This is a genomic window from Synechococcus sp. O70.1 (assembly GCF_047462215.1).
GTDB lineage: Bacteria > Cyanobacteriota > Cyanobacteriia > Thermostichales > Thermostichaceae > Thermostichus.
Map to the genome: position 1 here is coordinate 55,585 of NZ_JANSIT010000009.1, position 41,822 is coordinate 97,406.

The 41,822-nt window shown below is 59.0% G+C and carries 41 protein-coding genes, 1 tRNA gene and 2 pseudogenes (1 of these 44 running past the window's edge); 24 read left to right on the forward strand and 20 right to left on the reverse strand.

The window, feature by feature from the left end; genetic code table 11:
• The 4 genes and pseudogenes from NW833_RS07035 to rbfA form a co-directional block, all read right to left on the reverse strand.
• Positions 1 to 456 carry the 5' portion of a DUF4115 domain-containing protein gene (locus NW833_RS07035; protein WP_414412024.1) on the reverse strand. The gene continues 135 nt to the left of window position 1, outside the view, so only the first 456 of its 591 coding nucleotides appear in the window; its start codon is at positions 454 to 456; the stop codon falls past the left edge of the window.
• A 45-nt stretch (positions 457 to 501) separates the two neighbouring features.
• Positions 502 to 714, reverse strand: a pseudogene (locus NW833_RS07040) (helix-turn-helix domain-containing protein); the annotation flags it as partial.
• A gap of 115 nt (positions 715 to 829) precedes the next feature.
• The gene (locus tag NW833_RS07045) at positions 830 to 1,612 is read right to left on the reverse strand and encodes a pseudouridine synthase (RefSeq protein ID WP_414411993.1); all 783 of its coding nucleotides are present in this window, start codon (positions 1,610 to 1,612) and stop codon (positions 830 to 832) included.
• Positions 1,613 to 1,886: 274 nt separating this feature from the next.
• Entirely contained in the window at positions 1,887 to 2,330 is a 444-nt protein-coding gene (gene rbfA, locus NW833_RS07050; RefSeq protein WP_414405032.1) for a 30S ribosome-binding factor RbfA, read from the reverse strand.
• A gap of 169 nt (positions 2,331 to 2,499) precedes the next feature.
• Between rbfA and NW833_RS07055 the strand changes: the two genes are divergently transcribed.
• Both NW833_RS07055 and NW833_RS07060 read left to right on the forward strand, forming a co-directional pair.
• Entirely contained in the window at positions 2,500 to 2,730 is a 231-nt protein-coding gene (locus tag NW833_RS07055; protein ID WP_414396749.1) for a hypothetical protein, read from the forward strand.
• 49 nt (positions 2,731 to 2,779) lie between these two features.
• Positions 2,780 to 4,195 (forward strand): annotated as a pseudogene (locus tag NW833_RS07060) (cryptochrome/photolyase family protein); the annotation flags it as partial.
• A gap of 146 nt (positions 4,196 to 4,341) precedes the next feature.
• On the opposite strand, the gene NW833_RS07065 reads toward NW833_RS07060, so the two are convergent.
• From NW833_RS07065 to NW833_RS07075, 3 genes are all read right to left on the reverse strand, one after another.
• A complete protein-coding gene (locus NW833_RS07065) occupies positions 4,342 to 5,469 on the reverse strand; it encodes an alkaline phosphatase (RefSeq protein ID WP_414411994.1) in 1,128 nt (375 codons plus the stop codon).
• Positions 5,466 to 5,624 carry a hypothetical protein gene (locus NW833_RS07070; protein ID WP_414411995.1) on the reverse strand — a complete coding sequence of 53 codons (159 nt, stop codon included), beginning with the start codon at positions 5,622 to 5,624 and terminating at the stop codon, positions 5,466 to 5,468. The genes NW833_RS07065 and NW833_RS07070 overlap by 4 nt, the downstream gene beginning before the upstream one ends.
• 308 nt (positions 5,625 to 5,932) lie before the next feature.
• Positions 5,933 to 8,305: a DUF3488 and DUF4129 domain-containing transglutaminase family protein gene (locus NW833_RS07075; protein ID WP_414411996.1), complete on the reverse strand. Its 2,373-nt coding sequence runs from the start codon at positions 8,303 to 8,305 to the stop codon at positions 5,933 to 5,935.
• A 198-nt stretch (positions 8,306 to 8,503) separates the two neighbouring features.
• Here NW833_RS07075 and uvrA point away from each other — a divergent pair, with 198 nt between their 5' ends.
• A complete protein-coding gene (gene uvrA / locus NW833_RS07080; RefSeq protein WP_414411997.1) occupies positions 8,504 to 11,404 on the forward strand; it encodes an excinuclease ABC subunit UvrA in 2,901 nt (966 codons plus the stop codon).
• Between the two features lie 114 nt (positions 11,405 to 11,518).
• Here the strand turns inward: uvrA and hemW are convergent, their stop codons facing one another.
• Positions 11,519 to 12,712, reverse strand: coding sequence for a radical SAM family heme chaperone HemW (hemW, locus tag NW833_RS07085; protein WP_414411998.1), 1,194 nt, complete (start codon positions 12,710 to 12,712; stop codon positions 11,519 to 11,521).
• 36 nt (positions 12,713 to 12,748) lie between these two features.
• Here hemW and hisH point away from each other — a divergent pair, with 36 nt between their 5' ends.
• Together hisH and NW833_RS07095 are read left to right on the forward strand one after the other, a co-directional pair.
• Positions 12,749 to 13,393 (forward strand): imidazole glycerol phosphate synthase subunit HisH, encoded by a 645-nt coding sequence (gene hisH / locus NW833_RS07090; RefSeq protein WP_414396764.1) that lies wholly within the window; start codon positions 12,749 to 12,751, stop codon positions 13,391 to 13,393.
• Between the two features lie 22 nt (positions 13,394 to 13,415).
• Positions 13,416 to 13,877, forward strand: coding sequence for an EVE domain-containing protein (locus NW833_RS07095; protein WP_414396766.1), 462 nt, complete (start codon positions 13,416 to 13,418; stop codon positions 13,875 to 13,877).
• 69 nt (positions 13,878 to 13,946) lie between these two features.
• Here NW833_RS07095 and surE read toward each other — a convergent pair whose 3' ends face one another.
• Entirely contained in the window at positions 13,947 to 14,726 is a 780-nt protein-coding gene (gene surE / locus NW833_RS07100; protein WP_414396769.1) for a 5'/3'-nucleotidase SurE, read from the reverse strand.
• A gap of 324 nt (positions 14,727 to 15,050) precedes the next feature.
• On the opposite strand from surE, the gene NW833_RS07105 reads away from it, so the two are divergent.
• Both NW833_RS07105 and NW833_RS07110 read left to right on the forward strand, forming a co-directional pair.
• Positions 15,051 to 15,716: a Crp/Fnr family transcriptional regulator gene (locus NW833_RS07105; protein WP_414411999.1), complete on the forward strand. Its 666-nt coding sequence runs from the start codon at positions 15,051 to 15,053 to the stop codon at positions 15,714 to 15,716.
• A 3-nt stretch (positions 15,717 to 15,719) separates the two neighbouring features.
• The gene (locus NW833_RS07110) at positions 15,720 to 16,589 is read left to right on the forward strand and encodes an alpha/beta fold hydrolase (protein ID WP_414412000.1); all 870 of its coding nucleotides are present in this window, start codon (positions 15,720 to 15,722) and stop codon (positions 16,587 to 16,589) included.
• Here the strand turns inward: NW833_RS07110 and NW833_RS07115 are convergent.
• Entirely contained in the window at positions 16,529 to 17,128 is a 600-nt protein-coding gene (locus NW833_RS07115; RefSeq protein ID WP_414412001.1) for a Ycf51 family protein, read from the reverse strand. The genes NW833_RS07110 and NW833_RS07115 overlap by 61 nt on opposite strands.
• 336 nt (positions 17,129 to 17,464) lie before the next feature.
• Here NW833_RS07115 and NW833_RS07120 point away from each other — a divergent pair, with 336 nt between their 5' ends.
• The 8 genes from NW833_RS07120 (at position 17,465) to NW833_RS07155 (ending at position 21,498) form a co-directional block, all read left to right on the forward strand.
• Positions 17,465 to 17,659 (forward strand): dynamin family protein, encoded by a 195-nt coding sequence (locus tag NW833_RS07120; protein ID WP_414412002.1) that lies wholly within the window; start codon positions 17,465 to 17,467, stop codon positions 17,657 to 17,659.
• Positions 17,637 to 18,323 (forward strand): hypothetical protein, encoded by a 687-nt coding sequence (locus NW833_RS07125; protein ID WP_414412003.1) that lies wholly within the window; start codon positions 17,637 to 17,639, stop codon positions 18,321 to 18,323. The genes NW833_RS07120 and NW833_RS07125 overlap by 23 nt, the downstream gene beginning before the upstream one ends.
• Complete coding sequence (locus NW833_RS07130) at positions 18,324 to 18,803, forward strand: hypothetical protein (protein ID WP_414412004.1); 480 nt, start codon at positions 18,324 to 18,326, stop codon at positions 18,801 to 18,803.
• Positions 18,804 to 18,856: 53 nt separating this feature from the next.
• A complete protein-coding gene (locus NW833_RS07135; protein ID WP_414412005.1) occupies positions 18,857 to 19,042 on the forward strand; it encodes a hypothetical protein in 186 nt (61 codons plus the stop codon).
• Positions 19,043 to 19,063: 21 nt separating this feature from the next.
• On the forward strand, positions 19,064 to 19,420 hold the full coding sequence (locus NW833_RS07140; protein WP_414412006.1) for a hypothetical protein: 357 nt from the start codon (positions 19,064 to 19,066) through the stop codon (positions 19,418 to 19,420).
• A 327-nt stretch (positions 19,421 to 19,747) separates the two neighbouring features.
• Complete coding sequence (locus tag NW833_RS07145) at positions 19,748 to 20,308, forward strand: hypothetical protein (protein ID WP_414412007.1); 561 nt, start codon at positions 19,748 to 19,750, stop codon at positions 20,306 to 20,308.
• Positions 20,309 to 20,366: 58 nt separating this feature from the next.
• On the forward strand, positions 20,367 to 20,918 hold the full coding sequence (locus tag NW833_RS07150) for a hypothetical protein (protein ID WP_414412008.1): 552 nt from the start codon (positions 20,367 to 20,369) through the stop codon (positions 20,916 to 20,918).
• A 199-nt stretch (positions 20,919 to 21,117) separates the two neighbouring features.
• Positions 21,118 to 21,498: a hypothetical protein gene (locus NW833_RS07155; protein WP_414412009.1), complete on the forward strand. Its 381-nt coding sequence runs from the start codon at positions 21,118 to 21,120 to the stop codon at positions 21,496 to 21,498.
• Positions 21,499 to 21,503: 5 nt separating this feature from the next.
• Here the strand turns inward: NW833_RS07155 and NW833_RS07160 are convergent, their stop codons facing one another.
• From NW833_RS07160 to NW833_RS07175, 4 genes are all read right to left on the reverse strand, one after another.
• Positions 21,504 to 22,628: an FtsW/RodA/SpoVE family cell cycle protein gene (locus NW833_RS07160; protein ID WP_414412010.1), complete on the reverse strand. Its 1,125-nt coding sequence runs from the start codon at positions 22,626 to 22,628 to the stop codon at positions 21,504 to 21,506.
• On the reverse strand, positions 22,573 to 23,982 hold the full coding sequence (gene murD, locus NW833_RS07165; protein WP_414412011.1) for a UDP-N-acetylmuramoyl-L-alanine--D-glutamate ligase: 1,410 nt from the start codon (positions 23,980 to 23,982) through the stop codon (positions 22,573 to 22,575). The genes NW833_RS07160 and murD overlap by 56 nt, the downstream gene beginning before the upstream one ends.
• Before the next feature lie 75 nt (positions 23,983 to 24,057).
• Entirely contained in the window at positions 24,058 to 24,753 is a 696-nt protein-coding gene (locus NW833_RS07170) for a type 1 glutamine amidotransferase (protein WP_414412012.1), read from the reverse strand.
• A 94-nt stretch (positions 24,754 to 24,847) separates the two neighbouring features.
• Entirely contained in the window at positions 24,848 to 25,966 is a 1,119-nt protein-coding gene (locus tag NW833_RS07175) for a hypothetical protein (RefSeq protein WP_414412013.1), read from the reverse strand.
• A 425-nt stretch (positions 25,967 to 26,391) separates the two neighbouring features.
• On the opposite strand from NW833_RS07175, the gene NW833_RS07180 reads away from it, so the two are divergent.
• Positions 26,392 to 30,354: a magnesium chelatase subunit H gene (locus NW833_RS07180; protein WP_414396799.1), complete on the forward strand. Its 3,963-nt coding sequence runs from the start codon at positions 26,392 to 26,394 to the stop codon at positions 30,352 to 30,354.
• Positions 30,355 to 30,486: 132 nt separating this feature from the next.
• On the opposite strand, the gene gatC is transcribed toward NW833_RS07180, so the two are convergent.
• From gatC to NW833_RS07195, 3 genes are read right to left on the reverse strand one after another with little or no spacing between them, the layout of a single operon-like run.
• A complete protein-coding gene (gene gatC / locus NW833_RS07185; RefSeq protein ID WP_414396802.1) occupies positions 30,487 to 30,780 on the reverse strand; it encodes an Asp-tRNA(Asn)/Glu-tRNA(Gln) amidotransferase subunit GatC in 294 nt (97 codons plus the stop codon).
• 48 nt (positions 30,781 to 30,828) lie between these two features.
• Positions 30,829 to 31,350 (reverse strand): photosystem I assembly protein Ycf3, encoded by a 522-nt coding sequence (locus tag NW833_RS07190; protein ID WP_414412014.1) that lies wholly within the window; start codon positions 31,348 to 31,350, stop codon positions 30,829 to 30,831.
• Between the two features lie 55 nt (positions 31,351 to 31,405).
• The gene (locus NW833_RS07195) at positions 31,406 to 31,705 is read right to left on the reverse strand and encodes a chlororespiratory reduction protein 7 (protein WP_414412015.1); all 300 of its coding nucleotides are present in this window, start codon (positions 31,703 to 31,705) and stop codon (positions 31,406 to 31,408) included.
• A gap of 95 nt (positions 31,706 to 31,800) precedes the next feature.
• Between NW833_RS07195 and trpS the strand changes: the two genes are divergently transcribed.
• Complete coding sequence (gene trpS / locus NW833_RS07200; RefSeq protein WP_414412016.1) at positions 31,801 to 32,811, forward strand: tryptophan--tRNA ligase; 1,011 nt, start codon at positions 31,801 to 31,803, stop codon at positions 32,809 to 32,811.
• On the opposite strand, the gene NW833_RS07205 is transcribed toward trpS, so the two are convergent.
• Positions 32,804 to 33,811, reverse strand: coding sequence for a DMT family transporter (locus tag NW833_RS07205; RefSeq protein ID WP_414412017.1), 1,008 nt, complete (start codon positions 33,809 to 33,811; stop codon positions 32,804 to 32,806). The genes trpS and NW833_RS07205 overlap by 8 nt on opposite strands.
• Positions 33,812 to 33,884: 73 nt before the next feature.
• Here NW833_RS07205 and truB point away from each other — a divergent pair, with 73 nt between their 5' ends.
• From truB to NW833_RS07240, 7 genes are all read left to right on the forward strand, one after another.
• Complete coding sequence (gene truB / locus NW833_RS07210) at positions 33,885 to 34,784, forward strand: tRNA pseudouridine(55) synthase TruB (protein ID WP_414410068.1); 900 nt, start codon at positions 33,885 to 33,887, stop codon at positions 34,782 to 34,784.
• Between the two features lie 171 nt (positions 34,785 to 34,955).
• Positions 34,956 to 35,459 (forward strand): allophycocyanin subunit beta, encoded by a 504-nt coding sequence (gene apcB / locus NW833_RS07215; RefSeq protein ID WP_414412018.1) that lies wholly within the window; start codon positions 34,956 to 34,958, stop codon positions 35,457 to 35,459.
• Between the two features lie 260 nt (positions 35,460 to 35,719).
• On the forward strand, positions 35,720 to 36,721 hold the full coding sequence (locus NW833_RS07220; RefSeq protein ID WP_414396815.1) for a zinc-dependent alcohol dehydrogenase family protein: 1,002 nt from the start codon (positions 35,720 to 35,722) through the stop codon (positions 36,719 to 36,721).
• Between the two features lie 33 nt (positions 36,722 to 36,754).
• Positions 36,755 to 37,324, forward strand: a complete 570-nt coding sequence (locus NW833_RS07225) for a hypothetical protein (protein WP_414412019.1) — start codon at positions 36,755 to 36,757, stop codon at positions 37,322 to 37,324.
• A 33-nt stretch (positions 37,325 to 37,357) separates the two neighbouring features.
• Positions 37,358 to 38,944, forward strand: coding sequence for an AAA family ATPase (locus tag NW833_RS07230; RefSeq protein WP_414412020.1), 1,587 nt, complete (start codon positions 37,358 to 37,360; stop codon positions 38,942 to 38,944).
• A gap of 13 nt (positions 38,945 to 38,957) precedes the next feature.
• On the forward strand, positions 38,958 to 39,611 hold the full coding sequence (locus NW833_RS07235; protein ID WP_414405059.1) for a Crp/Fnr family transcriptional regulator: 654 nt from the start codon (positions 38,958 to 38,960) through the stop codon (positions 39,609 to 39,611).
• 60 nt (positions 39,612 to 39,671) lie between these two features.
• Positions 39,672 to 39,744, forward strand: a tRNA-Phe gene (locus tag NW833_RS07240).
• A gap of 92 nt (positions 39,745 to 39,836) precedes the next feature.
• On the opposite strand, the gene NW833_RS07245 is transcribed toward NW833_RS07240, so the two are convergent.
• Together NW833_RS07245 and NW833_RS07250 are read right to left on the reverse strand one after the other, a co-directional pair.
• Entirely contained in the window at positions 39,837 to 40,826 is a 990-nt protein-coding gene (locus tag NW833_RS07245; RefSeq protein ID WP_414412021.1) for an ABC transporter permease, read from the reverse strand.
• A 20-nt stretch (positions 40,827 to 40,846) separates the two neighbouring features.
• Positions 40,847 to 41,671 (reverse strand): ABC transporter ATP-binding protein, encoded by an 825-nt coding sequence (locus NW833_RS07250; protein ID WP_414412022.1) that lies wholly within the window; start codon positions 41,669 to 41,671, stop codon positions 40,847 to 40,849.
• Positions 41,672 to 41,822 lie beyond the last annotated feature (151 nt).

Below are 41,822 nucleotides of genomic sequence, written 5' to 3' on the forward strand. Positions count from 1 at the left end.
CGATCGCTCGGCTTCCCAGTTCAGCTCCGCCCCTGGCTGTAGGGTAGCCTCAAAAACAGTTTTTCCGTCGACAATAACCCGCAGCCAAGAAGGATGTTCCACCACGCGAATATCAAGGCGCACTGGCTTGCGCTGCTGGGCTTCCAAGACGTCGGGGAAAACCCCCTCGATGCGCGTCCATTGCTCTAGGGTAGGAAACATCTGGCGAAGGGTCGGCTCGGGGTCTGGCTTGCGCTCAGAGGAGTTGGCCGCCGGCGGCTGTAGCTGGGATCCCTCACCGACCGAACGGCTAGCCAGCCACTGCCCAAAGGGATTGCCCCTGCTCTCCAAAAAAGCCGACAGCCCTCCCACCGCCAGCACGACTAGCCCCACATAGGCAGCCCAGAGGTGGAAGGGTCGCAAAGCAAAGGCGGGCTGTTCGCCAACAGCAGTTCGCGGAGGTGAGGCAGAGGGCATTTTGGCCGATAGCAGCGGCAACGCTTGCCGAGATAGCCTTTCGCCATCCAGCCCTAGGTAGTTAGCGTAGCGTTTAATGAAGCCTTGCACGTAGACTGGCTCCGGCAAGCGGCTTAAGTCGGCTTCCTCCAGGGCCTGCAGGTATTGGGAGCGGATGAAGGTATCGTTAGCTACCTCTGTCAACGTCAGCCCCCGTGCCTCCCGTGTTTGCCGCAACAGGGATCCCAGAGCTTCTAGAGAGTGTGCTGGTTCCTGCATCGTCGCTTACCTGTGAACGCACACTCAGGTAACATCCTCCCCCCAATTCACGGGAGATGCCTGACACGCATATGGTAACGTACCCCAAGATGGGATTCATGCAGATCGCGCTCCCCTACTCTCTGAGCGCTTGGGCATTGTCAGCAAACGAGGCCAGCAAAGCCTGAACCTCCTGGGGCTCCAACCGGCGAAACTGACCTGGCTTGAGGTTGCCAAGGCGCAGCGGACCAATCGCCTCCCGGTGTAAGCTGAGCACAGGATGGCCCAGTTGCTCGGCCACCCGCCGAATTTGCCGCTTACGGCCCTCAAACAAGACCACCCTCAGCCAAGAGGAGTTGGAGTTTCTTCTATTTCCAAAAGGGGGCGGATCACAAAACTCCACCACTGCCGGCAGAGTGGTAGACCCATCCAAATCGACGCCCTCCCGCCACCGTTGTAGCGTGGCCTGGCTAGGGCGCCCCTGCACCTGCACCCGATAGGTCTTGGGCAGATGATAGCGCGGGTGGGTCAGCTTCAGGGTCAGGTCGCCGTCGTTGGTGAGCAGCAAAGCGCCACTGCTGTCAGCGTCCAGCCGACCCACTGGATAGAGACGGATCTGCCGGTTCCAGGGTGGCGGAAGCAGATCCAGGACGGTCTTGCGCCCCCAGGGATCCTTGCAGGTAGACAAGACCCCCCGGGGCTTGTGCAGGAGCAAAACGTAGCGGGCCGGATCCCCGCAGGAGATTGCCTGCCCATCCACTTCGATGCAATCCCGTTCCGGATCGGCTTTAAAGCCCAGCTCGGTGACCACCTTCCCATTGACCCGAATGCGCCCGGCCAGGATCCAGGCTTCCACCTGGCGGCGGGAAGCTAGCCCCTGCCGAGCCAAAAGCTTCTGGAGCCGCTGGGGTGCTGCCATAGGCACTGGGTAGCAAAGGAAGCAGAACCTTACCTCCTAGGAGGAGGCGGGTGTGGTGCCGGCTCTGGGCAGATAACTGGAGGAAGAGCTGTAGGACACCTTAAGCCTAACAAATCCTAGAACTTTGCGGTTGCTAACCTCTCAAAAGGCAACCGATGAGCTATCGCCCTGCTGGACTGCAAGGTTCACCAACCGGTTGCGGCCTCTTAGGCAGCAGGACGGGTCTCCTCTTACCTCCTGCAACCCGCGATGGTTAAGGGCTGAAATGGTGCAGCTACTGGCCGCCCAACTCCTCGGCCTCGCCACCATCCCCCTCTTCAACCGTTTCCTGGTCTTTGGAGGAGGATCCCTGCTGTCGAGCCTCGGCTTCCCGTTTCAGTTGGTTGAGTAGGGCCAAGACTCGGGACCCCCGTTCCAAGGAGCGATCTTGTAAAAACACCACCGTCGGCACTCGTCGCAGGCCCAGCCGCTGGCCAATCTCCCGCCGCACGAAGGGAGTGGCGGCGGCCAAACCCTCCATTGTTTGCCGCTGGGCTGCTTCGTCACCATAGATGCTGACGAAGATGCGGGCGTTTTGCAGGTCGCTGGAAACCTCTACGTCCACAATGCTGACCATGCCCGCCCCCACGCGGGCATCCTTGATCTCCGAGAGCAGGATCTGGCTAACCTCCCGCTTGATCTGCTCGGCTACCCGGGCTACCCGTCGCTCTGTTGCCATTTTTCGATCCTCAGGTTCCTATCCTCTGCAAACTTCGGCCCTTGGGGAGTGCTGACTTCTCTGCGCCATGTTCTCAGAACAGTAGCAGATGCTACGCGCCTCTTCTCCTTCCCCTTCTATTTTGGGTCAATGTCCACCCTCTCCTGAGTAGGAATACCTAAAGCCAGCGATGGATGGAGACAAGGTGATCAAAACCCCAGAGGCGCTGCGGCGCTCCGTGGAGCAGTTCATGCTCGATGTAACGGAGCCGCTCGATCCGCTACTTGCCCTCAAGCTAACTCAGGTGGTGGTGATGCTGGGAGATACAGCTTACGCCATGGGCTACAGCGATGGCCAGCGAAGTCTCTGCCCTGGCCGTCTTTTGGGAGATAGACACTGCCGGCAGCCTGAGGGGAATTGAAGAGAGGAAGGAAAAGCAGCCAAGATGGGATCCAGTTGCTTGGCCTCCTATGACTTCCCTGGTTCTCCTCTGGCATCGCCGCGATCTGCGCCTAGGAGACAACACAGCCCTCCATGGGGCAGCCCAGCGCAGCCCCCAGGTAGTGCCGGTTTTCGTTTTCGACCCCCAACTCCTGCAGCGGGCAGACATGGCCCCAGCCCGGGTGGCGTTTCTGCTCCAGGCGTTGCAGGAGCTGCAGGAGCGCTACGCCCAGATGGGGATCCCACTCCTGTGGCGGCGGGGAGATCCAGCCGTGGAGCTGCGGCAGTTGGCCGCCGAGCTGGGAGCGCAGGCCGTGTTTTGGAACGAGGATCTGGATCCCTGGGCTCGGCAGCAGGAGAGTCGGGTGCGGGCCAGCTTGGCGGAAGCTGGGATCCCGTCTTTTTCTTACCAAGATATGCTGCTGCACGGGCCAGGGGAAGTGTTGACCCAGGCGGGGGAGCCCTACTCGGTTTTTACCCCTTTCTGGCGCCGCTGGTCTAGCTTGCCCAAGCCGGATCCCTTCCCCATCCCCAAGGGTCTGCAGCCGTTGTCCAGCCTGAAAGCCCAACCTCTGCCCAGCTTGGCGGATCTGGGCTTTGTCTGCGGTCAGCGGATCCCGGCCGCGGGTGAGAGTGTAGCTCAGAGGCTTCTAGAGGATTTCTGCCAGGGCCTGCGCATTTTCGAGTACGAGCGAGCCCGCGACTTCCCCGCCGAGCAGGGCACCTCTCTTCTTAGTCCCCACCTCTGCTGGGGAACCATCGGCATTCGGCGGGTGTGGCAGGCCACCTGTGAAGTGGAAGCGGAGGCCCGCAGCGAAGAGGCCGAGAGCAGCCTGCGCACGTGGCGGCAGGAGCTGTGCTGGCGCGAGTTTTACAAGCATGTCTTGGCCCACTGGCCCCATGTGGAAAGCGGAGCCTACCAACGAGCCTTTGATGCGCTGGAATGGGACAACCGCCAGGACTGGTTTCAGGCCTGGTGCGCCGGCCAGACGGGCTACCCCATTGTGGATGCGGCCATGCGCCAGCTCAACGAAACTGGCTGGATGCACAACCGCTGCCGCATGATCGTGGCCAGCTTTTTAACCAAGGATCTCCTCATCGACTGGCGCTGGGGGGAGCGCTACTTCATGCAAAAGCTTGTAGACGGGGATCTGGCTGCCAACAACGGCGGCTGGCAGTGGAGCGCCGGTGTGGGCACAGATCCCAGGCCCCTGCGCATCTTCAACCCAGCCACCCAGGCGGCCCGCTACGACCCAGAGGGGGAGTATATCCGCCGCTACCTGCCGGAGCTAGCGGGGCTGGATACCCCAGCTTTGCTGTGGGTGGGGAATGATCCCAAGGGATCCTGGGCTCTGCAGGAGCGGCGGCGCTGCGGCTACCCGGATCCCATCGTGGATCACAAGGTGCAGCAGCAGGAGTTCAAACGGCGCTACCAGGCGGTGCAGCAGGGGTACTCCAATCTGACAAGACGTGGCAAGGACTCCTCGTCACTCCCAGAAGCGCTCCGCGCCGCCAGCAGGTTTGCGACAGCGTTGCGTAGCAATAAAAAAGGGGATCCGAGGGATCCCCGCCAATCCCCACTTGCTTGAGACTACCGCCTTAGCTCGCTGGGGATGGGCTCCCCGAAGAGCACGAAGTAGAGAATCCGATAAATGTCCGTGTTCAGGATCCCGGTGGTCGGCACCAACTCTCGAGCGTTCAAGCCCGCAGCGCGAGCAATGACTCCACTGCCGACGTCATCTCCGCTAGCCCAAGCCACGGCAAAGGGAAAGCGCTTGCCATTTTTGTCGGGAGCGGAAATGAACGGCTTGCTACCGGTGCCGTCAACCCCGTCAATGGGGGCACCACTGCCTTCGGGGTCAGTAGTGGGCAACGGCTCCTCGGCAGACTCGACATCCACCAGCTGCATCCCGCCAGCATTGCTGTCGCTGGTGGTGATCATGAAGGTCTTGGGATTCTTCTCGATGAAGTTGAGAATCACCCCAATGGCATCGTCAGCCCGCTTCATGGCCTCCAGGCAGCCGGAAACGTTGAGGTTGTTGCACATGTTATCAGTGCCCTCTTCTTCGATGACGGCGAAGAAGCCCTTAGGATTGCGGGAGATCCGCGCCAGGGCAAACTGTGTCATCTCGGCAATGGTGGGGGCGCTGGCGATGTAGTTGGGCAAGTTTTCTTTCCGCAACTCTTCTTCAGGCTTGTCGTAGAAGGTGTCCTCGACGTTGAACACCCCCAAAACCTTGGAGACATTTGCCGGCAGCTTCAGCAGCTCGTCGTGGGTGTAGACAACGGCGTACCCCTTTTTCTTGGCCTCCTCAATCAGGTTGCGGCCATCCTTGCGCTTCCCTTTGCCAAAGCGGCCCTGGACACCTTCCGGTAGCAGCCATTCCTCGCCACCCCCCAGGATGATGTCTACCCCTGACTCCACCACCTGCAGGGCAATCTCCTCATAGTCGCTGCGCTTGGCAACTTCGGCAACGAAGGCAGCCGTCCCCGGCTCAATGATGGATCCCGTTTGCACCAGAGCCGTACCCAAGCCTGCCGCCACAGCCTCTTCCATGATCGTGTTCAGGGTGCCGTTGGCAGAGGGGTACTCCTTGCCGTCCGGATCCAACCCAAAGCTCTTGGCGTGGACACGGGTTCCTGTGGCATGGGTCACCGCTCCGCCGTTGGAATTTCCCCCAAGCTGGTCGAGATGGTGCCCGCGATAGGGGGCAATCACGGATAGGGGGCAATCACGGGGAGACGATCCCAGTTCAGAAAGCCATCGGGGCCGTAGTAGAGAATGCGCGTGATGTCCCAGTGGGAAGCTGAGGTTCCATCTGGGCGAAAGAAGATTGCACCGTTGCCGGTTGGCTTAGGCGCCGCTTGAGCCACACTAGAGGAAAAAACTGACGAGGACAGCAGACACAAAGTTGCAGCCAAAGCCGCCCTCAGAGAATAGCTACGCATAGCTAACACGCCCTTGCTCGTTCGAAGCTGAACGTCAAGGAAAGTAACACAGCCTTGAACAGTTAGCAAGAGCGCGCGCAAATGCTCCTGCAGAACTTACCTGCAGCGACAATCCGCCTCTCAGGTCTACTACTTGGCCGGGGCAGGTTGCGAGGTCTATACCTAGAGTTAACTATCTCTTAACTGCCTCATAACGTCAAGGCTTCTCGTAGAGCTTTATAGCCGTCTTCCAGTCAAGCTGTTCTTTTGGGAGCAGGCGTCGAACTCTTGGCCTGCCAGGACCGCCTAAGCTGTCTAAGGTGGTGTTGCCAACGCTGCAGTTCCCCGGCTTCCAGCGGGATCCCGCCAAAGCGTACTTCCAGGTAGCGCTGCAGGAACCGGATGGCCAGTTCAACCTGAGGCAAGTCGGCCTGGCGCAAGTGTTCTAGGCAAGCTTCTGGCCCTAGGTGGGCGGGGATCCCCACCGCCGTCGCCAGATCCCGCAGTTGCAGATAAAGCCTTGAGATGACCTGGCGGCGCCGCTGGGACTTGGGTAGAGCCGCCGGGATCCAGCGCATCCCGGCAAAGGCCAGACTCGGCAGCAAGAGGCCAACCATCCAGGTGGGCCAGGGGGGCGGAGGCTGCCACAGGGATCCCATCACCACCCCATTGGCGGCAGTGGCCAACAGAATCCACCCCCCATCCTGCCAGCGCAGGGCCTGATAGCGGCGGCGGCGACCCCAGTAGGCCATGGAACTGGTGATTAAAATCACCCCCACCAGCGGCAGGCCGTTTTGCTGCAGCGCTTGCCCCCAGCCCACCAGGCTGCGGCGGAAGACGGCGACGACATCCTCTTGCTTTTGGGGAGCAGTCACGCGGCTGGCCAGCTCTTGGATTTGCCGCCAGATCTGCCGCTGGGTAAATAGGTCGTACTGAATCACATACTTAAACCAGCGAAAGCGCAGGCTGTCGTAGAAGTCTAGGATGGGATCCCACCCGCTTTGCCGCTGGCTAACATTGGCCTCTGCCGGCGTGGCATCGAAGATGATCCATCCATAGGGGCCAAAGGGGATCTCCGTCCAAGAATGGGCATCGGCGTTGCGCACCGCCAAGTACTTCTCCTGCGCCACCCAGCGACCGCCCAAAAAGCCATTCACCATCCGGGCCGGGATGCCAAGGCTGCGGGCCAGTATCGTCAGAGCGGTGGCAAAGTATTCGCAGTGGCCGCGGCGATGGGTAAACAAAAAAGCCTCCAAAGGCGGCTCGGCACCGGGATCCGGCAAATTGGTGGTGTAGGCGTAGTTCTCTAGCAGGTAGTTCCGCAGAGCCGTTACCTTGCCAAAGACATCGGGGATCCCAGCCGTGATCTCCTCTGCCAAGGCGGGAATGCGCGGATCCAGATCTTCTGGCAACTGCAGATAGGCTTGTTGCTGGACTGGGTCAAGAGCGCTCAGCAGCTCCTCCCGGCCAAGCTGGCGCAGGCGGGGTTCCAGATCCCGTGGGATCCGGCTCACGGCACGGTAGAGATAGGGCATCCGGGGGGGCAGAGAATGGCTGACATCTCCAGTCTCGCGCAGGAGCAGGCGGCGGTTTTGCCATTGCCACCTCTGCTGTGGAGTCATCGCCCCACCTCGATCCAGCCATTCCACCTCCACCAGCGGCGCCACCCCAAAAACGGTGTTGGTGTCCAGCGGCTCTAGGTAGATGAGCTGCTCCAGCGGAAAGAACTGCAGGTCGGAGGCAGCAGGGATCAAGGGGGAGGCCGAGAGCTCAAAAACCCCTGCCGCGTTGGGGAAAATCGAGAGCGAGCGATCCAGCGTCCGCGACCAAGCCCGCCCGTCGTAGCGATCAAAGCTCATGCCACGCCAGTAGAGAGACTCCACCTGGGGCGGCACCCCTGCCGGCAACTCCACCCGCATGACAACGGTGTTGTCAGTCTTGAGGGTGCCAAACTCCCCCAGGCTGACCTCTTCGGCAAAGCCAGTGGTCATCACTGGGGAGCGGGCTTGCCGGCCTAAGATCCCCAAGCCGACGCGCGGAAACAGGAAAAACAAAGCCACTGACAGGACCATGGCCAGCAAGGCCAGGGATCCAAGAAACCCCAGAAAGCCAAGGTCGATCCTGCGGACTTGGCTGGCCGCCTGCGGGTGCTGCTCGGCTTGGAGGCGCAGATGATAAAGGGTGAGGTTAACTAGCCCTACCCCCACGTAAAGCAGGAAGAGGAGTCCAAAGCTGATATCTTGGTTGAACAGGGTGGCAATCGCCATCAACAGCAGCGACAACACCGCCAACTGGATGTAATCTGCTGCCCGCTCCCGCTGAAACAACTTGGCCCCCGTTAGGTAGAGCACCAGGCCAATGGCCCCATCCGAAAGCTGCAGGAAGCCCGAGAGCACCAACGCCGCCAAGCTGACCAACACGCTCACCGTCAGCGGCATCCAGAGGGGCGCATAGCGGGCAAAGCTAATTCGGGGTGGCTCCCAGAACCAACTGCCCACCCCCGCCGCCAAGCAGAGGGCGATAACCGCCGGCGACAGGGCCTGATCTCCAAGGCAGAGGGCCGTGAAGGCGATCCCCACCAGCAGGTAGATGAAGACTTTTTGGACAGCAAGCAGCGGCCAGGTCATGGGCTAGGTTGCTTCGGGATCCCTCAAGTGGCCCTTCCAAGATAGCCAAGTCTTTTTCCTTCTCCTGCCCACGATAGACCCAGCTTGCTGGTACCCCTTCTCGATTGGAGAAGACAGACCTCTGCCGCGGCACTAGAATCGTTAATGTTCCTTAACTTTCGTTGTTTTTCGACCTGCGCTGCGCACAGAGGGGACGAGATGTCCGGCCAGAACGAAATCCACGTGGTGGGGGCGCGGCAGCACAACCTCAAGAACATCGAGCTGCGGATCCCGCGCAATCGCCTGGTGGTGTTTACGGGCGTCTCCGGGTCCGGCAAGTCTTCGCTGGCCTTTGACACCATTTTTGCCGAGGGGCAGCGGCGCTATGTGGAGTCCCTCAGTGCCTATGCGCGGCAGTTTCTAGGGCAACTGGACAAGCCGGATGTGGATCGCATCGAGGGCTTGAGCCCGGCCATTGCCATCGACCAAAAGTCCACCAGCCACAACCCCCGCTCCACGGTGGGCACCGTTACCGAGATCTACGACTACCTGCGGCTGCTCTACGGGCGGGCCGGGATTCCGCACTGCCCCCATTGCGACCGGGTGATCGCTCCCCAGACGGTGGATCAAATGGTGGATCAGATCCTGGCCTTGCCGGATCGGACGCGCTTTCAGCTGCTTGCGCCTGTGGTGAGGGGGAAAAAGGGCACCCACGCAGCGCTCCTGCAAAGCCTGCGCCAGCAGGGATTTGTGCGGGTGCGTGTCGACGGCCAGGTATGGGATCTCAGCGAAGAGATCACCTTGGACAAAAACAAGACCCACACTATCGAGGTGGTGGTGGATCGGCTGGTCAAGGGCCCCGACATGGCAGAGCGGCTGGCCGATTCCCTGACCACCTGTCTGCGCCAGTCGGGGGGACTGGCGGTAGTGGAGCTCTTGCCCCGCGAGGAGGAGCGGGAACATCTGTTGCAAAAAGTAGCCGAGGTGGTGGGGCAGTACCTCAACGGCAAGCCGACGGAGCTGATCTTCTCTGAGCAATTTGCCTGCCCCGAACATGGCTCGGTGCTGAGCGAGCTGTCGCCGCGGCTGTTTTCCTTCAACTCGCCCATTGGCGCTTGTCCTGTCTGTCACGGCTTGGGCTTTGAGCCCATCTTCGACCCCGACCGCATCGTGCCCGATCCCAAACTTCCCCTCTACGCGGCCATCGCACCTTGGGCCGAGCGGGAGAACCCCTACTACCTGGCGTTGCTGGCAGGGGTCGCCAAGGCCTTTGGCTTTGACCTCAGCAGCCGCTGGTGCGACCTCACGCCCGAGCAGCAGCAAATCCTCCTCTACGGCACCGACCAGGAGATCTACGTTGAGGCAGAATCCCCCTACCGGGGCCGGGGCTACTACCGTCGCTACGAAGGGGTGATCCCGCAGTTGCAGCGGCACTACCAAGAAACCACCTCCGAGACCTACCGGCAAAAGCTGGAAACCTACCTCACCTACCGCCCCTGTGCGGCCTGTGGGGGGGCTCGCCTTCGCCCTGAGGCCCTGGCAGTGCGCGTCGGCGGCTACCGTATCACCGATCTCACCGAGGTCTCTATCCGGGAGTGCCTACACCGCCTAGAGCATTTGAAGCTCACCCCTCGCCAGGCGCAGATTGCCGAGCTGGTGCTGCGGGAGATCAAAACCCGGCTGCAGTTTTTGATCGACGTGGGCCTTGACTACCTCACCTTGGCCCGCCCGGCCATGACCCTTTCGGGGGGTGAAGCGCAGCGGATCCGGCTGGCTAGCCAGATTGGCTCTGGCCTGACGGGCGTGCTCTACGTGCTAGACGAACCCTCCATTGGCTTGCACCAACGGGATAACCACCGCCTTTTGCAGACCCTGTTTCGCCTACGGGATCTGGGCAACACCCTAATCGTGGTGGAGCACGACGAGGAAACCATCCGCGCCGCCGACCACATCGTGGACATCGGCCCTGGAGCTGGCATTCACGGGGGGGAAGTGGTGGCCCAAGGGTCTCTAGCCAACATCCTGGCCTGCGAGCGCTCCATGACCGGAGCTTACCTTTCGGGGCGGAGGCGGATCCCTACCCCTGCCCAGCGCCGACCGGGGAAAGGGGTTGCCCTCAAGCTCACCAATGCCCACAAAAACAACCTCAAACACATCGATGTGGAGATCCCGCTCGGCAAACTAGTCTGTGTTACGGGGGTCTCCGGCTCCGGCAAGTCCACCTTGGTCAACGAGTTGCTCTACCCTGCCCTGCAGCACTACCTTGGCCAGAAGGTGCCCAAGCCGGCGGAAATGGGGGAGTTGCACGGCATCGAGCACATCGACAAGGTTATTGTCATCGACCAATCCCCCATTGGCCGCACCCCTCGCTCCAACCCTGCCACCTACACGGGTCTGTTTGATCCCATCCGCCAAGCCTTTGCCCAGACTCGGGACGCCAAAGCCAGAGGCTATCAAGCTGGCCACTTCTCCTTCAACGTCAAGGGCGGGCGCTGCGAAGCCTGCAAAGGGCAAGGGGTGAACGTGATTGAGATGAATTTCCTGCCCGATGTGTATGTTACCTGCGAAGTCTGCGGCGGCAAGCGCTACAGCCGCGAGACCCTCCAGGTCAAGTACAAGGGCAAAAACATCGCCGAAGTCCTGGATATGACGGTGGGAGAGGCGCTGGAGTTTTTCGCTGCCCTGCCCCCTGCGGCCAAGATCCTGCAGACCCTGGCCGATGTGGGCCTCGACTACATCAAGCTGGGTCAGCCGGCTCCAACCCTCTCGGGTGGGGAAGCCCAGCGGGTGAAGCTGGCCGCAGAACTGGCCCGCCGCTCCACCGGCAAAACCCTTTATCTACTGGATGAACCCTCCACCGGCCTGTCGTTTTACGATGTTCACAAACTTTTGAACGTCCTGCAGCGGCTGGTGGATGCGGGCAACACCGTGCTGGTGATCGAGCACAACCTGGACATTCTCCGCTGTGCCGACTGGATCATCGACCTGGGGCCGGAAGGGGGCGACCAGGGCGGCCAGATTGTTGCTGTTGGCACCCCGGAAGAAGTAGCCGAACACCCGGGATCCCATACAGGGCGGTACCTGAAGCAGGTTTTGCAGCAACACCCCCCCGGCCAGTGAGCACCCCTTTCGATTGGGCTGCTGCTTTTCAGGACCCAGCAGCTCTGAGCTTCACCCACCGCTTGGGGTTGCCTCAGGCTCATTTCAAGAAGCCCGTTTCAAGTCAACTGCAACTTAAAACAACAGCTCCTCAATAATCTCGTTGGAAAACAGCCAGCCCTCGGGCGGGACTAGCCGTAGCCGTCCCCCTTCGCAACTGGCCCAACCTTTTTCAAAGTAGGGATCCAGCCTTTGCAGAGCCTGCTCCACCCTCCTGCTGCCAAAGCGCTCCTGTAAGGTTGCCAAATCCAGCCCTTCCTGGAGGCGCAGCCCCAACATCACCGTATCCATCCAGATTTCTTCTAGAGAGGCTGGCGGCGGGAGGGGGTGAACTTGGGCTTTGACCTGTTCAAAATACTTGTGGAGAGTCCTCGGCTGGTGAATGCGCCGCCCCCCTTCGTAGCCGACAGATCCCATGCCAAAGCCAAAGTAGGGGCGATTTTCCCAGTACACCCGGTTGTGGCGACAGGCATACCCAGGGCGGGCAAAATTGGAGATCTCGTAGTGGATATAGCCTGCCTGGGTGAGGAGACGCCGGGCCATCAAGTACATTTCAACGGTCGCCTCTTCGCTGGGCAGGGGCGCCTCCCCCGGCCGGTACAGCCGGCCAAAGCGAGTTTCGGGCTCGAGGGTGAGATCGTAAACGGAGACGTGGGCCGGGTTGATTTCAAGAACAGCTTGCAGGGACTCCTGCCAATGTTCCAAAGTTTGGTAGGGCAGCCCGAAGATCAAATCCAGGTTGAAGTTCTCAAAGCCCACCGCCTTCAAGTCGGCCACAGCTTCATAAATTTCTTCCACTCCGTGTAGGCGACCGCAGGCGGCCAGCAGCTCTGCCTGAAACGCCTGGGCTCCCAAGCTAATGCGGTTGACCCCCAGGTCCCGGTAGCCCGCCAACTGCTCTCGGGTCAGGGTGCCGGGGTTGGCCTCGAGCGAGATCTCGCAGTCGGGATGAAACGGGATCCGCTCCCTAAGTTGAGCCAAGATCCGGCCCAATTGCTCCACCGTCAGCAGGGAGGGAGTGCCGCCGCCGAAAAAAATGCTGGTCAAGGGTTGGGGATCCCCGGCCAAATGGCGGTAGCGATAGGTGCCGCCGATCTCCTGGCAGAGCCTCTGCACATAGGTTTCTATCAGCTCGCGGGTGCCCAGGCCAGTGGCAAAATCGCAGTAGTGGCAGCGCTGCCGACAGAAGGGGATGTGCAGGTAGGCAGCCTTCGGCCAGCCAAGCTGAGCGGAGGGGGTCAGCTCTTCCGTAGGTGCTGCGACTGCCATAGAACCACTCTACTGATAGGCCCTTGATAAGGATCCATGAAAGCCGTGCGCCTGGCGGTGATCGACTATGATGCCGGCAACTTGCATTCAGCTTGCAAAGGGCTGGAGCGGGCCGGGGCCGAGGTGCAGCTAGTAACAGAGCCGGACGGCCTAGAGGCTTTTGATGGCGTCGTCCTGCCGGGAGATGGGGCTTTCGACCCAGCCATGCAGCAGTTGCGGGCGCGGGGCTTTGTGGAAGCCCTCCGAGCGGCAGTGGAGCGGCAGCAGCCCTTCCTGGGCATCTGCCTTGGGCTGCAGGTTTTGTTTGAAAGCAGCGAAGAGGGAAACGAGCCAGGGCTGGGCATCGTGCCAGGACGGGTGCAACGCTTTCGACCAGAGCCAGGCCTGCGCATCCCCCACATGGGCTGGAACCAGTTGCACCTCACCCAGCCCCAGTCTCCCCTTTGGGCAGGGATCCCTGACCAAGCCTGGGTCTATTTTGTTCACTCCTACCATGCAGTGCCCCACGACCCGAGCTGGGTGGCCGCCACCACTCAGCACGGCAGCCAAACCTGTGTGGCCGCCATTGCCCGCGGCGCTGTGTTGGCCACCCAGTTTCACCCGGAAAAGTCCGGCCCGGTTGGTTTGAAGATCTTGCAAAACTTCGTGGACTTTGTGGCCGGATCCCTGGCCCGCACCTAGACCTCGGCTTTTCCCAAGCCCCATGAACTACTGGCTGATGAAATCGGAGCCCAGCGTCTACAGCATCTGGGATCTGCAGCGGGAGGGCCAAACTCTCTGGGACGGCGTGCGCAACTACCAAGCCCGCAACTACCTGAAGGCTATGCAGCCTGGGGATCGCGCCTTTTTCTACCACTCCAACGCCAACCCTCCCGGCATAGCCGGCCTAATGGAGATCGTGGAAACCCAGGTGGTGGATCCCAGCCAGTTTGATCCCACCAGCCCCTACTACGATCCCAAGTCAACCCCTGCAGCTCCCCGCTGGTACACGGTGCGAGTGCAATTCGTTGCTGCCTTTGAGCGCTTGATCCCTTTGGCCCAGTTGCGGGCCACTTTTACCCCTGCAGAGCTAGAGGTGGTGCGGCGGGGCACGCGACTGTCGGTGATGCCCGTTCCCCAGGTCGTGGCAGAACGGCTGCTGGAACTGACAGCCTTTTCCCCCTAGTCCTACGAGGCTAGGGCGAGCCAGCTAGAGGCCTCTTGGCCCCTGGCAAGGGGATCGACTGCCAAAGCTTCAAGAGCCAAAGGTTGAGAGTCCCCAGCGCTGCAGGCTGTCGAAAGCTGCGTAGGCCGTCAGATCTGGCTGCAGGGGCGTAATCGACACGTAGCCCTCGGCAACTGCCCGCACATCAGAGCAGGGATCCACCTCCTCTTCCACCACCTCTCCTGCCAGCCAGTAGTAAGCCTTGCCGCGGGGGTCTACTCGTTTCTCGTAGAGATCCGTGTACTTGCGCCAGGCCAGGCGGGCCAAGACCATGCCGCGTATTTCAGCTAGCCCCAGCGGCGGCACGTTGACGTTCAACAGCATTGGCTTCTCTAGGGGCTTCAGGCTCAGCTTCTCCAGCAGGGTCAGCACCACCTGGGCCGCCGGCTGAAAATCCTGGTGGGTAAAGCTGGCCAGGCTCACTGCCAGGCTGGGGATCCCTTCCAACAGCCCTTCCATGGCCGCTGAGACAGTGCCCGAGTAGAGCACATCGGTGCCCAAGTTGGCCCCCTGGTTGATGCCGGAAATCACCCAGTCGGGACGATGTTGCAGCAAGCCATCCAAACCCAGCTTGACGCAGTCCGAAGGGGTGCCTGAACAGGCCCAAGCTTGCACCTCTGGCGGAAACCCCTCCCGCACCGGCTCCAGCCTTAGAGGCTTGTGCAAGGTTAGGGCATGGCCCGTGGCCGAGCGCTCCCGATCCGGACAGACCACCGTTACCTGGTGCCCGCCTATCTGAGCCAGCGCTGCCGCCAAACACCGCACCCCGGCCGCTTGGATGCCGTCATCGTTGCTGACGAGAATGTTCATCAGTGCCACCCCTCACCCATCCCTGGCCATCCTTCCCTTCGACCAAGCTCGGCTGCCTCCATGATGCCCTCTGCTGCCAAGCCTACAGCCGTCCGGAAGCCAAGACAAAGCCTGAGAAGCGCAGCCTAGCATGTTATCATTAAGTGTAGTCTTACGAACAATATCCGTAGAGGTACGGTGTCGTTCAGTAAATTTTGAGGGTCATTATGAAGCTAAGGTAAAGCTAGTCTTCTTCCTCTTGTGGGGGCTGCCAATGGCGTCTTTGGTGGAGGGAAGAGCCCAATGTAGCCCCTGAGGTTGCTCAATCGACAGGAAGTCTATCCCATGTCCCTGGTTTCCATTGCATCGGCAACAGAAGCTCAGGAGTGGCGAGAACTCTGCCAGTGGGCTGAGGAGCACTACCGCTCTCGCACTTTTCCCAAAGATGTGCGCATCCCCACCCGTCCGGGACTGGTGTATATCCCCCAGGAGGGGGTGGTGCGCCTGGTCAGCCAAACGCCAGAGCGGCGGGAAGTTTTTGTTGGGTTTATCACACCTGGCGTGCCCTTTGAGGTGAGCCACCCAGAGCGCTTTGAGCTAAAAGCCTGTACCCACGTCGATCGCACCACGGTGATGTGGTTTTACTGGAAGGATCTAGAACAGTGGCCCTATCTCCACCAGAAGATTCAGGAAAGCTTCCGCCAGCAACTGCAGCGCAAGTTGCTCTGGCTAGGCAACCTGGGCCAGCGTCGAGCCATTGACCGCCTCAGGGGCTTCCTGAACCTGTTGATCGAGGAGTACGGCCAGCCCTGCGACCAGGGGATGTACCTCCCCTGGACTCTAACCCACGCCCAGATTGGGGATGCCATTGGCGCTACCCGCGTGACGGTAACCCGCCTGCTGGGATCCCTGCGCTCGAAGGGGTTTGTGCAGATCCTGGATCAGAACCTGATCTGCATTCCCAATGGGGTAAAGCTGCAGCCGACGCCGAAAAAGGTGGCCAGCGCTTAAGCTATGGGCCTACAGCTTTACTACCGGGCCTGGGGAGAAGGGATCCCTTCCCTGCCCATCTTGCTGCTCCACGGCCATCCCGGCAATGCCGACTGCATGGAAGTTTTTGCCGAGGCGGTGGCGGAGATGCACCCCTGTGTGGCCCCAGATCTGCGCGGCTACGGGCGTTCGCAAGTACGGGATCCCTTTGAGATGTCGGCCCACTTGGAGGACTTGCAGGAGCTGCTGGATCGCCTGGGCTGGCAGGAGTGTCTGCTACTGGGCTGGTCTTTGGGCGGGATCCTAGCCCTAGAGTTGGCTTTGCGCCTACCCCAGCGGGTCAAAGGCTTGATCCTAGTAGCCAGCGCTGCCTGTCCCCGCAGCAACCATCCCCCTACCGATTTTTGGGATCAGCTCAACACCGGCATTGCTTCGCTGCTCAACTGGCTTTGGCCCGGCTGGAGTTGGAACATCAACACCTTTGGCCGCCGCTCTCTCTACCGCTACCTAATCCAGAGACATACCCCGAGAACCTATCGCTACCTGGCCCAGGCAGCTTTGCCGGCCTACCTGCATACCTCTCCTCAGGCTCGCCAGGCCCTACGCGCTGCCCTTCGACAGGGCTACAACCGCGAGGGGGAGCTGCACCGCCTGCACCTGCCGGTTTTGATTCTGGCTGCGGAGCAGGATTGCCACATCACTGTTGCCAGCAGCCTAGCCACGGCTCGCCTTCTCCCCCAGTGCACCTGCATTGTCTATCCCAACGTGGCTCACCTCTTTCCCTGGGAGATCCCTGAGCAAGTAGGGCAAGATCTGCGCCGCTGGCTGAGGGCTCAGGATTGGGCCAAGGGAGGCTCTTGCAAAGTCCCCTCAGAGGGCGGGGCGGCCTCCTGAACTTGGGCTAACCTACGCAGCCGAGCAAAGGCCTCTTCCTCCAGGTGGATTTGCTGCTGCTGTTGTTCTTCCGGGGTGCGCAGGCGTTTCCCCAAAGGCTGTTGCAGCGTGCCCAAAAGTAAGGGCTCGGAGACTCCCGGCTCGGGGTGGATGACAGTGCGGGCCTGCAGGGTAAACACTGGCGAGCCGGTAGAGAAGCGACCTGGGGAGGCCAGATCGCTAGCTGCCTGCTTCAGCGTAAGGATCAGTTGCTCCGGGGTGATATCTGGGCTAACGGCAATGACCGCCCGCTCCGCCCCTTGGTCATAGACAGTGGTGTAAGGAGCAGCCCCGGGGATGCGGGAGCGGAAAATGGGCCCTAGGCTCAGGGCAAAACAGCCTGCCGTTAGAACCAAGGTGAAGGCTGTGTAGCCCACTAGCGAAAACTTCCAAGGCCAGTTGCGTATCCAGGCCAGCAGAGTGAGCAGCGCCAGGAAGACCGCTACTCCCAGCCCCACCTGGCTGGCAGAGGCGAAGAAAGATTGCAAAGAGCCATCCATCATTCGCAAACTACCTCTTGTTGACCCCAGAACTGCCGGCGGCTATGTGCATTTTAGAGCCATTTCTTTATGCTACTAAATCAGCATTGCTGGCAAGAAGGACGCTGAAAAAATGCGAAGAAAACGAACCACGGTACTAGCGAAAGGACTATAATGCCGGCGAAGCGGCTTGAGAGCTGTCGGCATGTCATCTTCAACTCTATCTGAAGGAGCGCATCACAGGCTTGATTCTACGATCCCTCGGTAGCCCTGCGGATCGCAAGAGAGTCACTGTTCACCCTCGGCAACCTCACTGCCGGGATCCTTAGCGAATACCACGACGTCACTAGCAGCTCTGTGCTGCTGGAGAAGCTGCAGGCCTTTCGGGTTGTCTACGAAGAGGCCGTTGCCCGCCTACAGAAGCCCTCCTTCCGGATTGCCACCATTGGCACCACCTCTTCGGGTAAATCCACCATTGTGAACGCCCTCATTGGCCGGAAAATCGCGCCTATTGAGGCCCAGGAGATGAGTGCCGGGATTCCTGCGGATTAGGCACAGCGAGCGGAGCAGGCTAGTTATCCACAATACCGAAGGAGCTACCTGGGAATGCGGAACGTGGGAAGACCTGAGGGACGAAGAAATCTACAGCCGGCTCAAGCTGACGATGGAGGCCTACCACCAAGAGCGGCGAAAGAAGAGGAAGAAGAGGGATAAAGCGGAGGTGGGCATCCCTCAGGTAGACGTTGAGTGTCCGCTGCTGCCGGTCAGAAATCCTTTTCTGTTAGGCCTGCCTGAGGGCTTACAGGTCGAGATTTATGACTTGACTGGCCTAAACTCAATTCAAGATAGAACAAGCCTTAGGATTATCCAAGAGCATGTCAGCAAGTGCTTTAGCTTTGTTGCACTGGATTACTCTCAGACAGATTGGCAAGGACGGGAAACTCTCTTGAGAGAGCTAAAGGATGTCGTAGAGTTTCTCAGAGGTCAAACCAGTTTGATGGTCTTCTTGCTCAACAGGGTTGACATGCGGAATCAAACCGACAACCCTCTAGAGCAAAGGATCGAGGAGCTGAGAGAGGAAATTCAGGAGATTCTGGCTCTTCCAGAGCCGCCTTGCATCGTTCCTCTTTCTACTATTGCACTCTTTTATGCTCAATGTGCCTGGGGAGCTAACTCTTCTGAAGCGTCGGATGTAGATCCCAGTACCAGGCGGTGAATGGTCAGCTCTCTTTTTAAAGACTGCTATAACTTCATTAAAGCCTCTACGAGAGGCGATAAGGAGCTAAGGTCTTGGTTACTTAACCTCGAGAACAGCATCGAGGAAGGACAGGAAATATCCGACGACGACACTAGGCTCCTGCTTGGATACGTTCGAGAGTGGAGCGGCGGTAACTTGCTATGGAAAGTGCTGCGAGAAAGGATTAAGGCAGATACTGCAAGAGTTGTTATTCTCCCGGCGGTGCTGCAAGTTATCAACTCAGCTAGAGAGATTAGCAGGGCCCCAGATGTTCTAATCAACACAAGACGAATTCAGACATTGGAGGAGGTAGATAGGCAAAGAAAGTATATTCAGGAAAGACGAGAGCAGTGCAAGGAAGCAATAGATCAAGTAGCCCAACGGTTTATCAATGACATTAAAAGTTTACCGACAAAATTGCTAGTGCCGACGGCACTCTTGAATCCCTATCAAAGATAGAGGAAGAAGCCAGAAAGAAGGGCTGGCAGGTTTTCCCCCAGCTTGCTGACTTTGTGGACGAGCAGGTCAAAGACCTGATTAATAAGATCGTCGCTCCAGTTCGAGATGCTCTTGAGGAAGAAATTGGGGTTTATCAGCTAGAAGACGTCCTGAAAGAGCTGATCCCTGCTCACATTGCCAACTTCGTTGCTAAATCATGCGACCTGACAATCAGGGTATTGAGAGGTTGTGAGCGTTAGGAAGATAGCTTCGTTCTCAGAGTGCGTGTTGAGGAGAAAACCGGAGAGCGCCATGAGAAGATAGAAAGAGCTGAGCGCGCTGTTTTAGCTCTGTACCAATCGGTCAAGGATGCTCTTGAGCATAGGGCAGAGTTTCTGTTTCAAGCCAAGGCGCAAACCTTTGAGAGATTTGCAAACTCCTTGATCTCCCAGTATGCTATGCAACTTACTGGAAAGATAGAGGAGATCCTCACAGCCTCAGAGGAAGACAGGCTAAGGATCCTAGAGTTAATTAAAGCCAGCGTTGAGGTAAAGAGTGAGCCTTTGCACATTACAGAAGATGTCTTTCTCTTTAGGAAGGAGATAGAAATAGAAGCTGAGGAAATAGACATAACGTAAACAATTGAAAAGTCTAGATCTTGCTTCGGAGGCACGACATACGAAAAAATTAAGGTTGGTACAGAGTTCTATCAAAAGCTAACTGTACCCAGCTTTGATAAGATGGCTGAGGAGTGGTCAAGAGGAGCAGAAGCCGGTAAGCAAAGGCTATGGCAAGTCTTGAGAGAATGGATTTTAAGTTACATGGAAAAGCTAAGAAAGACTACCCAAGAATTGGTTAAAAAGGCGCTCGATTTCTCCATGGATGAGCTAAATAGGCAAAGAAAGCTAGTCGAAAGAATACAATTGAAAGTCTTGTTCAGACTTTGTCTCGCTTAGGGAGTGACCATGACGGTTGAGAACGACAGAGAGCAGAGAGAGTTTCTTGCTAAAGCACTCGCTGTAGGACTTGGAGCTATTGCTGGTGGTGCTATTGGGGGTCCAATAGGAGCTGCTTTCGGAGCAGTGGCTGCACTCTTGGTTGAAGAAAATTTATCCAACCCCAAGCCACCCGAGCCTGAACTTGAATCTTCTTCTGGGCCTCCCCAACCCCAGATCTCCAACCGTTTGGTCGTGCTGGCTTTAAGGTCTACCCAGTTTCGCGAATACTTTTCTCACCTCTCCCCTGGGCAAAAAATAACAGAGAAGACTACGTGCGAGCTCCTTTATAGAAACACAAAGTACATCTGGAGAGGTACACAGGAAAAGTTCAAAGAGCTGAAGGAGCAAGTTGAGAAGCTTGCCGCTAAAGATTCTGATGACGAAGGTACTTTCCATCTGGTGGCTCTCGAGACTGACGAAGGGCTTCCTGGACTTGGCAAGAACGCAAATCCTCTTGAGCGAAGAGATGCGTTTCTAGCTCTAGCCAGCAAAGGGAAGATTATCTGGGTTTCCCCCCGTTACATTTAAGCTCCCTTTCTAACAAGGGCTTCTACTCTGTGTGACTGCAACTTTGGAAGCGTAAGTCATGCTAATTCCAACCCTTCTTTTTGCTTCTCCTTCGATTGTTAGTGGACTTTTGGATGGATCCCTGGTTCGCTACGGTGGCGTCGTTCGGGAAGCTGCTACAGGTTGCATTGTTAAGCACTTAGCCGAAGCTCCTGGGCTGACCAGCTTGCTGATGAATGCTCCAGGACTCGAAGCAATAAACTGGGTAATCAATTCTCTTGCTCACCAAGCTACTCACCGAAAGCTTGAGATTTTGCAGCACACTGCTACTAAGATTTTGGGGCTTTCTCAGGTGTCGGCTGGCGCTAGCGTTTTAAACCTAGGCGTTAGCGCTATTGGCTTTACCTACATGCACTTCCGCCTGAACCAATTGCAAATTAGCCTACTTGCAAGCTTTGGCCGTTCAAAGCAGAGCCGAAATCCTATGGCTATCTCCAATTTACATCGTGACCTTTTCATCCAAAGCCTTGCCAAGCTCCAGGCAGAGTTGGCCAGTTTGCACCGATTCCATGAGGCTTCTCCTCGCAATGCCCTTAAAGCGCTAGCAGAGGCCCGCATTTTTTTTCTCTGACCAAGCCCGTCAGATCCCTGTTGAGCGCCAGGCCCACTGCCTATTGCTCAGCGATATTGCTCTCAAGGGTTGGGCAGTTTCCCCAGCGGCGGAATCCCAGCTTCTGCTTAAACATGGGTACCTTCAAGATGCTGTTGATGTCCTAAACTTCGAGGTCCCTCGTTTCCGGGAACTGAGCGAAAGGTGGTGTGCAGCTCTCTTGCCAGCAGATCGGCCTCAGCTCCGGACGGCCTATACGTACAACAAGGCTTCTGGCTTCGCTGGCCGCATCTCTAGCGAACGCATCCAGCGCATTGCTCGTCTTTCCCCATTTGATCGAGGGCTTACGCCAGAGCAGGTCTTTCTCAGAGACAAGAATCTTTCCGTCGAGTTTCAGATGACCTATTTCCAGGAGCTGGACAAGTCTTGGTACCTTTCCCAAGCTGCTTTAGCCGAGTACCTAGATACCCTCAGCGAGCTCACCGAGCGCCTTGAAGGTCTCCAGTCTTTTGCTCGCCTCTGTCGAGAGCTTAACCAAGCGGATCCGTACCGATTGATCCCATCTGAACCCAAAAGTCTCTATCTACTGGCTGCCGAGTAAAATGGTCAGCCGACCTCGCGGGCAGCGCGCACCAGCAGTCCCGCTATGATCAGCGCCGAGAGAATCGAGCTACCCCCGTAGCTCACTAGAGGCAGGGGCACCCCTGTAGTTGGCAGCATCCCGCTCACCACGCCGATGTTGAGCAAGGCCTGGCCCACCAGGAACATCAGGCAGCCACAGGCCACTAGACGAGTGGGCAGATCTGGGCAGCGCCACATGACTCGCAAGCTCACCCAGGTATAGGAGCCCAACAGCACCAGGAAGAAGAGGGATCCCACTAGGCCAAACTCCTCCGCATAGACTGCAAAGATGAAGTCCGTGTACTGGATGGGCAGGTAGAACAGCTTTTGTTGAGAAAGACCGTAGCCTTTGCCCCACCACCCCCCTGAGCCAATAGCCAAGAGGCTTTGCACCAACTGGTAGCCATCTCCTCGGGCATTGCCCCAGGGATCCAAAAAAGCCAGGATGCGCCGCCGTTGGTAGTCTTTGCCGAGGATGCTCACCACTGCTGCTAGCGTCCCCAGGCCTGCCGTAGCCAAAAGGGCGAAGAGGGGGACCCCAGCCGTCCAGGCCATAACCCAGAGAGTAAGACCGCAGATGGCCGTGGTGCCCAAGTTGGGCTGGGTGAGGATCCCCAGCAGCCCCAAAGCAAAGAGCCCAACCCAGACTCTACGAAACCAGCGGGGATGCTCGAACCAACGGCCAAACACCCAAGCTCCCTGGAGCACCAGCAGGGGCTTGAGCAGTTCCGAAGGCTGGATGACAGGGATCACCTTCAAATCCAGCCAGCGACTGGCATCCAGGCGGGAAACCCCTAGCCCCGGCACCTGGGTAGCCCAGACCAAGCCAATGCCCAGCAGGCAGAGGATCCCGGCCCAGGGGAACCAGCGCTGCAAGGGGATACGCACCAAGAGGGTGAAGCAGGCCAGCCCCAGCCCCGCCCAAAGCAACTGGCGCTTAAAAAAGTAGAGGCCATCGCCGGTAGTCTGCTGCGCCACCGGGTAGGAGGCCGAAAACAATACCGCCAGCCCTATCCCCAGCCAGACCAGCGTCAGCCAACGCAGCCAGCGCGCTTCAGCGTTCCAGGAATCCCACCAGGGCTTGGCAGCAGGCTCGAAAGTGGTGGCCACGGTGCTCGAAGCTGGGGTACTGGTCGAAGCTGGCACAAGCAGGCGACAGTAAAACGGTGATGGGCTGAGCTGGATTGGCCAGGGCTTGCGCTAGGGAGCAGGCAGCTGCAAAGGCCCTTTCCACCGCCATATCTAGGGTCGGCAGGATCTCGACGTCAGTATAGCGGATTTCCTGAAGAGCCTTGGCCAGCTTAGGAGCAGCCTCCCCAATGAGCAACACGCGGGCCACCTTGGCCTGAATAAGCCGCAGCCAGGCCGAGGGATCCCCCTGTTTGGCCCTTCCCCCGGCAATGAGGATAATGGGCGGGGAGAGGGCGTTGAGCGCTACCCAGCCGGCCTCGTAGTTGGTGGCCTTGCTGTCGTTGACAAAGCGGATGGGGGTAGATCCCACCCGGATTTGGGCCACCCGTTCCAGCCGATGGGGCATGCCGGCAAAAGAGCGGATGGCGGCTTGAACGGCAGCGTTGGGGATCCCGGCTAGATGAGCAGCCGCTGCTGCCAAGAGCAAGTTCTGCAAGTTGTGCGAGCCAGGGCAGCGCTCGGCAAAGTCCTCCAGCTCCGCCACCGCTTCCCCCTGGATGTAAAGCGTGCTCCCTCGCAGGAAGACATCCGCTTGCGGATCTTGCAGCGAGACCCAGTAGGTCTTTTCCCAGTCTCGCCGCCGGCGAAAGAGGTAGGGGTCCTCGCCATTGACCACCCGCCACTGGGCCCGCTCCAGTAGCCGCGCCTTAAAGCTGGCATAGCGCTCCAGCGTGCCGTGCCGCTCTAGGTGATCTGGGGTGAAAGTTGTCCACACTCCAATGCGGGGTGGGCCTCCGGGGGAGCTCTTCATCAGGCGGCTGCTGGCCTCCAGTTGGTAGCTGCTCAGCTCTGCCACGATCCAATCTGGCCGACGCTGCCCTTGCCAGATCTCCAGAGCCACTTGGGACAGGGGCAAGCCAATGTTGCCGCAAGGGATCCCTTCTAGCCCTGCTGCCTTGAACATCTCCGCCACTAGGGCCGTGGTGGTGCTTTTGCCGTTGGTGCCCGTGATCCCCACCCAAGGCAGATGCTCTAGGAACTGCCAGGCCAGCTCTGCCTCTCCCAGCACCTCGATCCCTTGCCGACGTGCCTCTTGCAGCAGCGGGTGATCCCAGGCAATGCCGGGGCTAACCACCACTTGCTCCACCCCTGGCAGCAGTTGAAAAGGCTGGCCCAGCTGGACAGAGATCCCCTCTCGTTCCAGATCCGCCTGCCGTTGCCGCAAGATCTCCGAGTCCTGCTCGTCCCAGACCCAAACCTCTTTTCCTTGCGCTCGCAGCAGCCGTGCAGCCGACCGACCTGCGATCCCCAGCCCTAGAACTTGATGGCCCACGTCTAGTTCCTTGGCAACTTTGGCCTTCAGATCCGCATCTTACAAACTAGCTGCCCTCTAGAGCGTGGCACTGGGCTAGGGATTGCAACGACAGAGAAAGGAGAGGACCTCGCCCATTAGACAGTTTATGGCTTGGTACTTCTCAGGGGAGGCTGAGAGGATTTCTGCCTCTGACTGCACATAGGTAGATGGCAATAGTTCGTCGCGGCAGTTGGAGACAAGCCCTTGCACCAGTTCTGGCGTGGTTTCCAAGTGAAACTGGAGGCCGATCACTGAGCGTCCAAGCTGAAAGGCCTGATTCTCACAGCCTTCGCTTTTGGCAAGGTGAATTGCACCGAGCGGCAGCTCGAAAGTTTCCCCGTGCCAGTGAAAAACCTCAATCGAAGGCGGGAAGCGAAAGGCCAGCTCGTTAGCCGGTTGGATCCCTTGCACCGGCCACCAGCCTATTTCCTTGACAGGATTTGGAAACACCCGAGCCCCCATTGCGCTGGCAATCAGTTGCGCCCCCAGGCAGATGCCCAAAATAGACTTGCCAGCCTCGATAGCATTGCGGATGAACTCTTTCTCCTGGACCAGCCAAGGAAACGTGCTTTCGTCATTGGCACTCATAGGGCCACCCATGACGATGAGTATGTCAAATTCATCCAAGCTCGGCAATCTCGTCGATTCAAAGAACCTTGTGCCTGTTACAGGGTATCCCTTGGCTCTAAGCCAAGACTCTATGTAGCCAAGACCCTCAAACGGCACATGTTGTAGGTAATATGCACGCATGACGAGATGGGATCTCTCCTCATCACCCACAAGCTGTTAGGATTAACGACTTGACGCCTTAACTCACCTGCTGCCTAAAGTCCCAGCCTGTAATCTAGCCCAGGGTCGAGAGCAGTGGAAGTAGCGCTGCCCCCTGCAACCGGTTGTTAGCCGGCCTACCGTTCGGCCTCTTCTTCGTACTCATCCAAAACACTTTCGGAGAGGTGCGATAGATGTGGTTGACGCGCGAGCTCGCGCACGCTGTCGTATGAAAGGAATGTGCAGCTCTCCGCAAGCGGTCCCCTATCAAGTAGGCAAAAGACGGGCCGGCGCAACTCCTGAAAGACCTTCTCCCGCCGTGTGGCTGGCGCCACGATGCGTCCATGTTCGGTTGGGGTGCAAGTAGGTCAGCCATTCGCAGAATGCCGGAGTAGATCGAAGTTGTGTGCTCCACCTCGAAAGCGCGCTTGATCGCCCGACCCTTAAGCCAGAGGACGTCAATTTGCTCGATTGTCCTCAGGGTGGTGTCATCGTAATTCAACGGTAGGCGCTCAAGGATGGGTGGGTGATCTCCCCGCCACTCCGCTAGCACCGCAGCCCTGTCGGATCTTGGCAGCCAGATCTGCATTCCCATCCTGGAACCAATCTCAGCGAGGAGCGCCTGAATCTTGATTGATTCTACTTCGGTTCCTTCTGGGACGATCACCGACACGTCCTTGTCCGCTCTGCGAATGCGATGAGTGAGAAGTCTTTTGTACTCGTTTTCATCGACGGGATACGTCACCTCTCCAGAGGCCTGGGCCTTGATCGCTGCCTCAAGAAACGCCCCATCGTTCTCGTCAAGCTGAACTAGGCCCCCACGAAGCTTGCCAGTCCACGTAGACGAACTCCTGCTTTGACCACGCGTGAAAGAGAGAGCATTCCACACGTGGTCTTCATGAATAGGAAGGGCCTTTTCAACGGACAACCAAGCAATCGGTCTGACTCGGAAGCGAACTACAAATGGATCACCGACAGGAAAGAACAGCGGGGTTTCGTCCAGGTACGGTCCTTCCAGAACCTCCAGCACCCCGACCCATCTCGAAAGCTTCGTCACGTAGCAGACAAGACTGTCGCCGGTCTTGACTTTGCCGGCAACACCCCAGCGACGAAGGGGAAAACCGGACACCGTTCGATCGGAACGGCTGAAGGCCTCATATGTCTCAGGGGAAAACAGTTGGACAAAGTACGCCATGTCTCTCTTTCGTGTGCGTCCGGCTAACGCAAAAGTTCACCCGCCGCAGCCCCTGCAACGGCGTAGCGTCGTACAAACTCGTAATGCAGCCCCCGTCGCGGTGCAAGGCCTGTTTAGCTGCCACCCCATGCTGTCAATACTATTGCGGCAAACTGGACAGTTTACGCTGCAACGCGCCACGAACCCACCCTCAGGGCTCAACAAAGGCGGTTGTGGGGTCAGAAGTCCATTAGAGATTCTTGAAGGGATGCCTTCTGGCGGAGGGATCCCCTCATCCCTGTGGACCTCAAGAGTTATTGCGAATTGTTACACATGTAACGGTTCCCAACCAGCTCAGTTCCGTTTCTCGGGTAGAACGGGAAACAGGTCATAAGGGATAATGCTTACCCGTAGGCTGTTTGCATCACCGGACGGAGAGCGACCGCATGTTTACTCTGGTTAAGCCCATCACCCGCCACGTTGCCCCTGCTGAGGTGGGGGATCGCCGCTTGATGAAGGTGGTGTACGTGGTGTTGGAGCCGCAGTATCAGAGCGCCCTGACGGCGGCGGTGCAGCGCATCAATGCCCACAACCCTAAGCTGGCGGTGGAGCTGTCGGGGTACTTGGTGGAGGAGCTGCGGGATCCCTCGGGGTATGAGGCTTTCCAGCGGGATCTGGAGACAGCCAACGTCTTTATTGGATCCCTAATCTTTATCGAAGACATTGCCCAGAAGGTGGTGCAGGCGGTGGAGCCCCTGCGGGAGCGGCTGGATGCGGTGGTGGTCTTTCCCTCCATGCCGGAGGTGATGCGCCTTAATAAGCTGGGATCCTTTTCCATGGCGCAGCTAGGGCAGTCCAAGAGCGCCATTGCCCAGTTCATGCGCAAGCGCCAGCAGGGATCCAGCTTCCAAGAGGGGATGCTGAAGCTGCTGCAGACCCTGCCCAAGGTGTTGAAGTACTTGCCCTTCGACAAGGCGCAGGATGCCCGTAACTTCATGCTCAGCTTCCAGTACTGGCTGGGCGGATCCCGGGAGAACCTGGAGAACTTTTTGCTCATGCTGGCGGATCGCTACCTGCCAGGGATGCGGGGGCAGCTCTCCTTTGCTGAGCCCGTCACCTACTTGGAGATGGGTATCTGGCACCCGCTGGCGCCGCAAATGTTTGCCAGCCTGGCGGAGTACTGGGACTGGTACAATGCCCGCGAGGATCTGCCAGAGGACGTGAAGGATCCCTTGGCCCCCTGCGTGGGGCTGGTGCTGCAGCGCACCCACCTGGTGACGGGGGACGATGCCCACTACGTCGCCATGGTGCAAGAGCTGGAGTCGCGCGGGGCGCGAGTGGTGCCGGTGTTTGCCGGCGGCTTGGACTTCTCCAAGCCAGTGAACGAGTTTTTCTGGAACGAGCAGAAGACGGCGCCCATTGTGGATGTAGTGGTGTCGCTAACCGGGTTTGCTCTGGTGGGCGGGCCGGCGCGGCAGGATCACCCCAAGGCAGTGGAGACGCTCAAGCGGCTCAATCGCCCCTATATGGTGGCCCTGCCCTTAGTGTTTCAATCCACCGAGGAATGGGCCAACAGTGACTTGGGCCTGCACCCGGTACAGGTGGCGCTGCAAGTTGCCATTCCCGAGCTGGACGGGGCCATCGAGCCAATCATTCTCTCGGGGCGGGACGCCGTCACCGGCAAAGCTCACGCAATGCAGGATCGGATTGAGCTGATTGCAGCGCGGGCCATTAAATGGGCCAATCTGCGGCGCAAGCCCAAGATAGAGAAGAAAATTGCCATCACCATTTTCAGCTTTCCGCCCGACAAAGGCAATGTGGGAACAGCCGCCTACCTGGATGTGTTTGCCTCCATCCACCGGGTGATGCAGGCGCTGGCCCACAATGGCTACGACCTGGGGCCAGAGCTGCCCAAAACCCCCCAGGAGCTGATGGAGTCCATCCTCCACGATCCCCAAGCTCAGTACGCTAGCCCGGAGCTGAATGTAGCGGCCAAGCTGTCGGTGCGGGAGTACGAGGCCCTGACCCCCTACGTCAAAGCCATTGAGAAATACTGGGGGCCAGCTCCAGGGCACCTGAACACCGATGGGCAAAATCTACTGATTTACGGCAAGCACTTTGGCAACGTGTTCATCGGGGTGCAGCCCACCTTTGGCTACGAAGGGGATCCCATGCGGCTACTTTTTTCCAGGTCGGCCAGTCCCCACCACGGCTTTGCCGCCTACTACACCTACCTGGAAAAGGTTTGGAAAGCCGACGTGGTCATCCACTTTGGCACCCACGGGTCTCTCGAGTTCATGCCGGGCAAGCAGATTGGCATGTCCAGCGAGTGCTACCCGGATAACCTGATTGGATCCCTGCCTAACCTTTACTACTACGCTGCCAACAACCCCAGCGAGGCCACCATTGCCAAGCGGCGCGGCTATGCCTGCACCATCAGCTACCTGACACCGCCAGCAGAAAACGCTGGCCTCTACAAGGGGCTGCAGGAGCTGCGGGACCTGATTGGCTCTTACCAAACCCTGCGGGAGGGGGCGCGGGGCATTGCCATTGTCAACGCCATCTGCGACAAGGCGCGGCTAGTCAACCTAGACAAAGACGTGGAGCTGCCGACGGTGGACGCTGCCCAGCTCACCCTAGAGGAACGGGACACGGTGGTGGGCAAGCTCTACGCCAAGCTGATGGAGATTGAGTCGCGGCTGTTGCCCTGTGGGCTGCATGTGATTGGGGCGCCCCCCACAGCAGAAGAGGCGATTGCCACCTTGGTAAGCATTGCCAGCATTGACCGGCCGGAGGAAGGGATCCTCGGCCTACCCCGCATCATTGCCCAGAGCCTGGGGCGGGATATCGACGAAATCTACCGCAACCGGGATCGGGGGCACCTGGCGGATACAGAGCTGCTGGATCGCATCAACAAGGCCTGCCATAAAGCAGTGGCCGCGCTCGTGCGGGAACAGACCGACGCCCAGGGGCGGGTCTCGCGCGTGGCCAAGCTCAACTTCTTCAACATGGGACGGCAAGCGCCTTGGCTGGTGGCCCTGAAGGAGGCAGGCTACCCCCAGGTGGATCCAGACCTGCTCAAGCCTTTGTTTGAGTTTCTGGAAGAGTGCCTCAAGCAAATTACGGCAGATTATGAGCTGGGATCGCTGCTGCGGGCCTTGGAAGGGGAGTACATCCCACCGGGGCCGGGAGGAGATCCCATCCGCAACCCCAACGTCTTGCCAACTGGGCGCAACATCCATGCTTTGGATCCCCAGTCCATCCCCACGGCAGCGGCCATCAAGTCGGCGGAGATTGTGGTGGAACGGCTGCTGGCGCGGGAGCTGAGCGCCAACGGCGGCAGGTACCCGGAGACCATCTCAGTGGTGCTCTGGGGCACGGACAACATCAAGACCTACGGCGAGTCGCTGGCGCAGGTGCTCTGCCTGCTGGGGGTGCGTCCTAAGCCAGATGCCCTGGGGCGGGTAAACAAAGTGGAGCTCATCCCCCTGGAGGAGCTGGGGCGGCCCCGCATTGACGTGGTGGTGAACTGTTCCGGGGTATTCCGGGATCTCTTTGTCAACCAAATGGCCCTTCTCGACCGGGCAGTGAAGCTAGCAGCCCTAGCCGATGAGCCGCTGGAGCTGAACTTTGTGCGCAAGCATGCCCTACAGCAGGCAGAAGAATTGGGGCTGACTCTGGAGCAGGCGGCAACGCGGGTCTTTTCCAACGCTTCTGGCTCCTACTCGGCCAACATCAGCCTGGCCGTGGAAAACAGCTCTTGGGAGGACGAAAGCGAGCTGCGGGAGATGTACCTATCCCGCAAGTCCTTTGCCTTCGGCTCCAATTTGCCCAACCAGCAGATGCGGCAGCTTTTTGAGGCCAGCCTGAAGACGGTGGAGGTAACCTTCCAAAACCTGGATTCGTCGGAGATCAGCCTAACAGACGTCAGCCACTACTTTGATGCGGATCCCACCAAACTGGTGCAGAGCCTGCGCCCCGACGGCAAGGCTCCCTCAGCCTACATTGCCGATACCACCACGCCCAATGCCCAGATCCGCACCCTGAGCGAGACCATTCGCCTGGACGCTCGCACCAAGCTCCTCAACCCCAAGTGGTATGAGGGCATGCTCAAGCACGGCTACGAAGGGGTGCGGGAGATTGCCAAGCGGCTGGTGAACACCTCTGGCTGGTCGGCCACGGCAGGTGCGGTGGACAACTGGATCTATGAGGAGGCCAACGAGACCTTTATCAAGGACGAGGCAATGCGGCAGCGCCTCATGAACCTCAACCCCCACTCCTTCCGGCGCATCGTCGGCACCCTCCTGGAGGTGCATGGGCGTGGCTACTGGCAAACTTCCCAAGCCAACATCGAGCTCCTGCAGGAGCTGTATCAGGAAGTGGAAGACCGGATCGAGGGGGTGGAGTAGCTGGTCAAGGCCATCCCCGCAGAGGAGAGCTGAGGCTTCTCCTTGCATTTGCTGGCATAAGGGGGTTGGTAGCAAAGCCCCCAGAAAGTTCGCCCTCTGGCGCTAGGGCGAAGGCCGGCAAGAGTGCAGCTTTTAGCTTTCCTCTTCCAAAATGCGGGGCACCTTGAAGAACATGTCGACGCGGTCGGGGGCGTTAGCTAGGATCCCCTCGACATTGGCGTAGGGCTCCACCTCATCGGGGCGAGTGGGCAGCTCGATATCGAGGACATGGAAAGTAGGCTCTACGCCTTCAGTGTCCAGCTCTTTAAGCTGTTCTACGTAGGCCAGAATATCTGCTAGCTGCTGGGTAAACTGGATTTCCTCTTCCTCAGTGAGCTCTAGCCGCGCCAGGTGAGCGACGTGGCGTACTTCTTCGCGGGTCAGCATTGCTTCCTTGGCCCTATGGGCTACCGATGAGTTTACCTTAGCCAGACCTCAAAAGAGCTCCAGGTTGGCACGCCCTGTGGTTTTGAGCCAGTTTTGGGCCTCGATGTAGTTGTTGGGGGCAATGCGAATGGCACGGATCCAGTATCGGGCAGCTTCGTCAAATAGGGCCTCAGCCGTTTCTTCATCCCCAGCTTGCAGACTCTGCTCACCTTTGTGGTGCAGCAAAACGGCAATGTTGTTGAGGGCAGAGCAGAGGCGGGGGTTGAGCTCTAGGGCCTGGTGGTAGTACTCCAGGGCCTTGTCCAGGTTTCCAGTGCTTTGGTAAATCAGGCCCATGTTGTAGAGGATGTAGCTGCGGTCTTGGTCGTCCTTCTCTAAAGCCAAAGCCTCGCGGTAGTTTTCTAGGGCCTCGGCATATTCCCCTTCGCTTTGGGCCGCCATGCCGTCTCGGTAGTAGGCAAAGGCTTTCTTCTCCTCCGAACTCACCCCCGGCAGCAACTTGAGGATTAGATCAGCCAGGACAGTGAAGGTTTTGTCGATGAAGTTGTCGTTCTTCATGCCGCGGGGCATGGTTGACCTCCCCTAGGGTGCCTCTTCTTTGCGTTGTACCACGCCCACAAAACCCCTAGGTTGAGCTTTGCCCAGAAGAGGCCGAGCGGCGCTTGCTTAGGCGCACCGGGTGCCACTGTACGGTTTCACCAGGGGAGACTTCCAGTTCACAAGTAGTGTCGATGAGCCGTTGCGCCTGGGCTTGGGGAGTGGGGTAGCGGGCCAGATCCGCATCCACCAGCTGGGGATGTTCTTGAAGCAGCCGCACGAGGAACTCCTGCAATTCCTCAGAGCTGAGAAATTGCTCTGGCAGGCCCGGGATCAGCAGCACGTAGTGATTGGCAGCGCGGAGCGGTTCGGGTTGGGGGTCTGACATATGAGTGTCAGGGAGTGTCAGGAAGGGCTAGGACTCTCTTGGTATCCTGAAAAAGACTGTCTTGGCTTTTGTCTGCGGTCTTGTTTGAGAGTGCTATGGCCAAGCCGCGCACCTTTTCCGGCATTCAGCCCTCTGGTGAGCTGCACCTGGGCAATTACCTAGGGGCGATTAAAAACTGGGTGGCCGACCAGGAGCACTACGAGAACTTCTTTTGCATTGTGGATCAGCACGCGGTCACTGTGCCCCAGGATCCCAAGCTGTTGAGGGAGCGCACCCGTTCCCTGTTTGCCCTTTATTTGGCCTGTGGCCTCAAGCTGGAGTATTGTGTGCTGTTTGTGCAGTCCCATGTGCCTGCCCATACGGAGCTGGCCTGGCTGTTTGCCACCATCACCCCCATGAACTGGGCGGAGCGCATGATTCAGTACAAGGAAAAGAAAGAAAAACAGGGAGAGGAGACAAGTGTTGGCCTGTTTAGCTACCCCATTCTGCAGGCGGCGGACATTCTCCTCTACCAGCCCAAGTACGTGCCCGTGGGGGAGGATCAGCGGCAGCATATTGAGCTATGTCGGGACATTGCCCGCCGCTTTAATGACCGCTTTGGACAGACCTTTGTCATCCCTGAGGCATTCATTCGTCCGCAAGGGGCGCGGATCATGAGCTTGACCGATGGCACCCGCAAGATGTCCAAGTCGGATCCCTCCGAGTTCAGCCGCATCCACCTGCTGGACAGTCCGGATGCCATTCGCAAAAAGATTCAAAAAGCCAAGACCGACTCCATCCGAGGCATTACCTTTGACGACCCGGCCCGCCCAGAGGCCCACAATTTGCTGACGATCTACATGCTCACCTCCGGCAAGAGCAAGGAGGAGGTAGCGGCTGAATGTGCCGGGATGGGATGGGCGCAGTTCAAACCCCTGCTTGCCGACAGCATTATCGCCACTCTAGAGCCCATTCAAAAGCGCTACCAGGAGCTCTGGAGTGAGCCTGGCTACCTCCACGAGCTAATGCGGGAAAATGCCGCCAAGGCCCGTGCCGTGGCCGAGCAAACCCTCCAAAAGGTGCGAGATGCAATGGGGTTTCTGAGCCTTGAGGGATCCCTCACTTAGACTGCCCCTCGCGAACTTCTACAGGACTAGTGGCAAGACCCAGACCCAGATCGGCCAGGATCCCTTTCCAAACCAGAGGCAAGCGCTCCTGCCATTTTTGCCGGTGGTTGATCACGTACACGCAGAGTAGGGTAACGCCTACGCCCACCCACTGCTGCGGGGTGAGGGTCTCGCCCAGGAGGGTGCTGCCGAAGAAAAGGGCAAACACGGGGGTGAGAAAGGTTAGGGAGCTGAACTCGGTGAGATTTTCCTGGGAGGCGAAGTAGAAGAAGAGGGCATAGGCCACAGCGCTTCCCATCACCGAGGCATAAAGTAGATCCAGCCAATGGATGCCGCTTAGGTGCTGCCACTGCTCGCTTTCTGTCAGCGCCGAAAGCAGGATCAAGGGCAGGCTACCCAGCACCATGTGCCAGCCGGTTGCCAACACGGGATCCGCCACCTCTGCCACCTTGGGCATCATCACGGTGCCGATGGCCATTGACAGCGAAGCCAGCAACATCCAGCCAACGCCAGCTCCTAGCTGCAGGGATCCCCCCCCTCCAAGGCCAATAAGGCCGATGCCGAAAACTCCTAGCCCCAAGCTCAGCCAGCCCAGCACCCCCAGCCGCTCCCCGTAAAACCAGGTGGCCAGCAGGGCTACCACCAGGGGCTGCGAGTCAATTAGCACAGATCCCAAGCCGGCGCCGGTTTCCTGCAGCCCTTGGGCCAAAAATCCCTGAAAACAGGTGGCGTCCACCAGGGCAAAGGCCAAGACCCACAGCCAGCCCTGCAGTCCCTGGGGATGCCAGGGCTGAGACGCTCCGGAGGCCCGCCCCTGCCAGATCCGGAAGGCCAAAACCAGGATCCCGGCCGGCAACAGCCTCAGAATGGCAATGAAGAGCGGAGTGGTCTCAGAGAGGGCATCTCGCATCGCCACCATTGCCGAACCCCAAAGGAAAAACGGGGCAATCATCAGCAGGCGTTGCCAGATAGGCTGAGATAACTTGTTGGATTGAGCCATGGGCGCTTCAAACTTGACAACAGAAGTCAACCCCATGTTAAGCGCTGCGGCAACCTAGTTACAAACCTTAACTATGGGATCCCTGGAGGGCTTTCTCAATCTGGATAAGCCGGCAGGGCTCACCTCCCACGACTGCGTGGCAGCAGTGCGGCGAACCTTGCGCACCCGCCAGGTGGGACATGGGGGCACCCTGGATCCGGCGGCAACGGGAGTTTTGCCCATCGCCGTGGGGCGGGCGACGCGCTTTTTGGCGTTTTTGCCAGGAGACAAGGTCTACCGGGCAACCTTTCGCTTTGGGCAGCGCAGCGACACTGACGATGCCGAGGGGCAGGTGGAGGTGGGATCCCCTTGTCCAGAGCTAAGTCGCGAGCAGGTGGAGGAATGTCTGCGGGAGTTTGTCGGCGAGATCTGGCAGGTGCCGCCTCTTTACAGCGCCATCAAACGGCAGGGGAAAAAGCTTTATGAACTGGCGCGGGCGGGGGCAAAGGCCTCAGAGCTAGGGCTAGAGCCGCGGCGGGTGGTGATTCGGCACCTGCAGATCCTGGACTGGCGTCCCGGCGAGTTTCCGGAAGTGGATCTGGAGATTGCCTGTGGCCCCGGCACCTACATCCGTGCCCTTGCCCGCGATGTGGGGGAAAAGCTTGGCTGTGGCGGCTTGATGAGCCAGCTGCGGCGGCTGCAAAGTGGCCCTTTTCGCCTTGAAGAGAGTTGGCCGCTAGAGGTGTGGCAGGGATCTGCCAATCCTGCTGCTGCCCTGCTGCCCATTGAGTGGGGCTTTGCCAGCTGGGAGTCAGTTTCTCTGTCACCCTCAGACAGCCGACGCTGGCAGCAAGGTCAGGCCATTCCTCTGGATCCCGCTCAGGCCACTGCCGAGACCCTGCGGGTGAAAAGCCACCAGGGAGAGTTTTTGGGGTTGGGACAACGCCAGGGCAGATTGCTCAAGCCGCTGCGGGTGCTGTTGCCGGATTCCTGATTTCCCTGTCGGGGAAAAACCTCCGGTGTGGTAGACTGCGTGAGAGCCAACCAGGAGCGGAGAACGCCTCAGAGGCTGCGGCTTGCTTGCTGGGAGCAGTTGAAGACGTTTTTCTCAACCTAGCCTTTTAAGACGCCACAAATAAGACGCCACAAAAACGGAGTTGGGGATATGCGCGATGCCATAACCACCCTGATCAAAACCTACGACCTGACAGGCCGCTACCTGGATCGGGATGCCATGGACGCTCTTAGGGCCTTTTACGATTCGGGGTTGCGGCGCATCAAAGCTGTGCAGGTCATCAACCTCAACTCGGTGGACATTGTCAAGACGGCGGCGGCAGCCTTGTTCGCCGAGGTGCCGGAGCTGATCCGCCCAGGGGGCAACGCCTACACTACCCGCCGCTATGTCACCTGCCTGCGGGATATGGACTACTTCCTGCGCTATGCCTCCTACGCCCTGGTGGCTGGCGACAACAGCATTTTGGACGAGCGCGTTTTGGCCGGTCTGCGAGAGACCTACAACTCCCTTGGCGTGCCGATTGCTCCAACCGTCATCGGGATCCAAAACATGAAGCGGCGCACCCTAGAGCTGCTTGGCACCGACGAGGACTACAGCTTTGTAGCCGAGCCCTTCGACTACCTGAGTGCCAAACTCAGCGAAACCGATATCTAGCCTCATAGAGAGGGCAGGAATCTTCCCGGATCCCTTGCTTTGGTGGGGGTACGTTACCATCGTGGTAGCGCGCTAAGGATCTCCCGGGAAGGGAAAGAGCGGCCGTGGGGCGCGGCCCGAAGCCTTGTCCTAACTTTCCAGGAAGGCACGGCGTCGTTGAACCCAAGCGCGAAGGTCGCCCTTTGCATGTCCCTCACAGCCTCCCTCGCTGGGGGCAGAAGGGGAGCAGTTGGTGGACTCAAGCCAGAGGCAGCGAAAACATGAAAGCTGTTGTCATGAACGTGCCCGGCGGGCCGGAGGTCTTGCAACTCCAGGAAGTGCCCGATCCCCAGATCCGCGGCGAGCGAGAGCTGCTTGTTCGTCTCAAGGCTGCTGGCGTCAACCCCATCGACACTAAGCTGCGGCGGCGAGGTACCTTCTACCCAGAAGAGATGCCGGCCATCTTGGGGTGTGACGGGGCTGGCGTTGTGGAAGCGGTGGGATCCGGGGTGCGGCAGTTTCGGGTTGGCGACGAGGTCTACTTCTGCTATGGCGGCCTGGGCAAGCAACCGGGGAACTATGCTGAGCTGATTGTGGTCGATGAGCGCTTTGTGGCTCCCAAGCCCAGAACCCTTAGCTTTGCCGAAGCTGCTGCGGCTCCCCTAGTGTTGATCACTGCCTGGGAGGCCCTCTACGAGCGAGGGCGGCTGCAGGCTGGCCAAAAGGTGCTCATCCACGCCGGCGCCGGAGGGGTAGGTCATGTGGCCATTCAACTAGCCCGTCTGCGGGCCTGCGAGGTGGCCACTACGGTGAGCACGCCAGAAAAGGCTGAGTTCGTTCGTTCTCTGGGAGCCAACCTGCCCATCTTCTACCGCCAGACTGACTTTGTGCGGGCTGTCTTAGACTGGACGGCTGGGGAAGGAGTGGATCTGGCGCTGGATACCCTGGGCGGCCCAGTACTGGAGCAGACCTTTCCGGCTGTGCGTGTGTACGGCGATCTCGTCACGCTGCTGGCGCCTGCTCCGGAGACCGATTGGCGGGTGGCCCGTGACCGCAACCTACGGGTAGGCTTTGAGCTGATGCTCACGCCGATGCTGAAGAATCTTGTTGCTGCCCAGCAACATCAGGCAGAGATTCTCAGGCAGTGCGCTCGCCTCATCGACCAAGGCCAACTACGTATCCGTCTCAGCCACACCTTTCCTTTGGCCGAAGCGGCTGCTGCCCACCGCTTGCTGGAGCAGGGATCCGTTCTCGGCAAAATTGCCTTAACCATTCCCGATTAGGCTGGCTAAGGGAGGCCCTGCCCATCTCCGCCCATGGCTGATCCACTTACCCCTCACCTGCTGGAGAACGAGAGCTTCTATGAGAACGCCCTCTGCTGGCTGGGGCGGCCGCAGACGGTCTATCGGCTGCTGAGCGAAGCGGTTTTCCCGCCGATTTCCTCGTGGGTGCGGGGAGAAGTGGATAGCCGTTCTTTTAACCACTGGCAGCCGGAAGACGTGCGCACCTTTCTCTACCCGGTGGTGGCCCTAGGAGACGAGGAGACGCTTGTCCTTGCCAGCGAGGCTCTCCTACTTTGCGGCATCGGCACCTACTACAATCCCTGCGACCTGGCAATTGTGGTGTTCGTGCAGCAGCCCCAAGAGCTGTTTAGCCAACTGATGCAACGCATCCGCCGCACCGAAGCCATCATCACCCGCGGGCCAGAAGTGCGCATGCTTTCGGAACAGGTGAGCCTGGCCAAGCAAGGACAAGACTACATCAACACCAAATACTTGGTCTGGCCCTACGCCCTTTCTGCTGCCGCTCAAGAGACTCTGGTTAAGCAAGGGATCAGCATTATTCGCCTTTCACCCCCAGAGGCTGCTTTGCCCTTTGGAGGCTAAGCGAAAATAGGGATCTCTTATCCCCAGTTTTCTATGGCCAGTGCCCACCTGCCGCCCCTCATTCAAGCAATGTTGGAGCCGGGGTTTTACCCCCATCCGGTGCGGGAGCCGATCCAGCTTCTCCAAACCCACATCTCCTATGTTCTCCTGACGGGCGACTATGCCTACAAAGTAAAGAAGCCCGTGGACTTTGGCTTTCTAAACTTCACCACGCTGGAGCGGCGGCGCCACTTTTGCCAAGAAGAGCTGCGCCTAAACCAGCGCGGGGCGCCGGGGCTTTACCTCCAGGTGTTGCCCATTGGGCAAACCCAAGGCCGGTTTCAGCTTGGCGGCAGTGGCGAGCCGGTGGAGTACACCCTTAAAATGCGGCAGTTTCCCCAAGAGCAACTCTTCAGCAACCTCCTCGAGCGGGGGGAGCTGACGCCAGCCTTGATGGAGGAGCTGGGGCGGGTGGTGGCAGCCTTTCACGCCCAGGCTGAGACCAACGACTACATCCGCAGCTTTGGCCGGCCAGAGCGGGTACGGGAGGCCTTTGACGAAAATTACGCCCAAACCCAGCGCTACGTGGGCGGTCCCCAGACGGCTGAGCAGTATCAGGAGACCCAAGCCTACACGGAGCGCTTTTTTGCCGAGCGGCAGGAGCTGTTTTACCAGAGGATGGCCCAAGACCGCATCCGCGAAGGCCACGGGGATCTGCATCTTGGCAACCTCTGTTGGTGGGAAGGCCAGATCTTGCTGTTTGATTGCATCGAGTTCAACGAGGCTTTCCGCTTTGTGGATACGATGTACGACGTATCCTATGCAGTGATGGATCTGGACGCCCGCCACCGTTCTGATCTGGGCAACGCCTACTTAAACACCTATCTGGAAGAAACGGGTGACTGGGAAGGACTGAAGATCTTGCCCATTTACCTCAATCGCCAGGCCTATGTGCGGGCCAAGGTTACCTCTTTTCTGCTGGACGATCCTGCCGCTGCGGAAGCTGACAAAGCCGATGCCTTCCACACTGCCGCCCGCTACTACCGACTGGCCTGGGAATACACGCTTCCCAAACAGGGACAGTTGTTTTTGATGGCTGGCCTCTCGGGAGCGGGCAAAAGTACAGTGGCCCGGTACCTAGCCCGGCAACGGGGAGCCATTCACATCCGCTCCGATGCCGTGCGCAAGCACTTGGCCGGGATCCCTCTGCGGCAGCGGGGGGGGTCGGAGGTGTACACGCCAGAGATGACCGAGAAGACCTACCGCCGCCTGGTGCAATTGGGGGTGGAGTTGGCCCGAGAGGGTTATAGCGTAATTCTCGACGCCAAGTTTGACCGGCAAGCGCTGCGGGGCATGGCCATTGAACAGGCCCAAAAGTGCGGGATTCCCTTGCGCATCCTCCACTGTTACGCCCCTGCACCTGTCCTCCGTGAGCGTCTGCAACGGCGTATGGCCGCAGGTACAGTCGAGGGAGGAAACCTAGCCGACATTGCCGATGCCACTGCCGATCTCCTTGCCCAGCAGCAGGCGCAGTGGCAGGATTTTTCCGAGGGGGAACGGTCTTACTTGACGGTGTTGGACACCAGTCAAGATTGGCAAGCGCAACTGCAGGAGATCACCAGTGAGCGAGGTAACGGCTAAGGATTTGCACTTGATGCCGTTGTTTGAAGGCTTTTCCCCCGAGGTGCTCGAGCCGCTAGCCCGTCAGATGGCGCTGCGCTCCCATGCCGTCAACCAGGCCATCGTGTTGCAAAACGACTGGGGCAGTACCGTCTATTTCATCCTAGAGGGTTGGGTCAAGATTCGCACTCACGACACGGAGGGGCGGGAGATTACCCTCACCATTCTCGGCCCAGGCGAGATCTTCGGAGAGATGGCCGCTTTGGATGAGGCGCCTCGTTCCAGCGATGTGGTTGCCTTAACACCGACCAAGGTTTGTTCTCTGTCGGCCCAGCATTTTCTAGCTTTCTTGGCTGCCAATGCCCAGGCTGGCATTCGCCTTGCCCAGCTCATGTCCCGCCGTCTGCGGCAGCTTAACCGGCGGCTGCAGTTGCGCGAGGCCAGCAGTGTTGCCCGCGTGGCCGATATTCTCCTCTTCTTGGCCGAATCTCGGGGCTGGGTCAGCCGCAGCGGTGTGGAAATCCCCAACTTACCCCATCGGGAGCTGAGTAGCTTAAGCGGCTTAGCTAGGGAGACCGTTACCCGCGTTCTCTCCAAGCTAGAACGAAAGGAGTTGATCCGCCGGGATCGCAGCCGCAACATCCTCTGTATTCCGCAGCTGGAGGCCCTGGAAAAGCTCCTTGGCTAAACTAGGGCGCTACCTGTTGCCAAAGACCTCCTGAGCACCCTAAAATAGGGGCTACGGAAAGCCGGGATAGCTCAGTTGGTAGAGCAGAGGACTGAAAATCCTCGTGTCACCAGTTCGAATCTGGTTCCTGGCATCCTATCTTGTTTTCCTGAGCTTTTCGAGATAGGTCCACACCCTAGGTTGGGAGCTTGCTGGCGCTGGCAAGTTGGCCACCAGGCAGCCCCCCTAGTTTTCGCGGCGCACAACACTTTCATGCCAGTGGCCCAGGATTTTGTCGGACAGGGCGCTCAAGGCCACAAAGATTAGGATCCCCAGGCCAGTCAGCAGCACCAGAGCCGCAAACATGCGGGGCACCTGTAAGTTAAAGCTGGAGATCAAAATCTGGTAGGCGATCCCGGCCCGCTCCCCGCCGCTACCTGCAACAAACTCGGCCACCACTGCTCCAATGAGAGAAAGGCCACCGCTGATGCGCAAGCCCCCGAGGAAATAGGGCAGGGCGCTGGGCAGGCGCAGGTAGATCAGAGTTTGCCAGCGATTGGCCTTGTACAGTTGAAACAGGTTGAGCAGGTTGTGATCGACGCTGTTTAACCCCAGGGTAGTGTTGGAGAGAATGGGGAAGAAGGCAACAATCCAGGCGCAGACCACCATGGCCGCAAAGGTGTTGTTGCGCAGCCAGATGATAATGAGTGGCGCGATGGAAATGATGGGCGTTGTCTGCAAAACCACCGCATAGGGGAAAAGGCTGCGCTCAATCCATTTGCTCTGGCTAAACAAAACGGCCAGCAACAGCCCAGAGATGGCAGCCAAGAGGAAAGCCACCACGGTAACCTGCAAGGTAACCAGCAGCGAAGGAAAAAGGGATCCCCACTCCTTCACCAGGGTTCTGGCCACCAAAACCGGCCCCGGCAACAAGTAAGGGGGAACCCCTGTCAGCCGCACCGCCACCTCCCAAAGCCCCAGAAAGAGGAGGCCGACGATCCCAGGGGCAATCACATCTGGATTGAGCCACCTGCCCAGATCCAACCGCTGGGGAGAAGTCGGCAGGCCAGAGCCAGCTACCTCAGCCTCACCGCGGGGGCCAGGCCTGAGTTTTTCTTTCACCCCACCGCCCAGAGCCCCAGTCGACCCATGCCAAGACCAGTGCTCCGGCAGGACAGGCAGGGATCCCAGCCGGCGATCCAGGAACTGGAAAAGGAAGGCAAGGAGATCCACCATAGAAAAAAGCAGGCATCCTGTCAGCGCAACCGTTCAACCGAGAGAGGAGGCAGGTAAGGCTCCTGAGTCGTGCTACCCATAGCTTCGCGCAAACGGGCTGCCACCTCCCGACAGTAGTCGTTGTAAAGGGGCGAGGTGCGAAAGTCTTCTGAACGAGGATAGGGAGCATCGATGGGGATATCCGCCACTACTCGCCCCGGACGAGCCGCCATGACCACGACACGGTTGGAGAGGTAGACGGCCTCGTAAATGCTGTGGGTAACAAAGATTACCGTCCACCGCTGCTCCTGCCACAGCTCCAGCAGCTCACTGTTTAATTTGCTGCGGGTGATCTCGTCCAAAGCTCCAAACGGCTCGTCCATGAGCAGCACCTGGGGCTGGGTGACGAGGGCGCGGGCAATGGAAACGCGCATGCGCATCCCCCCTGAGAGCTCGCGGGGAAAACTGCGCTCAAACCCTTGCAAGCCCACCTGGCGCAGCGCCTGCAATACCTTGGGCTCCGCTGTCTCCCTAGGCTCGCCCGCCAACTTCAGCGGCAAGCGCACATTCTCCATCACCGTGGCCCAGGGCAGGAGGGCTGGCTCCTGGAAGACAAAAGCCAACTTGGGTTCCACCGGGCGGCTGGGGAGGTTTTGCTGGCAGTGGCCCCCCCACTCAATAGAGCCACTGGTCAACTGCCCTAGGCCGGCAATTAGCCGGAGCACTGTGCTTTTCCCACAGCCAGAGGGCCCCACCAAGCTGACAAACTGCCCCTCTGGAATGGCTAGGCTCATATCCTGCAAGGCCACTGTGCCGTTGGCATAGACCTTGCTGACGTGGTTGAGAAGAATCATCGGGGCAGGCATGGCTTACTTTTCCCGGCTCAGGGATCGGCGAGGGAGCGCTAAACTAATCGTACCCCTGCCGCCGCCGCAACTTGTTGACATACTCCCCGCCCTAAAGGGCATTCGCGACAGCGGGCCGTAGGCCGGGGATTCTCGTTCTTGGTTCCACGAG

Bases quoted from the DNA above. Each gene is read 5' to 3' on its own strand.
- NW833_RS07045 (WP_414411993.1), bottom strand. From the start codon at position 1,612: ATGGCAGCACCCCAGCGGCTCCAGAAGCTTTTGGCTCGGCAGGGGCTA.
- rbfA (WP_414405032.1), bottom strand. From the start codon at position 2,330: ATGGCAACAGAGCGACGGGTAGCCCGGGTAGCCGAGCAGATCAAGCGG.
- NW833_RS07055 (WP_414396749.1), top strand. From the start codon at position 2,500: ATGGATGGAGACAAGGTGATCAAAACCCCAGAGGCGCTGCGGCGCTCC.
- NW833_RS07075 (WP_414411996.1), bottom strand. From the start codon at position 8,305: ATGACCTGGCCGCTGCTTGCTGTCCAAAAAGTCTTCATCTACCTGCTG.
- uvrA (WP_414411997.1), top strand. From the start codon at position 8,504: ATGTCCGGCCAGAACGAAATCCACGTGGTGGGGGCGCGGCAGCACAAC.
- hemW (WP_414411998.1), bottom strand. From the start codon at position 12,712: ATGGCAGTCGCAGCACCTACGGAAGAGCTGACCCCCTCCGCTCAGCTT.
- hisH (WP_414396764.1), top strand. From the start codon at position 12,749: ATGAAAGCCGTGCGCCTGGCGGTGATCGACTATGATGCCGGCAACTTG.
- NW833_RS07095 (WP_414396766.1), top strand. From the start codon at position 13,416: ATGAACTACTGGCTGATGAAATCGGAGCCCAGCGTCTACAGCATCTGG.
- surE (WP_414396769.1), bottom strand. From the start codon at position 14,726: ATGAACATTCTCGTCAGCAACGATGACGGCATCCAAGCGGCCGGGGTG.
- NW833_RS07105 (WP_414411999.1), top strand. From the start codon at position 15,051: ATGTCCCTGGTTTCCATTGCATCGGCAACAGAAGCTCAGGAGTGGCGA.
- NW833_RS07110 (WP_414412000.1), top strand. From the start codon at position 15,720: ATGGGCCTACAGCTTTACTACCGGGCCTGGGGAGAAGGGATCCCTTCC.
- NW833_RS07115 (WP_414412001.1), bottom strand. From the start codon at position 17,128: ATGGATGGCTCTTTGCAATCTTTCTTCGCCTCTGCCAGCCAGGTGGGG.
- NW833_RS07130 (WP_414412004.1), top strand. From the start codon at position 18,324: ATGGTCAGCTCTCTTTTTAAAGACTGCTATAACTTCATTAAAGCCTCT.
- NW833_RS07145 (WP_414412007.1), top strand. From the start codon at position 19,748: ATGACGGTTGAGAACGACAGAGAGCAGAGAGAGTTTCTTGCTAAAGCA.
- NW833_RS07150 (WP_414412008.1), top strand. From the start codon at position 20,367: ATGCTAATTCCAACCCTTCTTTTTGCTTCTCCTTCGATTGTTAGTGGA.
- NW833_RS07170 (WP_414412012.1), bottom strand. From the start codon at position 24,753: ATGCGTGCATATTACCTACAACATGTGCCGTTTGAGGGTCTTGGCTAC.
- NW833_RS07175 (WP_414412013.1), bottom strand. From the start codon at position 25,966: ATGGCGTACTTTGTCCAACTGTTTTCCCCTGAGACATATGAGGCCTTC.
- NW833_RS07180 (WP_414396799.1), top strand. From the start codon at position 26,392: ATGTTTACTCTGGTTAAGCCCATCACCCGCCACGTTGCCCCTGCTGAG.
- gatC (WP_414396802.1), bottom strand. From the start codon at position 30,780: ATGCTGACCCGCGAAGAAGTACGCCACGTCGCTCACCTGGCGCGGCTA.
- NW833_RS07190 (WP_414412014.1), bottom strand. From the start codon at position 31,350: ATGCCCCGCGGCATGAAGAACGACAACTTCATCGACAAAACCTTCACT.
- NW833_RS07195 (WP_414412015.1), bottom strand. From the start codon at position 31,705: ATGTCAGACCCCCAACCCGAACCGCTCCGCGCTGCCAATCACTACGTG.
- trpS (WP_414412016.1), top strand. From the start codon at position 31,801: ATGGCCAAGCCGCGCACCTTTTCCGGCATTCAGCCCTCTGGTGAGCTG.
- NW833_RS07205 (WP_414412017.1), bottom strand. From the start codon at position 33,811: ATGGCTCAATCCAACAAGTTATCTCAGCCTATCTGGCAACGCCTGCTG.
- truB (WP_414410068.1), top strand. From the start codon at position 33,885: ATGGGATCCCTGGAGGGCTTTCTCAATCTGGATAAGCCGGCAGGGCTC.
- apcB (WP_414412018.1), top strand. From the start codon at position 34,956: ATGCGCGATGCCATAACCACCCTGATCAAAACCTACGACCTGACAGGC.
- NW833_RS07220 (WP_414396815.1), top strand. From the start codon at position 35,720: ATGAAAGCTGTTGTCATGAACGTGCCCGGCGGGCCGGAGGTCTTGCAA.
- NW833_RS07225 (WP_414412019.1), top strand. From the start codon at position 36,755: ATGGCTGATCCACTTACCCCTCACCTGCTGGAGAACGAGAGCTTCTAT.
- NW833_RS07230 (WP_414412020.1), top strand. From the start codon at position 37,358: ATGGCCAGTGCCCACCTGCCGCCCCTCATTCAAGCAATGTTGGAGCCG.
- NW833_RS07235 (WP_414405059.1), top strand. From the start codon at position 38,958: ATGCCGTTGTTTGAAGGCTTTTCCCCCGAGGTGCTCGAGCCGCTAGCC.
- NW833_RS07245 (WP_414412021.1), bottom strand. From the start codon at position 40,826: ATGGTGGATCTCCTTGCCTTCCTTTTCCAGTTCCTGGATCGCCGGCTG.
- NW833_RS07250 (WP_414412022.1), bottom strand. From the start codon at position 41,671: ATGCCTGCCCCGATGATTCTTCTCAACCACGTCAGCAAGGTCTATGCC.